We start from the raw sequence: 57671 nt of genomic DNA on the forward strand, positions 1-57671 counted from the left end.
TCTTTATTATTATTGCAGGAAACAACTAAAAAAAAGAGTAATAATATTGTCAGATATTTATTCATAGTTCTGTTTTTGTATTATACTGAAATAGGTTGACCTTTTTTTGATTCATTTTTCGTTAATTAAAAGGTCAAATATTCTAAATTTTGTTTGTTCTTTTTGTAGGAACGGTATTCTAGATTTTGATTAATATGAACAAAAGCTGGAGTCTTTAATTTTAAGCTGAAATGTGTTCTTTTGTTGTTATAAATACTGACAGCTCTTTTGATCATCTTGTTAGCTAAAGTACTATTTTTTATGGTTTGTTTCAGTCCGTACTCGTATTTTAATGTTCTATTGATTCGTTCTGCTACTGCATTTTCGTAAGGATCATATTGTTGGGTCATTGATAGTGTTATGTTGTTTTGTTCAGCAAACTCGGTATATGCAGGGTTACAATATTGAATTCCACGATCCGAATGATGTATTAGTTTTTCATTAGGATATTTACGATTTTTAATGGCCATAGCGAGCGCATCTATGCAAAGCGAATTTATAGCCCATAATCTTCTTAGAATAGGCATCAGTAACCAGTGCCAGGTAACAGTGTTTGTTTTCTGTTTTGATATAAGTAATATCGCTTACCCAAAGCTGTTCAGATCGAGTAGGAGCCTTGTCCTTTACCAGATTGTCATATTTATAAAAATGATGTTTAGAATTGGTTGTTATAAAATATCTTTTAGTCCTTGGAACTAAGAGATTATAAGTCCTTAAGAGTTTATAGAACTTATCTCTTCCCATTTTTATTCCAAGCTTTTCCATTTTAGCTTTAAGGTTATCGTGTAGCTTAATACCACCAGTTCTTTGTCCGACTTCATCTCTATAATCCTTAATCATTTGAATCACGATTTGGTCATTTTTCACTTTGGCTCTATGTGATTTCAAGCGTTTATAGAAAGCTTGTTTACTAATCCCAAAACATTGGATCAACCATTTTCTTTTAAACGGTTTTGTTTCTTTTTTTCGATCTCGTCTGCTAATGTTTTGGGCAATGACTTTTTTGACATATCGACACCTGTTATAAGTTCCATATCAGCAATGATGTCTTGTTGGAAGTCTTTTACGAACTCTAGTTCTTCAATTTTTTCTTTAAGTCTTTTAATTTCGTCTTTCTTGCTCATACCAAGTTTCTTTTGTTCTAAGGTACTGTATTTTTTCAACCAGTAATCAATAGATGATCTAGAGATTTGATATTTTTCTGAAGCATGGTTTACTGATATCTGTCCATTTTGGATCTGATCTATGATTAAAAGTTTTAAATCGAAACCTACTTTTTTGTAGGAAGTTTTTCGGCAGTGTTGTTTTTTGTCTTTCATTAGGTATGTTGCTAAAAGGTTTAATTTTTAGTCAACCTATTTCAGGAAAGTACATTTTCTCAAATGGCTTACAACGGTTTTGTAAAATGTTCCGATGCTGGAACGTTTTAGCTAAGTTAGTTTATTTTATCCAAATTTCAGTGATGCAAGTATTTTCCGAATAGGAAAATCCGAAGCATTGGACTTTTTACTTTGTTGCAAACTGTACTGACACAGCAGAGTGAAGTAGAGCAGTTTTCATTCAGCATTTCATTCCGCGCAACACTCCGCAACACAATTCCGCGAAACTTGCTCAAATCAGTCCCGAAGCTTCGGGAAAAATTAGTCAGAATTAGATTCCACAATCCATTCCGCAGTATCAAGCTCAATTCCGAAATATTAGATTTCTAAAATGGTTTAATCTAACAGAGAATTTTTCGGATTGAAAAATTCCGCTAGCGATTCACCGGATTGGTAAGTTCACAATTTTATATGATTTAAAATATTCAGATAAAACTGGTTCGGAAGTATAGTTTGCAACGGAATTGTATAAGAATAGTAGGGCTGAAAACAGTCGCAAACCATTCGGATTAAACACAAGCCGAATTTTTAAATTTTTCTATTTATCTTTTTTTCTCAAATAGCCAAATTTAAAAATTTGGCGAAGTCGCAAATGTGCCGCTTCCATTGAGTTAAGCACTCATTGCCCTATTATTTTTATACGTTGTTGGCAAATCGGTTATCTCGGATAGATTGGAATTCCATCCTTTAAAATTCCATATTTAATATTCAGATTTCGATTTTTATATTCAAGTACAAGTCTTTTAAATCCATTTTCTGCATTGAAATGTCTCGGCAGTATATTGTCTAATTCTTTAATTCCGTTATCAAAAAATGCTTGAATATCTTCATCAGTTGGATTGGTCAATATTACCTCGACATTTACCTTTTTTTTGCCATCAGTAATTGTCGTGTCAAAAGTGAAAAGTTTTTCTTTTTCGCCTTCTTTTCTTTTTGAAAGAACTTGTCCAAGTTTAGACTTTAATTGGTCATAAGCATCGGCACCCATTCTTTTAAAAAAACCACCGAATATATTACCTAAAACAAATGCACCTCCAATTGTCAAGATTGCAATCGGTTCTAAATTTTTCTTTATTTCGTAAGTCGGTAGATCTTCTGTTCCGAGAAGATTTGAAATAATCTTTAAATCCTTTTGGTCTTCCTCACTTTGATAGTTTCTATCTGCCGTTAAATTAAATTTATCTTCTTCATATTCTCGAACAGGGATTTCTCTATTTCCAACATCTGCCAAATTAGAATAATCTGCATCATAAAGTTCTGCAATTCCATCCAATCCATATTCGCCATCTTCTAATTTAACTAACTCGGCTGAAATTACTCTTCCTTGTGGTGGAATTCTTGGGTCGTGTTCAACACCCATTGGAATAATCTTTTCATTTGTTTGCTCCAGCATTGTTTTTAACGCTTGCAAACTCATTCTTTCGCCGTGTCTATCTAAATGTGTTGTCGTTAATCGAATTTTTAATTTATTAGCCATATTTTTTTATCAACTGTTTGCCAACGGTCTAGTGTATGATTTCGTTGCGTGGTTAAGCACTAAAGTTAGCAAATAAATTCACAGATAGAAAGTCCGCGAGGACTTTCGTAAGTAAGCTCTAACTAGCAATGAATTATACACATTGTTACCCAACGTTTTTATTTTTCAAAACTATTTTGGCTGCCTCAACTGCCTCTTTTTGATAGCTTTTACTGTTGTCCAAAATTTCAATTAATTGTTTTTCGTTTTTGGATTCATATTGCTCTATAAATTTTTCAATTCGAGTTTTTTCTCGTTTTTCTTTTAATTCAATTGCTTGTTTAGAATCTGACTTATTAATGTAAGTAAACATTCTAAATCGGTATTTTGTTTTACCTAAAAATGGCGTGTCGTGTATAAAATCGTGAAGAATATTTGTCAAATAGTATCTATCTCCATTTTTAAATTTCAAATCCCAATATCCAAAGTCAGATACAAGCATTGGAATTCGTGCAGCTCTATCTATTGCATTTTTATAATAAATTCCGAGATGATAGTTCGATTCCGAAACATCATTTATCGTGTATGTTTTAGTTATTCCGTTTTGCGTGATTTCAATCTTTTTTGAGTCAAAGTCCAAAGTAAAAGAGGTGTCTTTATTTTCAAAGTAATAATTGAGATAGATTAACAAAGATGGAATGTTCATAATCAGGATTATGACACTAAAAATTATGAATATTTGTTGGTCAAGAACAAATTCGGTTCCGTTTCTCCATTTCCAATAAAAAGGCAATACGATTATCATAAGAGCTATCATTTTGAGGTTGTCAAAAAGTAGTTCTTTCAGAAGTTTGTTGTTTATTTTGTAATGTTTTTTCAAATGTTGGGTAACGGTCTTGTATATGAAAAGTAGCGGGTTTTTGAGCACTAACTTTTCGGATTATAAATGACCTTTGTTTTATTATTTATCTTTTGTTTAAGCACCAAAACCGCTATTTTTTATATACGTTGTTGTGCCTAGTTAATTTCGACCTCATCTAAATTTATTACAGAAGAATTTATTTTTTCGATTACCTCTGATGTATTTTTATATCCCTCAAATAATTTAATGTAATTTTCATATGTACTGAAATTCAATTTAATTTTTATCAAATTTCTGGTATTTAGATTAATATTGATTATGCTATTAATGAAAGATGTTTTATTGGTGTACTTATTCGAATCATGATTTGTTTTTGATAATATTTCTACTAACTCATATATTGCATCATAAATTACTTTATTTGTTACTTTAGATAAATCTCCATCTAAAGAGTCATCAATTAACTTATACATTAGATATACTATATATTCATCACTAATCTTGTAAAGATTCTCGAATTTATTTGAAAACTCTGAATCAACTGACTCTTGACTTTTACGATACTCAGACATGAAAATTTCCTTAAGTGCATACACGAAAAATAACTGGCTGTAAAATGGGGAGTCAATGTCTCCATTTAATATTTTATGTAAAGGATGTTCTAACTTATTCGTTGCTTGAAAAATTTCTTTATACATCACTTTAGGAGCAGTAAGGGCAATATGTGGTGATTCATAAAATGTAGAATACCATAATGGAATTAAAGATGTATTGTGTATAGTTTTTGCTAATTCTGGACTTGAATTAACAAAAACTTCACCTCTCTTGGTTATATAACCAATGCCTTTGTTTTCAAAAAGTTCCTTAGCATATATATTGAATTTTTTGTTACTGATTTTATCTCTAAAACCAATAGCGCTTTGAGTATTGGTTGCATCGGTAATTAATTCTACTAACTCTGGGTCTTCCGTTTCATATAATCTAATTGTAATATAAATATCTTCTAATATATTAGGGTCTTTAAGATATTCTTGATAGAGAATATAAGTTGTTTGTAATCCGTTTACGATTACTGGATTTTTTGTAGGTAAATTATAGCTTCCAAGTTGAGGGTTATATGGCAAAGTGAACTCATTACATATAATTGTTATACCATTATTTAGAAATGGAAAGTATACATTTTTATTACTATTAATGGTTTCTGAAATCTTTTCATTGGTTAAATTTTTCTTACCAAGGAAACCTCTTATGTTTTCTGCAAAAATCTTTTCAAATGTTTGATTAACTTTCTTTTCTAAATCAAGTAATTCACAAAGTTGTTTAGCAGGAATTCTAAAAATAGCTGCCTTTACCTGATAAATAGAGAAACTAATTAATCCTTGATTGTCTTTTTTAGATGTAATATTTGAATTTTCTGGTTTAAAAGTGAAATCAATTTGTTTTCTTTTATTTAGAGAGGAAACTAATAATTTAATTTTTTTATATAAATCATTTGAATCCCAAATTTCAAATTCATCTTCGATGTGAAAATTCTTGGTAAGAATATTATTTGAATTAAAATCTTTATTTAATTGTTCTCCATTATAAACAAAATATTGCTTACAATCAATCATTTTACCTGATGTTACAATATGTCTAAATTTATTTATCGAATTCGTTAAACCACTAATGTGAAGTTTATTTGATTTATTTCCTTCAAAAAATATCTCTTTAAAATCATTTCGGAATTTATCAATTTGATTCTGTTTGAGTTTTTTAGAATTTTTACATTGAAAAATATGCATTGTAAAATTACCGTAATCTTCACTAAAAAATATTCCATCTATACCTCCATCTTCACTTCCTTTAATTATGATGTTATCAAAAACTTCATCGAAGCTTCTATCTAAAATTGCTGAAATTGAAAATACCTCGAACGCGTCGTCTAGATTAATTCCAAATTTTTTTGATATTTTATCTAAATAGCTATCGATAAATAGTTTACAATTCATTTTTTCTTTTTTTTAATTAGGCACAACGGTTTTGTAAAGCTTTCCGATGCGGTTTTCGTTCACTAAGTTAATTTAAATTTCCCGAATAGGAGTGATGTTTGTTTTTTCGGAATAGTAACTCAACTAAGCATTGGAAGGTTTACTTTGTTGTGCAACGTTGCTTACTAATAACATTCACATCTTTCGGCTCCTATGCAATATACTCCGCAAGATTTAGAATTTAGATTTCCTTGTTCTTCAACAGTGACTAGAAATTGAGTTTTCGCAAATGATGAAATATCAATTACACTCATATTCTCATGATTTGTTTTCATTAAATTAAATTCAAAACTTCTATTTGTTTTTCTATATGATCCGCCTATTTCGAAGCAATAGTCAATCCAGAATTTATTTATTTGTGTTATCAATAATGCTTCTTCCATTGTGTCAATTCCGTCCAAAAACAATAACAATTTTTCAGTATCTCGAATTTCAAACACTTTGTCATCTTTCACAGCTATAATATAATATGAATTATTTGAATGATGTCCACGTACTATAAAGCCCTCTAGAGTAAAACTCAAATCAATCAATTTCCTTTTAGTCAGGTCACCACTTTCGTTTAGTATATTAACTTTTTCATGTCCACCATCATCCGCTTTCAATAAAGCCCAATAATCATATTTTTTATCAGGATTTAAATTTCTGCCGATATTTTCAATTACATCTATTGACCAATCAAAATCGATTGGTATAAATTCAGTTTCTTTTTCACAAGATGTAAATCCAAATACGATAATTAAGAATCCAGCAAGTCCTAAAGTCTTTCTCAATGTTTTTTTCAATGTTGCACAACGGTTTTGTAAAATGTTCCGATGCTGGAACACTTTTGCTAAGTTAGTTTATTTATCTCAAATTTCGGTGATGCGAGAATTTTCCGAATAGGAAAATCCGAAGCATTGGACATTTTACTTTGTTACTTATTGTGGCGACACAGCAGAGTGGAAGAGAAGCAATTTTCATTCAGTATTTCATTCCGCGTAACACTCCGCAAAACAATTCCGCAAAAGTTGCTCAAATCAGTTTAAAATTCCGTTTGAGTGAATTCCGCAATCCATTCCGCAGTATCAAGCTCAATTCTGAAATTTTAGATTGTTCAATTGCTTTCATAAACTTAGAATTTTTCGGATGGAAAAATTCCGCTAGTTAATCACCAGATTGGTCAGAAACAAAGTATGGTTTTCAATTAATTATATTCGGCTTGAGTCAGTTCGGAGCCATTATAAGTAACGGTCTTGTGTATGAAACGTAGCGTATAAATAAACGCTAACTTTTCGGATTAAACACGAGCCGAATTTTTAATTTTTATGTTTACTTTTTCTTTTCTAAATATAACCAAATTAAAAATTTGGCGGACTTTGTAAATATACAAAAACCTCTCGGAAAGCCTGTAATAGCTATGTTTTATACACGTTGTTGCCAGCAGTTTTTATTTTTTCGGTAAATACAATTTCATACTCTCAATTTCTAGCTCGTCCAAATGTCCCATTTTACTTTCGTCTTTAGTTATTAAGTGTAAATGAATATTTGAGTCGTGATGCGTAAAAACTCCCTTGTGTTCTGTAGAGAAAAATCCAATTATCGTTGCTTCTTCAGCTTTCAGTTCGTAATTAGTTTGTCCTTGATGAGCTTCTTTTGGTGATGAAACTTTTGTTCCTTGTGGTAAATTTTGAATATGAATAACTCCTTTTGAAATTTTCCCTATTAATTTGAAGGCAAAAGGTCTTTTAAATTCAGTCGTCTTTTCATCTACTAATCTTTCAAGGTCTTTAATTGACTTAATATTTGAGGCTAATTCTATTTCGTTCCATTCAGTTACGTTAGCATAAACTAAAAAAGGTGCTGAGACATCAAATGTTTTTTCAACTGTCATAGTTGAATCAGATGTGACTTTTGAAACATAACTTTGTCCATTATTGATAAGTAATTCTCCAGTTAGATAACTTTCTGGTCCAAGTCCATAAAGCCCTTTTTTATTAGTAATAGTATCAAGTTTAATAGTTCCACTTAATTCTCCTTTCCACATAACATTTTTCATTGCACCTACAATATTAATGTCTGGATAGGTTTCATTCGAATTGTTTTTCTTTTGGTCAGAATTGCAACCAAATATTCCTATTGTTAGAATTCCAACTATTACTTTTTTTATCATACATTTCGGTTTCTCAAATTGCTGGCAACGGTCTTGTATAAGAATAGTGGCGGTTTTAAGACCACAGACTTTTCAGTTTAGATCAAAGTTTATTGTTGTTATTTTCTTTTGTTTCAGCAGAGTTTCCGCCATTATTTTTATACGTTGTTGCCACACGTTTTTATTCCTGAATCTTTAATTCATTTGGTAGTTTTATAACTTCTCCATTTTCTTCAATAAATAAAATTTGCACTTTCTGTTTATGTATTATCTCAACGAATCCACCACAAATATCCTCAATTATTGTTTTATAAATATCGTCATCTAAAATATTGTCCGCAAATTTTCCGTTGACGATATTTTGAGAATCACTTATATCGATATATTTTTCCTTTTCAACGTTTTCAATAAGTTCTGTTTTGCATTCTCCGATTGTGGTTCCGCAAGTCATATCAGATTGATATATTATATTAAATACTTTTTCAATTTTAATAATCAGGTATGGCCATTCCTTTACTTTTGAACTTTTATGATTTGCCAATTCTTTATTCCAGAATGCGTCATAATTTTAAATCAGATTTACAGAATTATCCAAATAATTAAAAATTACAAACCAATACGAATCGTGAAGAGTTGCAAATTCAAGAAATTTATTCAGATTAGTTTCCATTCCGTTCTATTTCAACTACTATACTACTTAAAAATAACCTATTATGGATGCCTAATTTTATCTAAAAGCGTAACAATATCATATTAAAACAAAAAAAAGCCCATCCTCTTGGATAAGCTCTCATTAGTCTAATTTCTGTACCGTTCTAAACCACATTCTCTTTCGCTAAAGCTATGGAGAAAATATTTTAGTTGCGGTCTGGTTAGCTAAATTCCTATTAAGAAGTATTAGCTAAAATTGGTTTCGGTGTTTATTACCCCATTAATATATTCAGATAATTCTTTATTCTTTAAGCAGTTGTTCTATAGCAGATAATCTTTGTTCTAGAACATCATTACGTTCTTTTTGAGCTCGTAGTTTATCTTCCGCTATGTCTAATTTATCATTCAATTCTTGAACTGCTTTTACAAGTGGAACGACAAAAGTACTATAGCTAAGTTTATAATGATGCTTACTTGGATCATTAGGTGCCTTCACCGCATCAAAATTATAACTTAACTCTTTAGCAGCTAGTTCAACCTCTTGAGCAATAAATCCTGTTTCTGTTTTCTGCAGCAACCGTCTTTGTTCTGGAAGTAATGGTTCTGCACCAACAAATTCGCCTACTTTATCACGGTCTACTTTATAAGTAACCGGACGCAATTTGTCAATAAATTGTAATCCTGGTACATTTTCTTGAACGTCATATTTAAACCTACCGTCCGATAAATTAGACCAATTGTCATAACCTCCTATGGATGCAGGAGCTACATTACCAATTACTATTTCATCCGCAGCACCTCCAACTGCATTATAACCAATTACGACTGATCTGTCTGCAAAAATTTTGGATCTGGAACCCAACGCAATCGTATAATCATATGCACTATTAGTGAGAAAGTCTCCAATACCTATAGAATAAAACCCTAGTGCTTTACTATTGGCGCCCAAGGCTATCGATCTCTCTCCTGCCTGAGCTAAAAAACCCAATGTAATCGCATATTCTCCATCTAGCACCGAACCATAACCTATACCGGTAGTTCGGTAAGGGTTGTCGTAAATAAAGGAAGGGTCTGAACCAACCCACGTATTGTCTCCTGCAGTATTGGCAACAGAATATCTTCCATAATCATTACCCAATACTACATTGCCATAAGTAAATCCAGATGCATTAGGCAGTACATTATGTCCGACTATTACATTTCTATAACCATTATTAAAGGTGGACAAAGAGTTATGTCCAATTGAAATATTATCTTCCTCTGTACCAATTGCTTGCATTGAATTGTTACCTATAGCAATATTAGTATCACCTGTAGTAACACCTCTTAAGGCGTTACTACCAATAGCCAAATTATCTGTCCCTCCACCCACACTGTCGTGGTTCTCTCCTGCCTCCAAACCTATAAACATAGATTGTCCGTCACTCTGAAGTTCAAACTGTCCTTTTTCAGTAAAACGACTGACCAATTTATTATTTACTCTAAAATCAACTTCAGACTCATCAGTTGTACCTAAAAAATCAGTGCCGCTTACCGTATCGGAATTACCATTCGTTTTCCAGTCATCTCCTTGCATTTGAATCCAATCCGTGCGATCATTATCCCAATAGTAAAAACCTTTATTGTAATTTTTTGAAGTAGCATCAATCGTAACTCCTGTTAAATCTGTTGTTAAAAAAACAATCATACTGTGCTGATCACTTGCTGGATTTGTAATAGGAAACGCATCCATTCTAGGGATAAGTAAACCATCTTGAGCATTCGGAGAACTCACATTAGAACTGGCAATATCTAATATTGATTTCGGATCTGTAGTATTGATCCCGACTTGACCATAGCCTTGCAGAAATACCAATCCCATTAAAAATAAAATGTAAAGTTTTTTCATAAGTGATAAATTTAGGGAAACCAAAGGTATTGATTATATCAATGTCTTTAATTTAGATTAATACTACTTTTCGACAAAAATAACAAAACATCGTCAAAATGATGTTTTTATTCGATTAAGTACATTATAAATAATATAAATCCGTTCTTCCAATCAAAACTGTCAGAAAAAGTTTTTTCCGTTAACCATTTATGATATAATTTTTCATTTGTTTCTTTCTCGTTCATTTTTTTTTCAAATTTATGGCAACGGTTTCGTTTATGATTGGTTACGGAAAAGGACGCGAGTCATTTTCCGATTAGGACTAAGTTAATTAATTGTTAGGAATTTCCGAGTAGGAAATTCGTAGTAATTAATTATACACGTTGTTGCCATACGTTACTTTTTCAATCCGTTAATTATTGTTTTTTTAATTTCTTTATAATGATAAGTGACAAAATATGCTCGACTTGTAACTATATAAATATTACTTTTTTCTCTCCACCACATAATTCCGCCTTTATTTACACAATCTTGCATTCGAGAAGGGCTTAAACTATCCAAAATATCAATAAATTCAGATGCGCATTTTTCATTCTTAAATTCCCATTCTTTAAATTCAATCTGCCATTTCCCTTTCCATTTAGAAGTAAACAATTCAGAAGATTTGACTTTTTTAATACAATCAAAATTCAGTTCATTTAGTTTCTCTAACTGCTCAAGTTCAGCACATTTTTCAAACTGATTAATGAGTTTTTTATTCGGCTTAGTTCCTTTTATATAAGATTCAGAAGTCGGTTTAAATTCAAGTTCTTTATTTAGAGAATCTATTGCATTCGCAAAATTATCTTGAGAGAAACAAGTCAAGAAATTTCCGATGAAAATTAATGTTAGCAATAAGTTTCTCATAATGTGTGGCAACGGTTTTGTAAAATGTTCCGATGCTGGAACACTTTCGCTAAGTTACTTGATTTATCTCAATTTTCAGTAGTGCAAGTATTTTCCGAATAGGAAAATCTGAAGCATTGGACATTTTACTTTGTTGCAAACTGTACTGACACAGCAGAGTGGAAGTAGAGCAGTTTTCATTCAGCATTTTATTCCGCGCAACACTCCGCAACACAATTCCGCGAAACTTGCTCAAATCAGTTTTAAATTCCGTTTGAGTGAATTCCACAATCCATTCCGCAGTCTCAAGCTCAATTCCGAAATATTAGATTTCTAAAATGGTTTAATCTAACAGAGAATTTTTCGGATTGAAAAATTCCGCTAGCGATTCACCGGATTGGTAAGTTCACAATTTTAGATGATTTAAAATATTCAGATAAAACTGGTTCGGAAGTATAGTTTGCAACGTTGTTGTGTATGGTTAGTTGCGTGTTTTAAGCACTAAAGTTAGCAAATAAATTACAGATAGAAAGTCCGCGAGGACTTTCGTAAGTAGGCTATAACCAGCAATTAATTATACACGGTGTTGGCAACTGGCTTTTAGTTCAATTGTTCACAATATTTTTTATTCACAACTCTATCTCTCATTTTAGCTTTATCATTAAAATTCCGAGAAATATTCCTTATTATATCACTGTAATTATCTACTTCATTACCTTTTTGATGATAAAATAATTTAATAGACGAACAGTTGTCGTGTTCAAACATTGTATTTAAAAGTGTTCTGTCCGAAACTCCACAAGAATGTCCTAAAATAAATATTTGAAAATTACCACTATTAATAAATTCCAATAGTTGTTTGTAATTATCAGATTCCAAATAATTAATTGATTTGATATTTTCTAAATATCTATTATCGTTAAGTTCTTCTATTGAATTATAATCTTTATCAATTTCGTCTCCAAATCCGAAAATGATTGGGTTTTTATCAAGTCTTTCTGTAGTTCCGTGAATGTGATTAAATTTAGCTGTTGTGTATTTTTCTTCTAATGGATTGTAAAATTTTTTTGGTTCTTGGTAGAGTAATTCTGTAAATGTATAATTGAAATTTAAGAAAAGAGTTTCGTCAGGAATTAAATCAAAGTAGTTAATAGCTGATTCAGATAAAAGCATTTTTTTTATCTCATTTTGATGGTCTCTTTTCCCAAGTCTTTTAATTATATTTCTTTGATATTCGCTAATCTTATCAATTGAAATATGATTTGCTTGGACAGAAGTAATGTTTTGTTTTAACGCATTATATTCAATTTCAGCTCTAAGATTTACAGCATTTTCGGAAAAATCTTTTAATTTGTAAGGTGAATATATCTTGTTTCCAATTGTAGATTTTATTCTTAACACTTTTGCGTCAATATTGTCATCGAATTCTTTTTCTATACGAGTCAAATATTGTTGTAGTAATTCCTTAACACGTTTAAAATCTATATTCAATTCAGAAATATCGTAGTTTTTAGAACTATTTGTGTTTTGATAGGATTGTTTTAATAATGAGTAATATTCATTTTCTACATCTACCCAATTATTTAAATATGATTTATTTGTAATTTCCTTTAAAAAGCGATTTTTGAATTCAAGTTTCGCATTTCTGTAATTTTTAATTCCGTTTTCTAAATCTTGAAACGTATTTCCTGTAATAAATTTTGATGGCGAAACATTTATTTTAATCTCATCATTTTCAAATGGTCGACCAAGTGCAGTTTCTTGAATTGCTTTAACAGTATTGCTCCAATAGTCAGTAAGGAAATTATTATAACTCGTTTTCATTCCGTGAGCTAAATCAAATCCATTTCCTATTAATATTATTCTATTCATTAAATGTTTTCGTGAGTTTTTTTAGCTTGTTGCCAACGGTTTTGCATATACTTCCGTTGCTGGGAGTTTTTGCATTTGTTTTTTAAAGATAACTAAATTTGGTTCATGCGAGTATTTTCCGATAAGGAAAATCCGAAGCAATGGAGTGTATGCTTAGTTGCTTACTTTGGCGACACAGCAGAGTGGAAGAGAAGCAGTCTAATTCCGTATTTCATTCCGCGTAACACTACGCAACACAATTCATGAGAAATGGCTTAAATCGGCTTAAATTCAGTCAGATTAAGATTCCGCAATCCATTCAGAAGCGTCAAGCTCAATTCCGAAATATTAGATTAATAATTCGCTTTCATGAAACTGAGAATTTTTCAGATGGAAAAATTCCGCTAGCGATTCATCAGATTGGTCAGAAACAAAATATGATTTTCATTTAGATGTATTCGGCTTGAGTCAATTCGGAGCCATTGTAAGCAACGGTTTTGCATATACTTCCGTTGCTGGGAGTTTTTGCATTTGTTTTTAAAGATAACCAAATTTGGTTCATGCGAGTATTTTCCGATAAGGAAAATCCGAAGCAATGGAGTGTATGCATAGTTGCTTACTTTGGCGACACAGCAGAGTAGTAGAGAAGTAGTTTTCATTCCGCATTTCATTCCGCGTAATACTCCGCAACACAATTCAGAAGAAATGACTTACATCGACTTGAATTCGGTCAGAGAATGATTCCGCAATCCATTCAGCAGCATCAAGCTCAATTCCGAAATATTAGATTTATAAATTCCGTGAGCGATTCACCAGATTGGTCAGAAACAAAACATGATTTTCATTTAGATTTATTCGGCTTGAGTCAGTTCGGAGCCATTGTAAGCAACTCGTTATAGTAACACTTTTATTGTTGATATACCGGGTGGGTGTCAGGATAAGAGTGCTTTATTATTGTTGTTATCCTGTAAAGATACATTATTTAACATCGTGTCCAAAGGACTCTGGATGTCTCTTAATTGCTTCTGGGTTACGTGTGTGTATATCATCGTGGTCTCTGGCCTGCTGTGACCCAAAAGCTCTTGTATATACCTAATGTCGGTGCCTTGCTCTAATAAATGAGTAGCAAAACTATGTCTTAAAGAGTGTGGAGTAATGGTCTTTTCTATCTTTGCCAACTTACAACTCTTCTTTAAAAAAGCACGAACCGAATTCGGACTGTATTTGCCTCCCTTTGGGTTTTCTATAAAATAGTGCTTAGGATCATAAGTGGCATAGTAGTTCTTTAACAACGGATGCAAACTCTTTGCAATACTGGCATACCTGTCTTTCCTTCCTTTAGCATTTTTTATACGTAACTGATTTCTTTCAAAATCAAAATCTTTTAACTCCAAATTAATAAGCTCTCCAATGCGAAGTCCAGATCCATACATCATAGCAATGACCGCTCTGTGCTTCAAATTCTTGGTCACTTGTATTAAATGCAATACTTCTTCTACACTTAACACAATAGGCAACTTCTTATCTTTTCGAGGCATAAAAATAGCCTCCACATTAATAGAACAGGCTGGATAAAAATAGGCAAAGTGTTTTAAGCCACTCACCAACTGCCTATGCGTGCTTACTGCATAATTTAAAGTGCCAACAATCCACTCCAAAAAGAGCCTAACATCATTTTCGTCTAAGTCTTCAACAGGTTTGTCTTTTGTAAATCTCAAAAAATCAAATACAAAGTCCCCATAGGTTTTTACAGTGCTTTTGCTAAATCGTTTTCCTTTTAAAAAATCAACAAAATGATTAAACACTTCTTGCTTTTCTTTGTTTAAAGGGGTAAACAAGGCTTGCTTTTGTTTTGTTGTTACGGGCGGCTTTCTTCTTGTACTTGTCTTATTTAATAATTTAAAAGAATTCTCTTTTAAAAAATCTTTTAATTTTTCTAAAAGTGCCGCATCATCATAAATATAAAAACAACGATGGGTTTTGGTCCATCGTATCTCTGGAAAACGTTTTAAGGTTTGCTTTGCCTCAAAATGATATTTGAAGTGAATGCCAATGCACTTTTTGTTGCGATGGGTAAAAGGGGTTAACGTAATTGAAATCATATAGATAAAGATAGTTTCTGAAATGTTAAAAATGGACAAGAGATGGCTGTTGTACTGCGAATTCATGAATTTGCAGTAATATTTCCGAAGAAATAAAGCCTGTCCAAAAGACAGGCCTCATTCGTTAGTAGTGGCTAATTATAAATAGGGTTGGTTTTCTAAAATAAAAAGATGCGATAGCTAACATTTACTTGCAGCGATTGAGACGTCAAACTTCCGGTAGACATAAATCCATCTGGATTATCTTCTCCCGTAAGTTTCTCTAGGGAGAACCCATAGGCAGCCGATAAGAAAAAGTTACCATAACGTACGCCTAATTCAGGTAATAACCCAAAACCACTCGACTTGTAGTCTGGAAATATTTCTGTTTCCACATTGTTGGTGAGGTTTAAAGGAACATCTCCTAACTCTACTTGTTGAATAAGATATCCAAGTCCTAATTTTCCGTAAGGCTGTATTCCCGAACCTGCTGGAGAATAACTAAGATTCAATAGAATATGGGTGTTGGTAACGGCTCCCGCTTCTAAATAGCCAGGAATGGTTTGCGAATCTACAACAGCATTTCTAATGAAATCTGCTTTTCCATAGGTACCGTTGTAACCAATTCCTATGGCAATGCTTTCGGTAATGTTATAGTCAATTCCTAAGAAGTAACTCACCCCGGCGCCAACATTAGGATCGTACACAGCGTTTGTGTAGCTAACACCTTCGTCGCTTAACAAGGCCTGAAAATAGCCAACACCGAGTTTAAGACTTACTTTTTTGTCATTGGTTCCTTCTAAAAAGGCATTCGCTGATTGCGCCATCATAGAGGTTTGAAAAAGAGAGGTTACGATTAGGCAAATAATAATGTTTTGAATAGGTTTCATAATCTGAAATTTTAAGTTGTTGATATTTGTTTTAGTTTTCTAACACCATCTTGCTTTATAAAATTTCCGCCCAAAAAAGGACCGCATAGTTATAAAGCTAGATTAGATTTATTTTTTGATGAATCGGAGGGTTTGTCCGTTTTGCAGTTGTATGAAATAGTGTCCTGTTGTGAGTTCCTGAACAGGAATAGCACTATTGTTAGCAACGCTTCCTTGTTGTACCAATGCTCCCGTAATGGTATATAGTGCATAGTTTGTTGTGATATCTAATCCTGAGATGTTGATGTATTCTTGGGCTGGGTTTGGATACAAGGTTAGTGCAGGCCTTACAGTATGATCATTAATATTCAGTAAAGGACAAAATTCACTTGCTACATAATCTGTTTCGGGATCCATGTTGAGCATGACCGCATCAAAATCATTATTACTTAAATCGTCTACTTCTGTACCTTCAATTTCGTTAAAGGTATAGTAGGCATATAGGTTAGGTTCGTTGCCCACCAGACAGCTATTTAGATTTGCTAAAATTTCAGCATCACTTCTAACAAGATCCCATAGTTTTACTTCGTCAATGGCTCCATTAAACGTAGTATCTCCAGCATTAAAACCAATACCTGCACCCGTGCCACTTAAGGGTAAGTTAAGGTCTGGTTTTGTTGCCACTAGAACACCGTTAATATATAATTTTGCAATCTGTGTATCTGTGCTATAAGAGGCGGCAACATGCACCCATTGGTTGGTAGGTATTTCAACGGTAGCTGTTATAAAACCGCCTACAGCAACGATAGCGATGCTGTTTTCATAAATCCCAATCCAAGGATTATCATTTTCAAATTCAAGTAGTGTGGTGTAGGAGTCTTCTTGACCTCTCCAATTGATCCAAGCCTCAAAGGTGAAGTTTGCTGGACAGGTCATGTCTACTATAGACACAGATTGGTTCCCTTCGGCAGGATTAAAGTCTAAAGCAGTTTGTGCAAATAAAAAGTTGCTTACTAATAAAAGTACTGTAAAAAGTGTAATCGTTTTCATAATAGTTTTGTTTACATGTTTAATAAAAAGCCTATTGCTTTTTGTATGAAACAAAACTACGTACCTAGTTTCCTGCTTGTAATAGGTAGTGGTGAGAGATATTAGGTAGTGCTACCTAATAACTAGATATTGTTTAAAAAAGATTTGTGCTCTTTTGCCCAAACGGTAAGGGCATCAGTTTTGGACGGGAGTTCTAATTTTGAAATAATATTGGCGCGATGGTTGTCTATGGTCCTCACAGAAAGCCCTAGCATGTCGGCAATTTGCTTTGAGGTTTTTTCTAAGGCAATTAAGCGTACAATAGTCCTTTCGGAAGGGGTTAGATACTGAATGCGCGCAATTTCTGGAGCTATTTCATTTTTAAGAATAGTGTTAAATGTCTTACTGTAATAGGTATTGCCCTTGGCTACTTCTTGGATGCATTTATGAACTTCTGTAAAAGGTTCTTCTTTTAACAAATAGCCAGCAATTTCCAATTCTTGGGTCTGTAAAATAAATCCTTTCTCCTTATGTGATGTAAGGATAATAAATTTTGTATTGATGGCTTCATCTCTACATTTTTGTATAACTTCTATTCCAGAAATGTATGGCATTTCTATATCCAAAATGGCTATGGACGGTTGTAATTCAATAATTTGATCTAAGGCTTTGGCGCCGTTCTCGCAAGATGCAATCACATTATAATTAAAATTTTTTAAAGCAGTAACAAGTCCTTCAAGTAATAAAGGGTGATCGTCTGCTACTAAGAGTGTACTTTTTGAAATCATAATACAGGGTTTGTTAGTGTTATTTTACGATAACAGCTTCAATCGTGGTTCCTTTAGTTTGTAGGCTTTGTATAGAAAAAGTACCTCTCAATAATTTAATACGCTCACTCATGGTCTTTAAACCCAAACTATTTTGAGCCAGATCTTCACTCGAAGTAAATCCTTTTCCGTTGTCTTTTATGATGGCTTTGAGTCTTTTGTTTTTCAGTCTAATAGCAACCGATAGGGTCTGCGCTTGTGAATGCTTGATTACATTGGTCACACTTTCTTGAATAAAGCGATAAAAATTTAGCGTTTCCTCCTCATTAAAAAAGGCATCGATAGGATCTATTTCTGTAGAAACAAACATCTCTGTCTCTTCGTCTATTTCAAATAACATTTGCGAAATACTTTTGGTAAGTCCTAATTTCTTTAGCATAGGCGGGTAGAGGCCTCTCGAGATATTTCTTACTTCTTCTAAGGTATTGGCTGTCATGGTGGCCAATTCTGTTTGTTGATCATTTTCGGCCTTTCGCATCATAATAGAGAGTTGCTGTCCTACGCTGTCATGCAAATCTTTAGCCACTCGGGTGCGTTCATTTTCTTGTGCTACCAATAGTTTTTTTGAAAAATTACTTTGTATTCGCTGTTCTTTCTTTTGATGATTGCGAGAGCGAATGGTTAACACAAATCCGAAAACAGCCAATAAACCCAATGCCCCAAACAAGAGCCACTGATTTTTAATTTTGTTTTTTTGATTCAATAATTCTAGATCTTTTTTCTGAGCCGCAATGGTATTGTCTCTTTTACCTGTTTCGTATTTTGTTTGGTAAAAGGTTAGGGTTTGTCTGTTTTTTACTGTATTGAGTGAATCGCTTAATGAAATATAATTGTTGAGATGTTTTGCTTGTTTTTCAGGCATCCTCATTTTTTCATAAATTTCTGAAATAAACAATTCACTATGCAGTCTTCCCTCCATAGTAAGCTGTTTAGATTTTTGGTCTTGGTTTTTGAGCGCTAAATCCAGTGCTTTATTATAATTTCCAGTTTTAAAAGCGTAGTATCCGATGGCTTCTTCAGCAAGAATCCTATCTTCTCCACTCATCGAATCTAATGGTTTAATGGCAACCATAATATCTAGATGTTTTTTTGCCAACCCTAAACTGTCCAAATCCAAATAGTCAGAAATAAGTTCTTTGAGCATACGTACTTCTAAATACTCTTTTAGTGGGTTTTTTTTGTTGGTTTCGTAGGCTAGTCTACTATATTCAAGTCTCTCTTCAGATTTGTTTTGTTTCCCAAGATCATAACTTTGATTGTTATATAAAATAACTAAGTCTGAATAGCTCTTAGATAATTTTGCAAGATGTATCGCTTCTTTCCTTATTTTTTCAGACTCTTCATAAAAATCTTGGTTACTATAAATATAGCTTAGCATCGTTTTGCAACCAATAATATTTGAGGTGTCTTTAGCTTTGATTAATTTTTCCTCTGCATAGGTAACTGCTTCAAAAGCTTCTATAGTTTTGCCTTTGCCTACAAATATTTGAGCTTGGTATAACCTTGCTAAACCTTGTCGTCTAGGGTTGTTTCCTTTTGCCGCAAATGTATAAGCACTGTCTAAATATGAAATCGCTAATGCATCTTTACCCGCATATTTTGATGCATCTCCAACCTCAAGGTATAATCTACTAACATCAGACGGCCGCATGTCAGAAAATAAGTTTCGATGCGTATTAAAATACTGAATGGCCTTGTCATAATCATATTCAATCGAGTCGTAAAAAAAGATAAGTTCGGCAAGATTTTTTGAAGCAATTTGCATGTCGTCCAAGGCTATTGCTAATTCTAGTGTTTTATTGGCAATAGAATCATATTGCAATGCTTTTTCATACCTAATAATGCGCACAAGACTATCCATCCAGATGAGTTGCTCCTTTTGGGTACTTTCTGAAATTTTAGCTTTAAGATTAGTAATTTGTTGTTCCAAATCTTGTGCATTTCCGAAGAAAAAAACACAGCATATCAAGAACATACAATGGGTTAGTTGTTTCATAGTCACAGTACTTATAGTGTAAAGATACACAGAACAAAAAATAATCTATTAAGTAGTACTACCTAGGGGGAAATTGATCCCGAAGCTTCGGGAGAAATCGAAACTGAAACCGAAATCAAAATCTGCAAGGTATGAGGAGGCACGACGATCCTTGTAGGTTTAAGCCGAATTAATTTCATTAAATAATAAACTAAACATTTCAACACATCGACTCATCGACACTTTATAAGATCCAAAGTCTCAAAGCTGCAAAGGCAAAAAAAAACATCATCAAATTATCAAATTAATCCATCTTCAAATTAATTTCACTACTCACTACTCACTACTCACTGCTCACCACTAATAAGCTTCATCATGCACATTGGCAACGGCGCGCCCGCTTGGATCGTTCATGTTCTTAAAACTTTCGTCCCAGTCTAAGGCTACTTGACTACTACAGGCTACACTTGGTACCGAGGGTACAGTTAAGGCAGCGGCATCGCTAGGAAAGTGCTCTTCAAAAATAGTACGGTAATAGAATTCCTCTTTGCTTGTTGGGGTTTGTATGGGGAAACGGTATTGCGCATTTTGCATTTGCTCATCACTTACTTCACTATTTACTAATTCTTTTAACGTATCAATCCAACTATAACCCACACCATCACTAAACTGCTCTTTCTGTCTCCATGCCACTTCCTGAGGCAACATATCACCAAAGGCTTCACGCAGCACCCATTTTTCCATGGCTTGTTTGTCTGTAGGAGCTGTTTGTCCTGCAAGTATCATTTTGTCTTTTGGATTGAGGCGCATGGCCACATCCATAAACTCCTTATCTAGAAATGGAACCCGTCCTTCAATTCCCCAAGAGGCAAGCGATTTGTTAGCACGTAGGCAATCATACATGTGCAATTTCTCAAGTTTTCTCACATTCTCTTCATGAAAATCTTTGGCACTAGGTGCTTTATGGAAGTAGAGGTAGCCTCCAAAAATTTCATCGGCACCTTCACCGCTTAAGACCATTTTAATCCCCATTGCTTTGATGGCTCTAGCGAGTAAAAACATGGGCGTAGAAGCTCTAATGGTAGTAATATCATACGTTTCCACATGATAAATCACATCACGCAAGGCATCAATTCCTTCTTGTATGGTAAAATGAATTTCGTGATGTACCGTATCTAGATGGTCCGCTACTTTTTGTGCCGCAGCCAAATCTGGAGATCCTTCCAAACCAATGGCAAACGAATGTAATCTCGGGTACCAAGCACCTTCTGTATCACCACTTTCTACACGTTTGTCTGCGTATTTTTTGGCTAGGGCAGAGGTGATACTAGAATCCAATCCACCCGATAGCAACACGCCATAAGGTACATCACTCATCAATTGTCTTTTTACAGCGGCATCTAGGGCGTCTCTTAAATCTGAAATATTTGTTTCATTGTCTTTCACGCTGTCATATTCTATCCAGTCACGACGCCACCATTGGGTTAATTTTCCATCTCTGCTGTCTAAATAATGTCCAGGAGGGAAGAGTTCTATTTTTGTACAAACTCCTTCTAATGCTTTTAGTTCTGAAGCCACATAAAAAGTACCGTCTTTATCCCAGCCCATGTACAATGGAATGATACCCATGTGGTCTCTAGCGATTAAGTAGCTGTCGGTCTCTATATCATAAAGCGCAAATCCGAAAATACCATTTAGTTCGTCTAGAAAAGCGCTTCCTTTTTCTTTATAGAGTGCCAGTATTACTTCGCAGTCACTTTTGGTTTGAAATTGATACGAGCCTTCAAACTGCTTGCGAAGTTCTAGATGGTTATATATTTCTCCATTGGCAGCTAGCACCAAGTTTTTGTCTTCAGAAAATAAGGGTTGCTTTCCTGACGTCGGGTCTACAATCGCCAAGCGCTCATGCGCCAAGATGGCTTTTTCGTTGCTAAAAATACCGCTCCAATCGGGTCCGCGATGTCTCAGGCATTTTGCCATGGTTAATAATTGAGGTCGCAACGCTTCACTAGCTTGCTTTAATTCGAATGCACATACAATTCCACACATAATAAATTCATTTTTGTCATTCCCACGAAAGTGGGAATCTAGTTAGTTATTTAGTTTTAGCTTTATAAAAAGCCGTTGTTAGTTCTTTATCAACAAAACTCCTACGCTAGTTTCGGAGTTTTTTTTACAAACTATTGTAAAAAGAAAAACCGCCAAGTTTATAAAAACTTGGCGGTTCAATATCGAGTACAAGTTTCTGTTACGTCTTGGCGTTATTATTTAAATTATTATTATTTAAAAAAGACTGTAACATCGACTTAGTTTATTTCTTACAAGTGTATAAATGTAGCTAAATATTTTATACGTGCAACATTTTACTCCATTTAAAATTAAAATGTGTTTAATGTCTACTCGTACAATACAGCCTTAAAAGGTGTAAATAGGTAAAAGTGAGACTCATTTTTTAAATAAATAAAAATATTTTTCGAGGAAGAGTATATTTATCAATAGGGTTACCATTGGTATTAAAGTATAAATACGTTAGCAATCCATCTGCATTGAGTCTGACTCTATATATGAATTGCTGCGGATTTTCAAGATCAATAAGTTCTGCAGATTTTATGTAGGCTTCATTAAAATTTCGTTCACAGTATTCTTTAATATTCCCGGGCAAATCGAAGCTGTTAACAAATAAAGAATACGCTAGCAAGATTCCTTCACTTGAGTAATAGGCATAATTTCCATTTCTTCCTTTTCTTTTAAATTGTGCCATGTAGAAATCTACATCTTCTGCAAGCGCTTCATTTTTGGTATGTATTTTCCAATTAGTAACAAAACCATCATAAAATTGTTTTTTTTGAGCTTCTTTCACTGAATCAGGAACCGCATCGGTGGTGATGACTGTGCGCTTGATATCACTATACTGCGCCAAAGTGAAATTAGAAATAAAAAAAAATAGAATGAGTAACCTGTATGTACGTTTCATAGCATTTGTTTTAAACAAAAGTAACAGGCTTTATGCATTTTAAATCACTAGTTGTGAAAGTGTTAACATCAAAAATGCTTATATAAAGCATAAATAAAACTTATAAATAAAGACATCAATAGATCTTAATTTTTACTAGCATTTTTATTGTTCATGTTCGAGAGTTTCATTTTGGAAGGAATTGTATTTCTAGAGTATTGCACCGCAGGAGTGGTTTCCTTATTGCGATAAGAAATGAGGTGTTTTCCAGAATCCATGCTGTTATTCTCTAAGACGATAGGGGCTATTCCGCCTCCATTTTTTGAATTTATTGACAGTAAACTAGTATTTTGATCTACATTAAAAAGCCTATTATCCTTTATCTCTAGAGCTCCTATGGTATATATATCTTTGGTATTATTGACACTTATAAACCGACATGCAGTATTATTATTCGCATTTTTTGAAAAGGTGTTGAAAAAACCATTGACTTCATTGTTTTGTATACGTATAGGGCCCGTTGCAAATGTAAAATAGATACATATTGGAAACTGAGTATTTGTAAAAACATTCTCCTCAATGATAGACGTTGCACTCGAAATAGCCTCTGCTTTTGAAGCTCCTAACTGTATTGGCTTTGCTTTTGCATTTTTAAAACTATTTTTCTTAATAAGTACCTCGTTGTTTCCTCCTTTGATAATTCCTTTTAGTAATTGATTTTCTACATTAGTTTGGTCAAAAGTGTTGTTAGTAATAAACCATTTTTCTTGGGTAGAGGACTTATCAGAAATGATATACGAATTCCCATTCCCGCGTATGTTCTTAAATATATTGTTATCGCAATACAAAGTCCCAGTACCCGAATATAGTACAGATGTCATAACATCTGCATTAATATTTTTTATGGTATTATTCTTAAAGTGTGTTTCTTTTAAACCAGTTCTAAGCATAACTCTTACAGACTTGGTTCCGTCCATTGCACCATAGATACTATTGTTTTCTACATAAGAAGTATCACAATTTCTCATGGCTATTACAAACGATTTAAAGTTAATAACCTTATTTCCTTTGAACATCATTTTTGTTGCACGCACCTCTTTTGTAGCAAAAAAGACGGTGGTATTTTTAAATTCATTTTCTGAAATATCTATGGTTTCAACCCTAAAATTTCCAGTGGCTTTAATAGCGTAATTTTTTGAAGGAGGCACGGTGGTTTCATTTCCTGTAATTGTGCATTGTTGTATCTTGGTATGGTTGTAATTGTTAGTTCCTATAAGCTCCAGAAATGGCGGACTAGCTTTTACTTCGGAAATGTTAAGGCTCGCACTGCTTTTAATTTTATAGAACGTATTATTGGGTGTTACAATTTCAGCTTTACTATTCCCAATATGAGTAATCGTATTATTGTTTCTATTGAAAAGTGTTGCAGAAATTTTATGTTTCTTATCTAGTAGTACTGTGCCCTCACCATCATCTAAAGCTTTTTGAATGGCAGCTGTGTCATCAGTAATACCGTCGCCTACGGCACCATAATCTCGTACATATTTCTGTTTCCCAACCATATGTTGCGAGTTTGTATTTTGTGAGCTAGTAGTTTCTGAAGAAGGAGGTTTTTTATTGGTCACCTCTTTTTTCTCTGCACAATGTAAAAGCAGAAGAGCACTACAAAAAAGCAATGTTTTGTACAACATACTGGGAGCATTAAAAAAGCCTTTCTATGTATAAAAACAGAAAGGCTCGAGTTTTATTTTTATACAAATTACTAACGCAACTTAGGAAAATTTGTTGGGTTTACCTCATGCATCATTTCATATACTTTTTCAAAAACATCTTCGGTAGACGGTTTGCTAAAGTAATCTCCATCGGTTCCATAAGCAGGTCTGTGTGGCTTTGCTGCCAAGGTTTGTGGCTTACTATCTAGATACTGATACCCATTTTGGTTATCTAAAATTTCAGAAAGAATATACGCAGAAGCACCTCCAGGCACATCTTCATCAATCACCAATAGTCTATTTGTTTTTTGTACACTCTTCACCATGTCTTGGTTAAGATCTAAAGGCAATATGGACTGTACATCTATAATTTCTGCATCAATACCTACTTGTTGCAATTCTTTGGCTGCTTCTTCAACAATACGCAAAGTACTTCCGTACGATACTAATGTAATATCTGCACCTTCTTTTATCGTTTCTACGACTCCAATAGGCGTTTTAAACTCTCCAAGGTTGGTTGGTAGTTGTTCTTTTAAACGATATCCGTTTAGACATTCTACTACCAATGCTGGTTCGTCTGATTCTAATAAGGTGTTGTAAAAACCTGCCGCTTTGGTCATGTTTCTAGGTACAAGAATGTACATACCGCGTAGCAAGTGAATCAAACCACCCATTTGTGAACCACTATGCCAAATACCTTCTAATCTGTGCCCACGAGTACGTACAATTAACGGTGCTTTTTGCTTGCCTTTGGTACGGTAACGAACGGTTACTAGATCGTCACTCATAATTTGTAAGGCATATAAAATATAGTCGAGGTATTGTATTTCAGCAATAGGGCGGAGGCCTCTCATCGCCATCCCAATTCCTTGCCCCAAAATGGTTGCCTCTCTAATTCCGGTGTCACTTACACGAAGTTCACCATATTTTTCTTGCATGCCTTCCAGTCCTTGGTTTACGTCACCAATGGTACCGGCATCTTCACCAAAAATTAGTACCTCTGGATATTTGCTAAAGATGGCATCGAAGTTATCACGTAATACCACACGAGCATCTACTTCTGGAGCTTCTACATCGTAGGTTGGTAACACTTCTGCAATGGTTTTAGCGTTCTCTGCAGCCTCACTATATAAATCTGAAGAGTAGAGCGGTTGAATGGTTTCAAAATAGTTGTTTAACCAATCTTGCAATTGTTTTTTCTCAACACTTTCTTCGTTGATAACATAACGTAAAGCTTTTCTTGCAGCACCAGCAATATTTCTTCGAAGTGGCTCTTTATCTGCTGCCAATTCGTTTTTAATAATTTCTATAAAGTTCTTGTTGGCAGAACTTTCGGCAAGATTTGTAAGTAAGGTAACAGCTTCTTGTTGTTCCTGTTGTTGTGGCGCAACAAAGGCTTGCCATGCGGCTTTTTTACCTTCGCGTACTTGCTTTTTAATATCTTTTTCTAAGGCGGTGAGTTCTTCTTCTGTGGCAAAGTTATTGGCTAACATCCAAATACGCATTTGGGCGTTGCAATCAAATTCTGCCTCCCAAGCCAAGCGGTCTTTACTTTTGTAGCGTTCATGAGATCCACTGGTAGAGTGTCCTTGTGGTTGCGTTAATTCTTTTACATGAATTAATACAGGGACATGCTCTTCTCTAGCAATTTTAGAGGCTTTTTGATAGGCTTCTACTAGTTCTGGATAATTCCAACCTTTTACTCGAATGATTTCATAGCCATTGCCATTTTCATCACGTTGGAACCCTTTTAATATTTCCGAAATATTCTCTTTGGTAGTTTGGTGCTTTGCGTGTACAGAAATTCCGTATTCATCATCCCAAACATTAATCACCATAGGTACTTGTAACACACCAGCAGCATTAATGGTTTCCCAAAATAGGCCTTCACTAGTGCTTGCATTACCAATAGTACCCCAAGCAACTTCATTTCCTTTGATAGAAAGGTTGCTGAAATGTTCTAGACCTTCTACTTGTCTAAATATTTTTGAAGCTTGTGCAAGTCCTAATAATCGTGGCATTTGCCCAGCAGTGGGAGAGATGTCTGCACTACTGTTTTTGGTTTCGGAAAGATTTTTCCAGCTTCCATCTTCATTGATGGTTGGTGTTGCAAAGTGACCACCCATTTGTCTACCAGCACTCATCGGATCTGCAGTTGCGTCTGCATGTCCATACAAACCAGCAAAGAACTGCTGTATGTTTAAGGCACCGATAGCCATCATAAAGGTTTGGTCTCTGTAATACCCGCTTCGCCAATCTCCAGCTTTGAAGGCTTTTGCCCAAGCTAATTGCGGTATCTCTTTACCATCACCAAAAATTCCGAATTTTGCTTTGCCAGTTAATACTTCACGACGCCCCAACAAACTACATTCTCTACTTGTTACGGCAATTTTATAGTCGTTTAAAATTTCGGCTTTAAAATCATCAAAAGACAAGTCTTTATTGGTTTGTGGGTTTGTTTGCATATTAGGATTTTTCTTGTTTGAACTTACGGCAAAACTACAAAAAATCGAAACGCCAAGCAATGCTAAATTGTTGCGATATTCTTAAAATAAGTACAATTTTTTTATGAATTATTTATTTGCAGAAGTGATTTTAACAATTGCGATACGAATTAATAAAATAAAAGGTGTTCCGTGAAATAGTACGTCAAGCCAATCTTTTAGAGCCATTCCGTTTGCACCTCCAGCAATCCATTTTAACTTCCCCCAAATATGTGGCTCTGGGAAAAAGGGTGCCAGTCCAAGCGATAGGCAAAGTAATATGATTAATTTCCAGTTGTTGAGTAGTTCTTTCATGGTTGTATAGATTGCTTGCTCCTTCGTTAAAAAGCTTCGGCGCACAAGTCGCTGTTAGATCATTCGCTTTGCTCATTGCTAGAGGTTAGACCGCTTGCTTCTCTGCTAGCTTACTTCGCCGAAGTGGCTACGTAGGCCTAAAAGCTTCGGCGGCACGTGGACGCTGTTAAATTTTATTTTGTCACCCTGTCCCGAAGCTTCGGGAGTCGAAGGGCTTTTTTGATTCGTTTCTTTTTCCTTTCAAATCTTTTGGAGTCGAAGGGTATTTTTGAACTCTGGGCTTCGACAGGCTCATCCTGACAATAATATATCAACTTCAATTTCGATTTCAAGTTGGATGTAAACCTACAAGGATCGTCGTTCCTCCTCATACCTTGCAGGTTTCGATTTCAAGTTCAATTTCGATTTCGATTTCTCCCGAAGCTTCGGGATCAATACCACTCCCTCGTAAACAATCCAATGAGCGTTTTAGGAGTGAGCGTTATTTTAAAACGAATTCGCTGATCGTAGTTTCCTAATCCGGGCTCCCAACCTAGGTTAGAGTATAAGGGGAAATACAATTCAAAATAATCTTGGACCAAGTTAATACGTATTCCCGAATCATACAATGCTTGGGTGCCGCGGTCTGTATTATGTACCAATCCAGCATCTCCATAGACTAAAATCCATCGCCAAATATTGGTGCTGGCATTAATGGTGGTAATCCAACTATTGGCAAAACCTGGCTCTAAATTAGACTTAAAACCACCTTCGGCGACAATGAGTTGCTGACTAAACAAACCGGTATCTTCACTGCGTCCATAATAATCGTAATCGAACAAATAATCTGTTGGGCGGTCTAATGCAAAACTAAAAAAGTCGTCATTTTCTCTCGTGTCATTAAACAAAAAGGCTCCAGCGAATAGGCGTAGATTAATTTGTCGGTTGCTCTCAAAAAGCTTCCTATAATCGAAGGTAAGTGCAATTTTACTGAACTTACTCGATATTTGGTAATCTACCACACCACGGTAATAATTAATTAAATTAGGATTGCTGTATACGTAACTCGCATTAAAGACACTGTAATTAGGTTCTTGATTTGGATTGTTTGGATCCAGATCTCTAAAAACATTTACATTTCGCAAATTGATGAACTGCTTCTCATTATTCCTGATGTCTTCATTTCGAAACGCAAAGGTCATAAACGGAGTGATGCGTCTATAAAAAAGGTCATCATTGTAACTAAAAGTATTTCCAGAAATACCATAACGCATGCTTCTTAATTTGCCCGTCTCAAATTGTTGGGTGTAATTAATACTACCACTACCAATAAGGGTTTTGGATCTAAAACCATATTGTGGTTCTAGTTTGTAATGGATGCCTTTTGCAAGCAATGTTTTGTTGTATAATTTGAGTCCGGTAGTAAAGCCATCATAAAGATTATACTCAAACACTGGCATAAAGAACATCTGGTTGTATCGATAGTCTTGTGCGTCTTGAAACAATCTAAACTGAAGCGGTCTGTTAAAAACACTTCCAAAACGTTTGATGTTGTTACGTCTATTGAATTCTGCAATATGACCTTCCTGATTTAGCTCTAATCTTTTTAACCCTTCTGCGGGAACTGTTACAATACCAATACTATCAATAGGCTTGCTCCATTTCTTAAACAACAAACTATCTTTTTTATTAGTTCCATAAAGGGATACTGGCAAGGTGTTATTACGTTTGTTTAGTATTGTAACATCTATAGAATCGCCTCGTTTCTTGGTTTTTTTAATCTTGAAATCTATGGTGTAACGCTTGTTTACGTAATCGTCAAAAAACCAATCTACATTGAGGTTGCTTTCTTTTTCTATGGTTGTTTTAAAATCTGCTGGCGTACTTGGTTTTAGTTTATAGGTTTTGTAAAAGGCTTTAATACTTTCATCCAAGGAGCTATCTGTTAAGAAGTCTCTAAGATATTGTAAGCCTTTACCACCGTAGTAGTTATTGGCGATTTTTTTATTGAATTTGGTCAGTGAATCCTTTGAAGTGGCTAATGGTTGGTGAATATTATTTCTAGCCATATTAAGATACAATAGCGTATACTGATCATTAAACTCAAGATCTGAAATATGAGCCCATCTCACAATCCAAAAGTTGCTAAGGCTTCCTAGCATTTTCATGTTAGGGTAGTAGGTATCTACATACTCTATTAGCAGATGAATTTGTATGGCACCAATTAGCCAAGAGTCTTCTCTGGGGTCGAGTAATAGTGTGTTTTCTAAATACACTCGCGACATGGTCTTAAATTGTGCTAAATCGTACTCAAATCCATTTGGAAACGGACTCAAGAAATTAGGCAACTGATTTAAGCCATACACTGGGTTGTTTCTATTGTCCTCATCACTTACGATAATTTTCTCAAAGGGGTAGGCACCTAACTTTTCGTCCAAATAATGCACGACTCGGTCTACCATTAAAGCACGTATGGGCGGTGTTACTTTTTGCTGGTAAATATTACTTTGTACCTCTACTTTATCGGTTACAACAGATTCGAATGAAATAGTCTTTCCGAGAAATAGATGGGCTTTTACGCGTTGTTCTCCAGAAAGGGTCACAGTCTTTTTTCCATGCGCCTCCGCTGAAGCTTCAGGCGACACGCGGGCGGAAATGTTTGTTGTCCCAATATCTAGTCCAGAGGTGACACTATAGATTTCTGGTAGGGTAAGGTTTACCTTGAAATTTGAAGGGGGCTGGTATAGATCATCCGATTTTTTGTGGCTGTATAGTTTCCATGTGCCATCATAGACCGCAGGAGCCAAATACCAATAACGTAATTTGTAGTTGCCATCATTATCCACGCCGTAGCGGGTAAACTTATCATCGGCTATTTTTATGGTATAGCTAAAGTTGATTGTAACTTCTTCTCCGTTGGCTAAAGGAGTAGAAGGAATAACATACAAAATGTCGATTTCAGAACCGCGGTTCCAGTCTAGGGAATTTCCGAAGCTATCCTGAACACTTTTAATAGTAGTCCTTCCTCTTTTTCTATCTTTCTCGAAATGAAAAGAACTCACAAAATTTTCTTCAAAGCGAATGCCTAAAGGTGTTTTTTTATTGCTAAAACTATGCGCCCAATCGAGAAAGTAAATAGTATCTAAGGTCTTTCCTGTATTGTTTTTATACAGCACTTCCTGATGGATGTCTAGGGTATGGGTATTTGTATCTAAACTAGCATCAATAGTGATGTCATGCTGAGACCACATAGAAGTGGTCACAGCACAGGCTAATACCGTTATGTAATAGAAATATTTCAAATAGTCTTCACAAATTTTAGGGTTTGACTAGAAGACTGGTTAGTAATGTAGTAAATGCCGTTGGCTAATGTGCTAACGTCAATGGTTGTTGTATTGTTGTAAGTAGTAAACGTTTTTATTTTTTGTCCTAAGGTGTTATATATTGTAAACAAGGTATCTGTACCTTCTTGCTGTGGCGTAAATAATACAAGTGTTTCTGAAACGATCGTTGCCTTTAGAGAAAAAGGTTGTAAGGTATTTTCAGGTGTATCCAAAATAAGAATTTCCTGATTGGTTTCCAATTCCATTACAACAGGTAAGTGGTCACTCATGTTATACAAGTTATTTCTTGTTTCTTGGTTGTAAAAACCACCACAATTTACATTGTTAATGCTGTTGTTGTAGCAATTGCCATTGTTTCCATACGCATCATAGGTGTCTTCTTTATAGCGTAACATTGGGTCTGTAGCCATGTTTTGAGACAGCATGATAAAATCGAAACGATCATCAAGACCACCACCGGCACCTCCTCCAAAACCTCCAGAACTAATACGAGTACTTTGTGTATGAATGGCTGTGAAATTCTCATTGTTATTCCAAGAACCTGGAGTATCTATAGGATCTATTAAAGGGATATTATTTGTGGTGTCTAGCATCTCTACATACGCAGGCTCTGTAGAAGTATAGATGTTAAAATCTCCAGCAAAGAGCACATAAGCATCTTCTGGCAGTGATTCTGTATCATTAATAAAGGCTTCTACCATAGAAAGGCGTAGCTCCTGATTTGCACTACCCTGACTAGATTTTAAATGACAAACATAGGCATAGATACGAATAGGGTTGTTTGCTTGGTCTGCCGTGTTGAGCAGTAGCGTGTATTTGTTGATGTCTCGTACCGACGTGGTGATAATCTCTGTGTTTTCTAAAACAAACTTGTCGTTTCTGTAAAACAAAGCTTGCTGTAAATCTGCACCACCCGATTGATTTTCGAAATAAGGTGCTGCGCTATATTGCTCACCAGTTGTATTTAAGCCTTGATTTAATATAATATCTGCACCTTCTTGGCTTTGTAACTCACATACCATGAATAAGTCGGGACCATATTCTTGTAAGATATCCTGTAGTAAGTTAATTCTACTTGGAGTTAACTCTGGAAATTCCAAAACATTATAAAACATCGTTTTAAAACTATCTTGGGCTACTACAGAGCATGTAGCAAATAAAAATGTGAGATATAAATAGGTACGGCGCATATAACTGGGAATCTTAAAATTAGAAGTTTGGACTTAAATTGTTTTTGTTGTAGAAGGTATTTAAAATATCAAGTACTTCGTCTTCGGTGTCTACAACGTGCACAAGATCTAAGTCGCCTGGGCTAATGTTTCCTTCCTCAAGAAGCGTGTTTTTTATCCAATCCATCAAACCGCTCCAGAAAGATCTACCCACCAAGATGAGCGGGAACTTGTCAATTTTATGTGTTTGAATTAATGTAAAGGCTTCAAAAAATTCATCTAAGGTTCCAAATCCGCCAGGCATTACAACAAAACCTTGTGAGTATTTTACAAACATAACTTTACGTACAAAGAAATAATCGAAATCGATACTCTTGTCGCTATCAATATACGGGTTATCATGTTGTTCAAACGGAAGGGTAATGTTTAATCCTACAGAAGTTCCTCCTGCTAAGTGTGCTCCCTTATTACCAGCTTCCATAATACCAGGACCACCACCTGTAATGACACCATAGCCACTTTCGGTGATTCTTTTGGCGATGCTTTCGGCTAGTTTGTAGTATTTGTGGTCTGGTTTTGTTCTTGCAGAACCAAAGATGGATACACATGGGCCAATACGGCTCATTTTTTCGTATCCATTTACAAACTCTCCCATGATCTTAAAGATCGCCCAAGAATCGTTTGTTTTTACTTCGTTCCAATTTTTATGATTTTGTTCTGGTCTCATTTCTAATCGTTTAATATATTAATAGTAGTTCGGCATTTTCCAACTCTTCAAAGTACATATTTACCTTGATATCTACTAGTTTTTATAATTCTTTCTTTAAAAATTTGGCAGTAAAGCCTTTGTTGTTTTTTACAATTTGTTCTGGAGTTCCTGTTGCCATAACGGTACCTCCGTTTTTTCCTCCTTCGGGTCCAATGTCGATTATATAGTCTACCGTTTTAATTACATCGAGGTTGTGTTCTATAATTAAAACAGTATTGCCCTTATTTACCAACTTTTGCAATACGAGCATTAAGACTCTAATATCCTCAAAATGCAATCCAGTTGTGGGTTCATCGAGGATATAAAAGGTATTTCCAGTATCTCTTTTTGAGAGCTCTGTTGCCAATTTAATGCGTTGCGCTTCTCCTCCCGATAAGGTAGTAGATTGTTGTCCAAGGGTAATGTATCCTAATCCAACATCTCTAATGGTTTTTAGCTTTCTAAATATTTTAGGAATGTTCTCAAAGAAATCACAGGCTTCATTGATGGTCATTTCTAAGACATCGTAAATAGAATTACCTTTGTAACGTATTTCTAAGGTTTCTCTATTAAAGCGTTTTCCTTGGCAGGTTTCACATTCTACATACACATCTGGCAAGAAATTCATTTCTATCACGCGTAGTCCGCCACCTTTACAAGTTTCGCAGCGTCCGCCTTGAACATTAAAACTAAATCTTCCAGGTTTGTACCCTCGAATCAATGCCTCGGGAACCTTGGCAAATAAACTTCGTATTTCAGAAAACACACCCGTGTAGGTTGCAGGATTAGAACGTGGTGTTCTACCAATGGGAGATTGGTTGATATCAATGACCTTGTCTAAATGTTCTAAGCCTTTAATTTTCTTATATGGCATGGGTACTTTTACGCCATTAAAGAAATGGGCATTTAAAATAGGGTAGAGGGTTTCGTTAATGAGCGTAGATTTACCACTTCCAGAAACTCCTGTAACACCCACCATGACACCCAGCGGTATTTTGATGCTTACGTTTTTAAGGTTATTTCCAGTAGCTCCCGTAAGTTCTAGCGTATTTCCATTACCTTTTCTTCGTTCTTTTGGGATGGCTATTTCTTTAGTACCATTGAGATAGGCAGCTGTAAGTGTGTCGTGTTTTAAAATTTCCGAAGGTGTTCCTTTGCTTACAATTTCACCACCATGTTTTCCTGCTGCGGGACCAATATCAATGACATAGTCTGCATGCTCAATCATGTCTTTGTCATGCTCTACTACAATGACAGAATTTCCAATATCTCTAAGCGCCACAAGCGATTGTATCAATTTTTCATTATCTCGCTGATGTAAGCCAATACTGGGCTCATCTAAGATATACAAGACGCCAACTAACTGAGATCCAATTTGTGTGGCAAGTCTAATGCGCTGGGCTTCTCCGCCAGAAAGTGATTTGGAACTTCTGTCGAGTGCTAGATAGGTAAGTCCGACATCTACTAGAAATTGTAATCTTGTTTTCACTTCTTTTACAATCTCGCTGGCAATTTTAAGTTGTTTTTCACTCAGTTTACTTTCAAGATCGTTAAACCAAGCAGCTAGCTCTATCACGTCCATGTGGGCGAGCTCTGCAATGTTTTTTTCGTTGACTTTGAAGTATAAGGATTCCTTACGAAGTCTGCTTCCTTCACAGTCCGGACATTTAATCTTGTCCATGTACTCCTTTGCCCAACGTTTTAGTGACGTAGTTTCGTTAGCATCGTAGGTGTTTTGTATAAAGTTCACCACACCTTCAAAATCTATTTTGTATTTGCGTGTAATGCCCAGTGTTTTAGATTCGACATCAAACTTATCGTTCCCACCAAAAAAGATGAGTTCTTTGGCTTCTTCGGAAATGTTAGCAAACGGATCTGTGAGCTTAAAATTAAAACGCTGTGCAATGAGTTCCAATTGCTTAAAGATCCAATTGTTTTTTTGCGGACCATGTGGTGCTAAGGCTCCATTTTTTATGGATAGTGATGTATCTGGAACTACTTTATCAATATTCACTTTATGCAAACTCCCTAAACCTTTACAGGTAGGACACATGCCTTTTGGAGAGTTAAATGAAAAGTTATTGGGTTCTGGATTCGGATAGGAAATCCCACTCTCAGGGCACATTAACGCTCTACTAAAATAACGTGCTTTGTTGGTTTCGTTATCCAACACCATCAATACATCATCTCCATGATACATGGCGGTTACGATGCTTTCGGTAAGGCGTTTGTCGTTGTCAATGTCGTCGCTAATCTTTAAGCGATCAATCACCGTTTCTATGTCGTGGGTTTTGTAACGGTCTATTTTCATCCCCTTTACAATGTCACGAACTTCGCCATCTACTCGAACTTTTAAAAATCCTTGTTTGGCAATTTGTTCAAACAATTCTCTATAATGTCCTTTTCTCGAACGAATGATGGGAGCGAGGATGCTTACTTTTTTGTCTTTAAATTCAGACAAGATCAATTCTTTGATTTGTTCATCGCTGTAGCTCACCATTTTCTTGCCGGTGTTGTAGCTATAGGCATCGCTCCCTCGTGCATAAAGAAGTCTTAAGAAATCGTATATCTCGGTAATGGTTCCTACCGTAGATCTCGGACTTTTACTCGTTGTTTTTTGCTCTATGGCAATCACAGGAGAGAGTCCGTCAATTTTATCAACATCTGGACGTTCTAAATTGCCCAAAAATTGGCGGGCATAGGCAGAAAAGGTTTCTATGTAACGGCGTTGTCCTTCGGCATAAATTGTATCGAAGGCTAAAGATGATTTTCCACTTCCCGAAAGCCCAGTAATAACTACTAGTTGTTCTCTGGGGATGCTAACGTCTATATCTTTTAAATTGTGGACTCTTGCGCCCAAAACTTCTATACTAGCCATATTTTTTGCCATAGTTTGCAAAGGTACTTAAAGTCAATGAAAATTTTGGTAGAAGGTTTTCTTCTGAAATGTTAATTGTTCACTAATATTTCAGAAAAAAAAGAACCCTCTAAAGCAAGTGCAAAAGAGGGTTTTAGTAGTTGATTTCTATAAAGTTAGAAAGGTCTTATTTTATGCATTTCCCCAACAATAGTTTGTTGTGGTCCACCACTTCCATTATCGAAGGTACCTGAAAAGGTAATATCAATAAACTCACCAACGGCGCCAAAGTTTACAATGTTAATGGTAATGTCTTCATTATTAAAACCTGCTTTAATTATGTTTCCTTGATCATCTGACATGAAAAAGGACACTCCTGGATCATTTAGGGTATACGTTCCAGGTGTCATTTCAGGAAGCAAAATAGAGATACTATTTCCTTGGCTAAAAGCACTCATCGCAAAACTAGCAGTGCCATTTGGTGTGTCGTACTCTAAATTATCTACAAAAATGACTGGGTTGTTGGTGTCTACCGTGAAACTGTAAAACTCTGAAATTTCATTACAGCTAGATAAGGTAGGCAAGGTGGTTGTTGGTGTTGTAAACGAAGCACTTTGTAAGTCTGAAGTTTCAAAACCTGTAAGGTCTATACCATAATAGGTGAATACCGTTGGACTATCTGGACACCTGGAAAGGCCAAAATTAAAAGTACCATCATTTACAAACGTTTCATATTGAATTCCGTCATAATTTGCTACTACATACCCATTAGTTACAGGATTTCCATCACAATCATTAAACATTCCAGATACTTGTTCTAGAATTACATCAGGAGGAGTGCTTACCACAACAGCAATGCTATCATCCATACTAATCGGACCAATGCTTCCTGTGTACACGATATCTGAAGAACAATCTGCATTTGAAAACACCTCCATAGTTAGTGTTTGGTTGGCAGGAATGATACCACACACATCACCATCGGCGTTGGTTACTCCAGTTCCAGCACCATTGGTGGTGCTTATAATCTTTATCAAGTAATTTGCAGCGGGGAATCCGTTATCTGTCGTAACATTTACGCAGAGGTTCACAGACTCGACAGGGATATCACAGTTCCAGAAAGAGAAATGTGTTACTGCCCCAACATAAGCACCATCTTGAAGTGTAGCCTGTCCTTCTTCTATCCAAACACCGTTGGTTTCATCAAAATACCAGAGTGGAATAGTGGCAGGGGCACTTGCCAATAAACTTGGATCTACGGGGAGCGTTATTTGTGCCACAGAACCTTCTGCAATGTTTAGTTTATTATTGTTGCTATCTGTAAGCTCTACAGCAATCATTCCTAGTGTTTGTAACATTTGTTCTTCGCCATCATAGTCTTGTGCGTATAACATTCCAGGCATTTGTTCAGTCATTAATGGATCTACAGGATCTAAGCGGTGTACCACCACTTTTACATCTCCACTGTAAGCAGTTCCATCTTCATGAGCGTAGGCACCGTTTAAAGTTACCGTTGCACCGCTACCATCACCTACGCGTGCTACTTGTCCGCTAGTTACAATACCAGAAGGAGATGCGTCTAACATCATAATACTAACTTCATTAACTCCTGGTGTTGGAACTACACTTCTAGAAGCGTGTATGTATCCATCTTTTTTAGCTGTAATGTATCCAAAGGTTTCAAAAACCGAAGCATTTAAAAGAACTCCAATACCATTTACATCTGTGGTAGTGCTTTCGTTTCCTATGGTAAGCGTCACGCCAGAGAGTTTGTTGTTAGATTTGTCTACTACTTTTATAAAAAAGTCTCTAGTAATTGATGTTCCATAATTTTGTGTAAAATTAGGGTCAAAGGCATTGCGTACAATTCCTTCTGGACCAGGGAGCTCTGTGGGATCCATGGTTTCTTCTTCAGGAATCGGGTTTACATCGTCTATGGCATCTGCACAGGAATGCAAGAGTGACATGGATAACAACAGTACTAATAAGCGAAAAAATTTCATAGTTGTTTTTTTAGATTAATGAATGTTAAAGATATTCATTTTTTTAAACACGCATATAACCCCTAATTTTAGTTTTATTTCTTCTTCTGAAATATTAAAAACCTCGATGTTATGGCGGCGAACATTAAAGAAAAAAAATACAAAAGTTTGATTACCACTTTTATTTTTTCAGTAAAGGGAGCACTATTGATCTCTAAAATTTCTGAAATACTACATAAAATAAGGGGTTCAGTACTATTTAAATACCCTATAAAATTTCAGAAAAAAAATTAAGAATTTGCGGTTTTTGATAGCAAAGGTAGGGTGGTGAGCATCATAAAAAACAAACTACTAATCACAAAAGAAAAGCTACAAATAAGCACTAAAATTGGTAATTCAAATAAGGAGCTTAATAGCGGTAGTATAACTCCTATTCCTAGCAATGACGCAAAGAGTACATATAAAAATTGTAAAGCTTTTGGGAGTCCGTTTTGCACTTTACTTTGTGCATTGTAGAGTTTGGGTAAAAGGTCTTTGTTAATGTATTCTCCTAGCTTGGAGAAAAAAACTTCGTTAAAAGAGGAATCTTCAAAGAGCTCGCTATTTATATCATTAGCAATTTTCATTACTTTGTCTTGATGTCTCTCAAAAACTCCTTCAATATCTAGGGCTTCTTTAAAATCTCCAAATTTATACCCGAAGTAATACCAAAGTCCAGAACCCACTTTGTGCTCGATCCATTTCTCAATCATTTCTACTCTATACTGTTCTGGGTAGCTAATGGCTTTAGGTAGTTTCTTTTGCTTGGGTTCTGTGTAAAGCAACGATTTTAGTTCTAGGTACAGCGTTTCGGTATCATCGTATTCTTTTTTCTCTTGTAAAAACTCGATGGCAAGTTTTGATTTTCCTTTGTAAAATTCTTTTACCTCAAAAAAAGTAAGGCCTTCAAATTCATCGTCAATAAAGTCTTTTACACCGGGAAGCCATAATTTACTTTCCAGTACAATCTCAATTATTTGACGAACACTATTCATCTTTTTTGTCAAGTCTCCTAATTTGTTGTTGCCAGTTACCAGACGTTTTAAACCAAAGACACTAAAAACAAGGTAGGCAAGAATACAAAATGATGTAAATCCACTTATGGCAATAAACAAAGGTATTTGGTTTATAATGGTTTCAGAAAAAGTGGGGGTAATAGCTATTTTTTGGTACAAGAAGAAAATTAGGGCAATACAGAGAAGACCTGAAAACACAAGGGGAATCAAGGCAAAATAGTTCTTAAAAAACGATTTTTCGCTCATGCGGGGTGCTATCCGAAATGGAAAATTATCTTAAAATAGTTAGGTCGTAGCTACTTAAAGTATTCATAGTCAAAATCAAACATACAGTATATTGTAGTACTAATCCTACAGGATAGGGAGAAATTAAAAACTTTTCGATAAAATGAAAAATTGGGTGATGAAGTGCTTTTTTTACACGTATTTAGAAGCCTACAGCGGTATCATCGCCACGTTTGTCTGCTCCTCCTTCTAGTGTGCCATCTGGTAATACAAGAATACCATCAACTTTTCCAATCACAGGAGCATTTACTTGATCTATGGTATATCCTTTTTGTTCTAATTCTTTTAGTGTATTTGTGTTAAAGCTATCGGGTTCAAACTGCACAATGTCTGGGAGCCATTGATGATGAAAACGAGGGGCATTTACAGCATCTTGCATGGACATGTCAAACTCATAAACATTTAAAATGGTTTGCAATACAGAAGTAATTATCGTTGATCCACCTGGTGTGCCTAATGTCATCCATAGCGCGTCCTCTTTTTCAACAAGTGTTGGCGTCATAGAACTTAGCATTCTTTTTTGCGGTGCAATGGCATTGGCTTCACCTCCTATAAGACCAAACATATTAGGTTCTCCTGGTTTTGCGCTAAAGTCGTCCATTTCATTGTTGAAGAAAAATCCAAGCTCTTTGCTATAGAGTTTAGATCCAAATGCGGCATTTAACGTAGTAGTCACAGCTATAGCATTTCCGAAGGAATCAATAATAGAGTAGTGGGTCGTTTCTGTACTTTCATAGCCTGGAATTTGACCATGAGCAATATCCTTAGATTGGGTAGCTTTCTCAAAGGAGAAATCGTTCATTCTATTACTGAGGTAGATATCATCTAATAAAGAGTCTACAGGTATCGACACAAAATCTGGATCGCCTAGATAATGACTTCTGTCTGCATAGGCTCTTCGCTTAGCTTCGGTAAGTACTTGAATGGTTTTGGTGCTATTATGACCATAGTTAGCAATAGGATACTTGCTTACGGTTTTTAGAATTTGAGCCAAGCAAATCCCACCACTAGAAGGTGGCGACATAGAAATAACGCGAAGATCTTTGTACTTAAACACAATTGGTTCACGCCATTGTGCTTCATAAGCTTGCAGGTCTTTTAAGCTAATAATTCCATTTCTTTTTTGCATGAAAGACACTAACTTTTCTGCAAGTTCACCCTGATAAAAAGCACTGCGTCCTTGCTCCGATATTTTTTGAAGTGTATTGGCTAAGGCTTCATTTTTAAAGAGATCTCCTTCTTTAAACGATTGTGTGTAGATGGAAGACTCCCCATTAACTTCCTTAAAAATTGGACCATAAAAATTAAAACGCTCTGCCTGTTGTTTGGTAAGTACGAACCCATTTCTTGCTAAGGTAATCACCGGACTCAATAGTGTCTCTATGGGTAAAGTCCCAAATTTTTTGTGTGCTTCAAAAATACCCGCCACAGTTCCTGGTACTCCAACTGCCAGACCGCCCGTCTTACTTTTTTCTTTGAGATATACATCGTTTTTATCAAGGTACATGTCTTTACTGGCTTTTATAGGGGCTTTTTCTCTATAATCTAAAGCGCCAATTTCACCATACTTGGTTCTGTAGACCATGAAACCACCACCGCCAAGATTTCCTGCATAGGGATAACAAACTGCCAAAGCCATTTCTGTAGCCACCATCGCATCGAAGGCATTCCCTCCTTGTTCCATAATGGCACTCCCAATTTTGGATGCTTCTTCACGGGCAGAAACGACCATTGCATTTTGGGTGATAAGCCCTATTGTAGGTTGTTTTTCTTCGGAAATTTCCTTGGGTTGATCTTTGCATCCTACTGCTAGATACAATAGTAAAATGCTGGGGACTAGGAGCAGTTTTTTCATGATAGAGATTCAATTTTATGGGTAGCAAAGGCTCTTAATTCTTCAAAAAAAGTGGTGAATTCTTCTTCAAATTCTGTATAAAATTCTTCAAGTTCTAAGATAGCAAAATTCATATTATTGCCATGCTTTACGCGCGTATTCATTTGGTCTAATATTTTGCTAATGCCAGAAACCGTAGCATAGCTCAGTAACCAGTTGTCTGACATCATATATGGAAGCATACGTTGGATTCGAGAAGGTAATAGTTCAAAATTACTCCGTAATAATTCGTAAAAATTGGCTACATAAACATCTAAAGGTTGCGAATGGTAGTTGTTCCAGTTTTTAGCAAGAAAGTGATCGTATAAAATATCAACGATCACGCCACTATAATGTCCGTGGTTTTTATGTAAACGTTTGGTACTTTGCTTTACTATGGGATGCTGATCTGTATAGCTATCAATACCTCTATGCAGCAGAATCCCTTTTTGAATGGTCTCAGGATAGTCAAGATATTTCTTTCCTTTAATTCCATCTGCTATAAAATTACCAATGATAATGCCTTCATCTTCGCCAGAAAGGTATATGTGTGCTAGAAAATTCATCTTGTAAATTTACACAAATATGTATGCAACAATTTCTTTTTAAAAAAGTATATTTGCAAGTCTTGTAACACCTCTAAAACCTAGTGTTTTAATAGGGTTTAGAATAGTAAAAACGCGGTTTTCAGAAGGATGTTTTCTGAAATATTTGTGTTTAAAAATTTAATAATTAACACTGTACAATGACATTAATAAAATCAATTTCTGGTATTAGAGGAACCATTGGTGGTTCTCAAGGAGAAAACTTAACCCCTATAGACGCAGTAATGTATGCTTCTGCTTATGGAACATGGGTAAAGCAACAACGCGATAAAGATTCGTATCGTGTCGTTGTGGGGCGTGATGCTCGTATTAGTGGAAATATGATCCAGGAATTGGTAATGAATACCTTAGTTGGTTTAGGAATACATGTTATTAATCTTGATCTTTCTACAACTCCAACAGTAGAAATGGCAGTAGCAATGGAACATGCAGATGGTGGTATAATTTTAACAGCCAGTCATAACCCAAAACAATGGAACGCGTTAAAATTATTAAACAGTAAAGGTGAGTTTTTAAATGCTGCTGCTGGACAAGAAATTTTAGACCTAGCAGAAGGTGGCGATATCGAGTTTGCGGAGGTAGACGATTTAGGAAAAATTACACGAAATGATGCGTATATCGATCTACATATAGATGAAATTTTAGAATTGGATCTTGTCAACACAAGTGCTATTAAAGCTGCCAATTTTAAAGTAGTTGTAGATGGTGTAAACTCTACGGGTGGTATTGCAATTCCTTTACTTTTAGAAGCTTTAGGCGTGCAACCTGTAAAACTTTTTTGTACACCAAATGGAGAGTTTCCACACAATCCAGAGCCCTTAAAAGAGCATTTGGGTGATTTGATGGCAAAAGTAGTTTCTGAACGTGCAGATTTTGGAATTGTAGTAGATCCAGACGTAGATAGATTGGCCTTTGTAGATGAAAAAGGGGAGATGTTTGGAGAAGAATATACATTAGTAGCAGTAGCCGATTATGTCTTAGCAAACAATCCTGGAAATACAGTCTCTAATATGTCTTCTTCAAGAGCATTAAGAGATGTTACTAACAAACATAATGGAACGTATACAGCAAGCGCCGTTGGAGAAGTAAATGTGGTACAAACCATGAAAGATACCAATGCAGTGATCGGTGGTGAGGGAAATGGAGGAATTATATATCCAGAATTACATTACGGACGTGATAGTATGGTTGGGGTAGCTTTGTTTTTAAGTCATTTGGCAGAACAAAAAATGACTGTGAGCGAACTCAGAGCATCGTATCCCTCGTATTTTATGAGTAAGAAAAAAATAGCCTTAACGCCACAGATAGACGTCGATGCTATTTTAGAAGGAATGGCTGCAAAATATGCTGCAGAAGAAATTAACACTATAGATGGGGTAAAAATAGATTTTGCAACCAACTGGGTGCATCTACGTAAATCAAATACAGAACCAATTATTAGAATCTATACAGAGGCTGCAACTCAAACAGAAGCAGATACTCTTGCAGATCGTATTATTGGAGAAATTAAAGAAATAGCGGGGTTATAAGTCCGAAATTTTTTACTATGGAAGTACAAGAACAAACTAAAACAGCTTTAGAACGTTATTTCGAAACCTTTAGAAATAATATTCTTGGAATAGATCAAACATTTCAATCTCCTTTTGGAGAACAAAAATTGATTTATACCGATTGGACTGCTAGCGGACGATTGTACACTCCTATTGAAGAAAAAATGCAACACCTTTTTGGTCCCTTTGTTGCGAATACTCATACAGAAACTACGGTGAGTGGTACTACCATGACAAAAGCGTATCACCATGCAAAACAGATCATAAAACAACATGTAAATGCAAGTGAGGATGATGTTTTGATTTCTTGTGGTACAGGTATGACAGGTGTTGTTAATAAATTTCAACGTATTTTAGGATTAAAAGTCCCAGAGCATCTAAAAGATTACACACAAGTTCCAGAACACCTTAGACCCATTGTTTTTGTGTCTCACATGGAGCATCATAGCAATCAAACATCTTGGTTAGAAACCATTGCAAAAGTGGAAGTGATTCCTTGTGATCAAGAGGGCTTGTTTTGTATGAAAGAGTTTAAAAACCTTTTAGAAAGGTATAAAGAGCATCCGTATAAAATTGCTTCTATTACTAGTTGTTCTAATGTTACTGGAATTAAAACTCCTTATCATGAAGTAGCTTCATTAATGCATCAACACAATGGTTTTTGTTTTGTAGATTTTGCTTGTTCTGCTCCTTATATCGAAATTGATATGCATCCAGAAAAAGAGGATGCGTATTTAGACGCAATTTTCTTTTCACCTCATAAATTTTTAGGAGGTCCAGGAACCAGTGGTACGTTGGTGTTTAATAAAAAATTATACAAAAATGCGGTGCCAGATTGTCCTGGTGGTGGTACCGTGAGTTGGACGACACCTTGGGGAACACACGCCTATATTGATAGTATAGAAGATAGAGAAGATGGTGGTACTCCTGGCTTTTTGCAAGTCATTAGAACTTCTTTAGCTGTGAAGTTAAAAGAAACCATGGGTGTTCAAAATATGTTAGAGCGTGAAAAAGAATTGCTTGCTATTGTATTTAAACGTCTTGAAGGACAACCTAATATTTCAATTTTAGCACCCACTGTAAAAGATCGATTGGGTATTATATCTTTTAATATAGGTTCGTTGCATCACGACTTAGCTGTAAAAATGCTAAACGATCGTTTTGGAATTCAAACAAGAGGTGGTTGTAGCTGTGCAGGTACCTATGGTCATTATTTACTAGAAATTGATCAACAAAAATCGAATGAAATAGTTGATTTAATGGAACAAGGGCAATTGTTATTTAAGCCAGGGTGGATTAGAGCATCCATTCACCCTACTACGAGCACTAAAGAAATTCAATACGTATGTGATAGTATAATCGCTTTGGCAGAGAACTACGAATCTTGGAAGCAAGAGTATACCTTTGTTGATGGAAACTTAATACATAAAAACCAAACCGAAGCTTCTGCAACGGCATTGTCTAAAGATTGGTTTACATTTTAAGCACGTAACTTCCAACGTTTATGCGACCAGAGATATAATTCTGGTGTCTCTATGATTTGTGCTTCTAGTTTGTCAAGAAATATGCGAGTAATCTCAAAATCTTTAAATGCTTTTGGTGTTTCTGTAATCATTTCAAAAGTGGCTTTGTAGTAACCTCGTTTTATCTTTTGAACTTTCAAGTATAAAACAGCAAAGTCAAATTTCTTAGCGAGCTCTTCAGTTCCAGTAAAGACAGGTACATCAATCCCCATAAAGGTATCTCGATGCTTGTAAGCGCCATCTTTCGGACTTTGATCTGATAAAATATAAGTAAGCGTGTTTATTCCTTTTTTATATTTCCTATAAAGCATAGGTACTACTGCCTTATTAGATACAATAACACCTCCAAAACGTTCTCTAATGTTTTTTACGAGCGTATCTACCTGTTTGCTTCGAAGGGGTTTGTAAACAGCATGCGCTTGGTGTTGCATCATTTTATTTAAAATGCCACTCCATTCCCAGTTTCCATAATGTCCTGCCATGAGTAACACACTTTTGTTTTGCTGATATAATGGAGTTAAAATTTCAATGTTTTCTACAAAAAAACGTTTTCTAATTTCTTTTTCTGAAATACTAATACTCTTTATGGTTTCTACTAGTGTATCACATAATTGCCTGTAAAAGGCTTTCATGATTTTTTTAATTTCAGAACCTGACTTCTCAGGAAAGACCAAGTTTAAATTTCCTTCAATCACTTTTCTCCTGTAGCCAATGGCATAAAAGCTAATAAAATACATGATGGAGGAGCCTATGTATAGAAGGGTCATTGGTAAAAATGAAGAAAGCCAAAGAAAACGATAAAAAATGGAGTTGATGAGTTGTTTCATAGGTGATTCAAAACTATAAAAAACCCCGAAGTGACCCTAAAGAAATACTTTTAAAAAAACGTTATTTTTTTGATGCAGTTGGTTGCTATTGTATAACTTTATAGCTAGATATTATACATTCTTCTAGAAACATACTTTATGCAACATCTCGATATCGTTACCATTGTTATTATAGCAGCCAATGTTATTATTTCAATGAAAGGCTTTAACGACTTTCATTTTTTTGAAAAATATAAATTCAATATCGCTGGTATTAAAAGAGGCGAACAATTACGAATGGTTACTTCGGGATTTCTACATGCAGATTTTAACCATTTGTTATTTAATATGCTTACCCTTTATTTTTTCGCACCTGTAGTGGTTGGGTATTTAGGCGCAACATATTTTGTGCTTATTTATATAGGTGCCCTCGTGGTAGGGAGTTTGCTTTCTTTTCAATTCCATAAAGATGAACCTTATTACAGTGCCATTGGTGCTAGTGGGGCAGTTACAGGAGTTTTATATGCAGCTATTTTATTAAATCCCTCTATGAGTTTGTATTTGTTTTTTATTCCAATTCCAATTCCTGCTTGGTTATTTGGGCTGGCATATTTGTTGTATTCTATTTATGGAATGCGAGCAAAAAAAGACAATATTGGGCATGATGCTCACTTTGGTGGTGCCATTGCTGGATATGTTTTAACGTTAGTATTTGCTCCTTATATACTTTCAAATAGTTTATGGATTGTCGTTTTATTAGCGATCCCTATTATTTTATTGTTTGTTCTAAAGAAGCTCGATAAAATCTAAAATTTCAGAAAAAATGAAACACTTAAAAACACTAATACTCATTTTAACCACCACCATCGCTATGGCACAACTTACACCAACACCTTCTGTAGATGTTACAGGAGAAGGCATTATAAACATTGTTCCCGATCAGGTAAGCATTAAAGTACGTGTAGAAAATACAGGTAAAGATCCGCAAAGCGTAAAACAAAAAAACGATGATGTGATCTCTCAGGTTTTTGCAACCATTAAGAAGTTTAGAATTGAAGATAAAGATGTGCAGACAGATTATATTAGACTTTCTAAAAATTATGAGTACAATACAAAGACGTATAATTTTGCTGCAAATCAGGCCATCACGATACGCTTACGTGATTTAAGAATGTATGAAACACTTATGAATAGTCTATTAGCCAGTGGTATTAACAGAATCGATGGGGTTTCTTTTAAGGCATCCAACCGAGCGGAATTAGAAATGGAAGCAAGGCAACGTGCGGTGCAAAATGCCAAAGATAAAGCAACACAATATGCAGCGGTTTTATCTCAAAACATTGGAAAGGCAATTCATATTAGTGAATTTCAGCAAGCAGCTGGACCACAACCTATGTATCGAGCCATGGCCATGGAATCTGATATGTCTTCTGGACAACAAACCATTGCCCCAGGGGAATTAGAATTGAAAGTACGTGTTTCGATAAAATTTGAACTTTTATAAAAGACCATTATACTTAATAGAGGATATTTAAAAAGTATAAATTGCTTTTGTCTGGTTGAGCGCAGTCGAAACCTATGTTCATTATCAGTGAGTTGTAGTTCTCCCCCGAAGCTTCGGGAGCGCTCGAACAGACATCTAAGGTTGCTTTGTAGGCAGCTTCTTTTTTATTTCAATCCAAAACTATACACGTAGCCTACACTTACTTCTGTAAAATCTGCCTGTCCTAGATTAGAGTTTAGATGCGCGCCAACAAATACATTGTGTTTGGGTTGTTGGGTCGTTCCTAGTAGATAGTATTTAAGTCCTAAGCGAGAATTAATAGCTTTTTTAAGCTGGTATTTAGAGTTAAACTCTCCTAGCACCCAACTTTCTGGTATTTCTCTTGGCGTATTTACCCAACCTTCATTGATGCGCCAATCTATTTGATAGGCTTCTTTAAAGAGGTTATACCCTAAACTAACATCAATACCCACATGGTTCAATAAAAATTCTGCATTGGCATACATAGACACGCTAGACGCATTATAGATGGGACGCTCTCTAAAAGATTCAAATTCTCTACCATCCTGAACCAATGATTCATTATTCACTATGTAGTCATAGTAATGTTGATAAAACCGATAATGCGCTCCCAACCCTATCTTAAAGACGTTATTGTACACATACCCATATTCTCCAGCAAAAGTGTATACTGGTTTCGCATCATTAAAAGCTTCTCCAAGGACATTCCAACCATGACCGCCCCTAATTTCCAAATATGAATAGCTACTTTTCTTAAATGTTGGAATAGTTGCTTTGTCTTCTTCGGAAATTTTAAAGGGATTGTTAATGGCTCCTGATAACGAAAGTAAAATAGAATTGTATCCTCTATTATCCAAACGTGTATGTCCGTTAGAATGGTGCGAATACCCAAGACCTAAACGCCAATCAATGCTATTGCTTTTAAAAACATCATAATGTAAAAACAACCGAAACGCCCAAGTGATATCTGTAGAGACAGCTCTGTTATTCGGGTTGGTTTCTGCATCAAACTTTTTGGTAAAGTAGGAGGCACCTAATCCTGTAATAACTTTAAAGCGCTGTGATCCAAAAGCATTAAATTCTATTTGGGGTATGGCTGTTAAGGCAATTCCTAGGCGATCTAAATTTCCAAAGTCTGTAACTCCAACACCAATTCCTGTGCGTATTCCTTTAAAACGTTGTGCCCATTCTTGCGGATTGTTTTGATGTACTCTTCCAAAGGTTACCATCAATTGTTTGTGAAGTGCAGTTTCTGGAAATCCATCATTAGATGGAAAAGTCTCTCCAAAGAGTAGTTCTGGTGCAATATACACAGCACTATCCTTCCAAGAACTAGTATCTTGTCCGTAGCATAAAATTGTTGCAAAAAGAAGAAATACGTAGGTTAGTTTTTTCATTTCAGAATACAAATAAAACAATTACAGTATCATTTTTAAAATTTAAGTACCTTTAAGTTTTATCAATTTATTTTTTGTGTTAGAAACGCTAGATTCTTTTATCGCCAATATGGCATCATTTGCTTGGGGTTTGCCCTTGTTGGTTATTTTAATTGGAGGAGGTCTATTCTTACTTTTTAGAATTAAATTCCTTCCTTTTCGCTATCTAGGACACGCCATTGCAGTATTACGAGGAAAATATGATGATGCCAATGCTACTGGAGAAATAAGTCATTTTCAAGCCCTCACCACAGCACTTTCTGCTACTATTGGCATGGGAAATGTCGCCGGAGTAGCAGTTGCCATAGCCATTGGTGGTCCTGGAGCAGTATTTTGGATGTGGATAAGCGCCGTAATTGGAATGTCCACCAAATTCTTTACAGGAACCTTGGCGGTTTTATATAGAGGGAAAGATGATGCAGGAACACCTCAGGGCGGCCCTATGTATGTCATTGTAGAAGGATTAGGTAAACGTTGGAAGCCTTTAGCTGTATTTTTTAGTTTTGCTGGATTGGTTGGTGCCTTACCTGTTTTTAATGTAAACCAATTAACACAAGCTATCAACGATATTGTTATAAAACCTGCGGGTCTTTTTTCAGGATTAGAAAGCAATTTAATCATTGGGATTGTTTTAGCAATCCTTACAGGAATTGTTGTTTTGGGTGGTTTGTCTCGAATTAGCAAGACGGCCAGCAAGTTGGTGCCTGCAATGGTACTCTTGTATCTAGTATTGGTGTGCATCATTCTTATTTCAAATAGTAGCGAAGTTCCTAAATATCTCAGTCTTATTTTTACAGATGCATTTTCTGCCTCATTCTATAAAGGGGACGCCTTTATGGGAGGTGTTGTTGGCGGTTTGATTTTACTTGGAATCCGCCGAGGTGCATTTTCAAACGAAGCCGGAATTGGAACCGCGCCTATGGCACATGGAGCGGCTAAAACAAATGAACCCGTTCGAGAAGGTTTGGTGGCTATGCTTGGACCAGCAATAGACACTTTATTGATTTGTACGCTTACAGCCTTGTCGATTTTAGTAACTGGTGTGTGGCAAGAAGGAACAGCAACAGGCGTTACCTTAACAGTGCAAGCATTCGAATCTACCATGCAAGCCTATGGAAAATATGCCTTGCTCCTTTGTATTACAGTATTTAGCATCTCTTCATTGTTTTCATACTCTTATTACGGAACAAAATGCATGAGTTTTCTTTTTGGTACTCGGCATAAAAAATATTACAATTACATCTATTTGGTAAGCATTATAATTGGGGCAACTACCTCTTTGAGTATGATGATTAATTTGATAGATACGTTTTTTGCACTCATGGCAATACCCACAATGATTAGCACCATAGCGTTGGCGCCTAAAGTAATCGCGGCTTCGAAGATCTATTTTGCAAAAATACAGACTTAGTTTTTCTGAAATTCCCTAGCGATAAAGTCGTTGAGGATGGTCGTAAATTTTTTGGCACCTCTTGAGTTAAGGTGGTTGTGGTTTTTAAAATCTGAGGTGATGAAATGTACCGTATCTTCTTCTTTTTCAAGAATTCTAACGTTTGGGTAGTTGCTTTTAATAACTCCCAATATACTATCGCGACGTTTTAAAATAGCAGGATTACGCTTTTTTAAATAGTTTTTATTTAAAGGTAGTGTGCATATCACAACATTAAGATTTTTGGATGCCGCATCGGTTAGCATATCAAAGAAGAAAGCGGTGTTGTGTGAGAATATTTTTGGGTTTTCTGTGGTGCGTATGGTAATAGGCAATTTTGCTATTGCTTTTTTATTGTATTGAACCCTTTTAAAAGAACCTGAGAAATTTGTGGTGTCCACCCCATATTTATTCAAACCACTATAATCTTTATGGTTGATATAATACTTTTTTAAGTTGCTTGAATATATATCTGGGTTTGATAGATAAATTAATTTGTCTTTAAAATAGGTGTTTCTATCAAAAGCATTTACATCGTAGTACTTATAATAAATATTGTTTTTCCAATATTCTTTACTATTATGGCCTAGTTCAAGATGCGCGTAGGAGAGCTCAAATACAACCGTGTTTAGTTGCGGCATTCTTTCAAAGGTTTGGGTAAAGATGGCATTGTCAAGTCCGTGATGCTGTCCTTTTGAAGCAAAACATATGGCAGGTGTGTCAAAATACGTTGGATTTATAGCACCATCCATTTGTGAGGAGCCAAATACAGCTGTTGTAATAACTTCTTTTTCGGTTGCGAAGTACGAACTGTTTTTCTTGTAATTCGCAGGCATTTGTAATACCAGCACCTCTAAGACAGCAATGACCAATACTACAGGGATAAAAAAGGCAAGTGCTCCCCAAAGAAATCGTAGCTGCGCTTTTTTAAAACTGAAAATAGATAAATTGTTCTTTTGGTCCTGCATATCTAATAATGATAATTACGAGTATATAATATATCGCCCAACGAAGGGGCTTGTTAAAATGCTTTTGTAATTGTAATAGAGGAAACGTTTTTTTTCGTGTTAAAATTTCAGCAACCATCAATATAGGAATTACTAGTATTTTTAAACCAATAACGAGCGAGAATGTTTCCGAGGGTATAAAACTCACAATTCTTTTTAGTATGGTAATTGCTGTTGCAACATCTGGTGATCTAAAGAAAATTCCTGCACCAATAATAATGCTACTTGTGTAGAGGAAATTTACAATAAATGGAGCATTGTTTAGTGCAATGGCTAATGAATATGTTTTATTGCCATTTACAATCCTAATTCTTTCAATAGCAATAAAAACGGCTTGAATGAGTCCAAAAATTACAAAGGTCCAATTGGCACCATGCCATAATCCGATTAACATCATGGTAATGAACAGAGCTGCTGTTTTCATTGTATAGCTTCTACTAGTACTCTTTACAATAGGGCCATATACATAATCTGTAAACCATTTGGTGAGGGTAATGTGCCAACGTTGCCAGTAGTTAGCAACAGTTTTGGCTAGGTAGGGGATGTCAAAATTTTTGCTAAGTTTAAAACCAAATAACTTTGCGGTACCAATAGCCACGTCACTGTAGCCAGAAAAATCACAATATATTTGGAAAAAGAATAGGGTTGAAGCATATAATAAAGAAAGGCTTCCAAAGTCTTCTGGGCTAGCATAGATAGCATTTACTGCCACAGCTACATTATCTGCCACCACCATTTTTTTAAAGAGCCCCCAGGCTATTTGTCGTAAACCGTCTTTAGCTTGTACTAGATCAAAATTGCGCTCATTTTTAAATTGAGGTAATAGGGCTCTAGCACGTTCTATAGGTCCTGCCACTAGTTGAGGGAAGAAACTAACAAAACATAAAAACTCAAGTAAGTTTTTGGAGGCTTTTATATTTCCGCGGTACACATCTATGGTATAACTCATGGTCTGGAATGTATAGAAGCTCAATCCAACGGGTATAAGAACATCCCAGAGCATAAAGGGTTGCGAGGTATTTTCAATACCAAAAAGAGCTGTAAAGTTATCGATAAAGAAGTTGTAGTATTTAAATGTAAAAAGTACTCCAAGATTCCAAATAATACTGAGCCACAGTACTCCTCTTTTTTTTGCCTTGTTTTGTAATGTGCTTATCCATCTACTGGCAAAGAAATCGACCAAAGAACTGGCTATAATCAATGATAGAAATCGCCAATCCCATAAGCCATAAAAGATATAACTCGCCAGCAACAACAGTATGTTTTGAGGTGTACGCTGCTTGCTTCCTAATATCCAATATATTAGATAGACTACAACAAGAAATATACCAAAATCGAATGAGTTAAATAGCACAAGATTAGTTTAAAAATCCAAATATAAAAAAAGGCTACCAATGTGGTAGCCTTTATTCTTAAAGTTGATTTATTTTAGTTGCTTGTCAATGTGAAATTATCAAAACCAGCAAAATCGGGTCCGTTTTGCGTTATTAGTAATTTAAACCCAACAGTACTTACTCCAGCAGGAATAGTTATTTCTTCAAGACCTTGAGCAGTGGTTCCTCCACCATTCATCCCCACAATAAGAGAAACTGTAGGCTGGTCAACACCATCTAAAACTACAATGTATTCGACATTATCACCACTATCATATCCAACTACATCATACTCAAATGTAATGCTACTCGAAGTTGTAGGATTTACCGTTACAGAATCAAAAGTGAGCGTTGCTGCTTGCCCCGATGTAGTTCCACCATTGGTATTTTGTAAATCAGTAACATATAAAAAGGTATCATTAATAATAGTTGGTCTGGTAATATTAGTTGATCCAGAAGCTCCACCAATTAAAATAGGACTAAAAACATCACCTCCAAGATTATAATAAGTGATACTAGGGGTCATTGGCCATGTTGGCATCGGACTTTCAAAATCATGCGCGAATACTAAAGGACCACAGTTTTGGTCACTCACAAAAGATCCTGTAAGCGTGCCATAGTTAGTTGTTACCCAACTCCATGTTCCTGATACTTCAGAACAATCAGGAACGACACCGCCAACATTGCTAAAGGTGTGTGAACCAGTCCAATTTACACCAGTTCCAGCAACAGTTGTAAATCCACCACTAATTTGTGCTGTAGATGTTCCATTTCCATTATTGACAACCATATTTTGTTCACCGGTTCCAGAAAAAGTAACACCAGAAATAATTGCTTGTGTTTGCATTTCAGAAGTGGGAGCACCTGGGTTAGTTATGTTGATATTAAATGTTTGCTCATTCGTATTGTTCACATTTGGGTGATCATTGCATACCTCGCATACAAATGTTCCTAATACAGGTAATACAGGATCTCTTGTAGTATGTTTTGCAATAAGAATATCACTTGGGGTATTGTTGTATACTACATTAGAAATGATTGGGTTCGCTCCATCATTTTCTACAGAAAATAAGAAAGAAAGCTCTGGTGATTCAAAAGATAGATCAACAATAGTTTCACCTATTTCAAACGTTTTAGTTGCTTCCGCGGTAGCAGTAGTTCCGTCTTCAAAAGATAATGTTGCTGTTGCATTTTTACCATAGATGGCTGCAAAAGTAGTTGCGTCTGTCATGGTGATTTCTACAGTAGCTCTTTTTTCAGAGTCTAAGGTTGTAAACACACCTTTGTACTTGCCAATATTGGCAGCGATAGATGCAGTGTCAAAAGTTAAGTTCTCTGAACTTGTGTTTGTGATTTCTGTTTCTTTTTGGCAAGAGGCCAAAAGCAAGACAGAAAGGCATAATAGGGCTAATTTTTTCATGATTTTTTTTAAGTTTAATATTTTGCAAAAATAATTCTTTATACTTATTACGAACGTTAAATAGACATTAAATTTGTGTCAATAAATAACTATATTTATTAAGTGTTTATTTAGTTTAAATAAACTAATTTATGGGTAAGTATATTTAGTATATGTAATAAAAATATGTATTTAATCGCAAAAAAACAGTCATTTCATCGTTTTTTTAAACAATTATATAGGGTTTTCGATAAACTAACTAAAATAACCCTTGAGAAACTATACGTTTTGATATTAGATTTTTGGTAGGATAATTTTTAAAAGAAAAGCCTTCGAAAATTAAAATTTCCGAAGGCCCAAAAATAGTACTATTATTGAAATGAGAATGCTTACTTAAAATAACTAAAGGTTTCCCCATCTTTAATAGTAAGTAAGGATTCGTAAATTAGTTTAATTACGTTTTCTACATCCTCTCGATGTACCATTTCTACGGTAGTATGCATATAACGTAATGGTAGGGATATTAAAGCAGAGGCAACACCGCTTCCACTATAAGCAAAAGCATCGGTGTCTGTTCCAGTAGCACGTGACAACGCTGCTCTTTGAAAAGGTATTTTCTTGGCTTCAGCAGTTTCAGTAATTAAATCGCGCAATTTTTGTTGTACCGCTGGCGCATAAGCAACTACGGGGCCTTTTCCGATTACAGCCTCTCCTTGCACTTTCATTTCAATCATTGGTGTAGAGGTATCGTGTGTTACATCTGTTACAATGGCAACATCTGGTTGTATGCGTTCTGCAATCATTTGAGCTCCTCGTAAGCCAATTTCTTCTTGTACACTATTGGTAATGTATAATCCAAAAGGAAGTTTCTTTTTGTTTTCTTTTAGAAGACGAGCTACTTCTGCAATCATAAATCCTCCCATACGGTTGTCAAGGGCGCGACATACAAATTTGTCGTCATTTAAGATATGAAATTCATCTGGATAGGTAATTACACATCCAATGTGAACCCCCATTTTTTCTACTTCTTTCTTATCTTTTGCACCAATATCAATAAATATGTTATCTGGTTTTGGAGGTAATTCTTTGGCTCTATTTCTTGTGTGGATTGCTGGCCAGCCAAACACACCTTTTACAATTCCTTTTTTGGTATGAATGTTCACTACTTTAGAAGGTGCTATTTGGTGGTCACTTCCTCCATTGCGTACTACATATATCAATCCGGCGTCACTTATGTAATTTACATACCAAGAAATTTCATCTGCATGTCCTTCGATGACTACTTTGTACTTTGCTTTTGGATTAATAACAGCAACAGCAGTTCCATAGGTGTCTGTTATAAATTCATCTGCGTAAGGTTTTAGATAGTCCATCCATATTTTCTGCCCATCCCATTCATAGCCAGTAGGTGCAGCATTGTTTAAGTATTTCTCTAAAAATGTGAGTGATTTCTTATTTAATATTGATTTTGCCATAAAGCCTTTTTTTAAAGTTGAATCTCAAAATTAGAGAATTAATAGTGAAGTCAAACCCAACAAAGTATTATTTTTGGAATGGTTTTAGTAATCTATGTGTAAAATTGAAATCACCATTCATGAAATTGACATCCTACATATATATATGTATCTTTTTTGTAACCGGAATTCTGCAAGCTCAAGTTTCCAAAGAATACAAAACAGAATCAAAAGATAGTATTAAAACATACTATTACATAATAGAAGGCGACACCATTCCAAGAGAGTACATAGATTTAGAGGAAGTGGTATTGCTAAACAAACTCTCCTTTAATAATAAGAAGGATAGACGTCGATATTTAATATTAAGACGTAAAACCAGAAAAGTGTACCCCTACGCTAAGCTTGCTGCCGAAAGACTTATTACCATGACCGAGCGTCTTAAGACAATAGAAAAGAAAAGCCTACGTAAAAAATATACCAAACGTATTCAAAAGTATATAGAAGAAGAGTTTTCTGAAAAACTTAAAAAACTAACGCGTACCGAGGGACAAATACTTGTAAAATTAATACACAGGCAAACTGGAAGAACTGCATTCGATTTAGTAAAAGAGTTGCGTACTGGTTGGCGTGCCTTTTGGTATAACACAACAGCCAATCTATTTGATATTTCTATAAAAGAAGAGTACCGTCCTTTTGAAGTAGAGGAGGACTACTTAATAGAAGACATTTTAGAGCGTTCTTTTCAAGCTGAAATTTTAGAACGTCAGGCTCCATCCTTTAAAATAGACTACCTAGAATTATCTTCACATTGGGACTCGAAAACTGCTAAAAAATAATAACTCAAAAAATACTTGCGTAGTTGTCTCAAAAGCAGTAGTTTAGTAATTCGATTTTTATTTCCGAGAGATTTTTTTTCTTCTGAAATTTTACAAATTGACATAATTTGAAGTTTTTAAACCTTCAGTCTACCACTACAATAGGGTATAACTCACATTGTTTTGGTCTTTTTTTTGAATCCCTATCAAAAAAAATATTTTGCAATCTCAACATTTACAAGGCGTTGAGAATTATTTGAAAAAATATTTATTTTTTTATCATTTTTTGTTTGGTAGTTATATTTAAACAGATGTATATTTGCAGCCGCTAAGAAAACGTAGTATACCTACAAAAACGAAAGCGAAAAGTTCTTTAAAAAATTATTTATTTTTTCTTTAAAAAGGTTGTGTAGTTTTAAAAGTAGTTTTAAATTTGCAGCCGCTAAGAAAAGTAACAGAAATGATGATTTGGTAAATATAAAAATAACGGTTCGATTCCGTTGCATCAACAAAAAGTTTCGACAATTAATTTTGAAGAAATTAGAATGCTAGAGTTTACTTTAGTACGTTCATTGAGATATTGAAATTGACAGCGTAATAAGATTAATTGGAAACGATTAATTCTTTTACAAAGAAACTAAACTAAGTTAAAAAATACCTGAGAATTTTTTTGAGAGGGCTTTTGGTTGTATGACATTTTATTTAAGATTATACGATGAAGAGTTTGATCCTGGCTCAGGATGAACGCTAGCGGCAGGCTTAACACATGCAAGTCGAGGGGTAACGTGAGTGCTTGCACTTGACGACGACCGGCGCACGGGTGCGTAACGCGTATGGAATCTACCTTATACTAGGGGATAGCCTTTGGAAACGAAGATTAATACCCTATAGTAAGTATTTGTGGCATCACTTATACTTTAAAGGTTACGGTATAAGATGACCATGCGTCCTATTAGTTTGTTGGTGAGGTAACGGCTTACCAAGACTACGATAGGTAGGGGCCCTGAGAGGGGGATCCCCCACACTGGTACTGAGACACGGACCAGACTCCTACGGGAGGCAGCAGTGAGGAATATTGGACAATGGAGGCAACTCTGATCCAGCCATGCCGCGTGCAGGAAGACGGCCCTATGGGTTGTAAACTGCTTTTATATAGGAAGAAACAATCTCACGTGTGAGATCTTGACGGTACTATAAGAATAAGGACCGGCTAACTCCGTGCCAGCAGCCGCGGTAATACGGAGGGTCCGAGCGTTATCCGGAATCATTGGGTTTAAAGGGTCCGTAGGCGGGCTATTAAGTCAGAGGTGAAAGTTTGCAGCTCAACTGTAAAATTGCCTTTGATACTGGTAGTCTTGAATTAGTATGAAGTGGTTAGAATAAGTAGTGTAGCGGTGAAATGCATAGATATTACTTAGAATACCAATTGCGAAGGCAGATCACTAATACTATATTGACGCTGAGGGACGAAAGCGTGGGGAGCGAACAGGATTAGATACCCTGGTAGTCCACGCCGTAAACGATGGATACTAGCTGTTCGGCATTTGCTGAGTGGCTAAGCGAAAGTGATAAGTATCCCACCTGGGGAGTACGTTCGCAAGAATGAAACTCAAAGGAATTGACGGGGGCCCGCACAAGCGGTGGAGCATGTGGTTTAATTCGATGATACGCGAGGAACCTTACCAGGGCTTAAATGTAGTCTGACAGATTTGGAAACAGATTTTTCTTCGGACAGATTACAAGGTGCTGCATGGTTGTCGTCAGCTCGTGCCGTGAGGTGTCAGGTTAAGTCCTATAACGAGCGCAACCCCTGTTGTTAGTTGCCAGCGAGTCATGTCGGGAACTCTAACAAGACTGCCAGTGCAAACTGTGAGGAAGGTGGGGATGACGTCAAATCATCACGGCCCTTACGTCCTGGGCCACACACGTGCTACAATGGTAGGTACAGAGAGCAGCCACGTCGCGAGGCGGAGCGAATCTATAAAACCTATCTCAGTTCGGATCGGAGTCTGCAACTCGACTCCGTGAAGCTGGAATCGCTAGTAATCGGATATCA

42 protein-coding genes and 1 rRNA gene (1 of these 43 running past the window's edge) are annotated in these 57671 nt (G+C 35.5%); 7 read left to right on the forward strand and 36 right to left on the reverse strand.

Annotation, left to right across the window (positions count from 1 at the left end; all coding sequences use genetic code 11):
• Positions 1-125: 125 nt before the first annotated feature.
• The 30 genes from ACY2RS_RS14850 to ACY2RS_RS14995 form a co-directional block, all read right to left on the reverse strand.
• Positions 126-509: a transposase gene (locus ACY2RS_RS14850; protein ID WP_490099453.1), complete on the reverse strand. Its 384-nt coding sequence runs from the start codon at positions 507-509 to the stop codon at positions 126-128.
• Positions 499-927 carry a hypothetical protein gene (locus tag ACY2RS_RS14855; RefSeq protein WP_490099454.1) on the reverse strand — a complete coding sequence of 143 codons (429 nt, stop codon included), beginning with the start codon at positions 925-927 and terminating at the stop codon, positions 499-501. Before ACY2RS_RS14855 ends, ACY2RS_RS14850 begins: the two co-directional genes overlap by 11 nt.
• A 41-nt stretch (positions 928-968) precedes the next feature.
• Entirely contained in the window at positions 969-1358 is a 390-nt protein-coding gene (locus ACY2RS_RS14860; protein WP_490099455.1) for a helix-turn-helix domain-containing protein, read from the reverse strand.
• Positions 1359-2076: 718 nt separating this feature from the next.
• Positions 2077-2895 (reverse strand): hypothetical protein, encoded by an 819-nt coding sequence (locus ACY2RS_RS14865; RefSeq protein WP_490099456.1) that lies wholly within the window; start codon positions 2893-2895, stop codon positions 2077-2079.
• A 145-nt stretch (positions 2896-3040) separates the two neighbouring features.
• A complete protein-coding gene (locus ACY2RS_RS14870) occupies positions 3041-3754 on the reverse strand; it encodes a PH domain-containing protein (RefSeq protein WP_490099457.1) in 714 nt (237 codons plus the stop codon).
• Positions 3755-3891: 137 nt separating this feature from the next.
• Positions 3892-5727: an AIPR family protein gene (locus tag ACY2RS_RS14875; RefSeq protein WP_490099458.1), complete on the reverse strand. Its 1836-nt coding sequence runs from the start codon at positions 5725-5727 to the stop codon at positions 3892-3894.
• Between the two features lie 164 nt (positions 5728-5891).
• A complete protein-coding gene (locus ACY2RS_RS14880) occupies positions 5892-6539 on the reverse strand; it encodes a hypothetical protein (protein ID WP_490099459.1) in 648 nt (215 codons plus the stop codon).
• A 656-nt stretch (positions 6540-7195) separates the two neighbouring features.
• Positions 7196-7918, reverse strand: a complete 723-nt coding sequence (locus ACY2RS_RS14885; RefSeq protein ID WP_490099460.1) for an acetolactate decarboxylase — start codon at positions 7916-7918, stop codon at positions 7196-7198.
• A 160-nt stretch (positions 7919-8078) separates the two neighbouring features.
• On the reverse strand, positions 8079-8438 hold the full coding sequence (locus tag ACY2RS_RS14890) for a hypothetical protein (protein ID WP_490099461.1): 360 nt from the start codon (positions 8436-8438) through the stop codon (positions 8079-8081).
• A 411-nt stretch (positions 8439-8849) separates the two neighbouring features.
• Positions 8850-10436: a phage tail-like protein gene (locus tag ACY2RS_RS14895; RefSeq protein ID WP_490099462.1), complete on the reverse strand. Its 1587-nt coding sequence runs from the start codon at positions 10434-10436 to the stop codon at positions 8850-8852.
• 378 nt (positions 10437-10814) lie between these two features.
• Positions 10815-11324, reverse strand: coding sequence for a hypothetical protein (locus ACY2RS_RS14900; RefSeq protein WP_490099463.1), 510 nt, complete (start codon positions 11322-11324; stop codon positions 10815-10817).
• 579 nt (positions 11325-11903) lie between these two features.
• Positions 11904-13175, reverse strand: a complete 1272-nt coding sequence (locus ACY2RS_RS14905) for an AbiH family protein (protein ID WP_490099464.1) — start codon at positions 13173-13175, stop codon at positions 11904-11906.
• Positions 13176-14086: 911 nt separating this feature from the next.
• On the reverse strand, positions 14087-15256 hold the full coding sequence (gene xerA / locus ACY2RS_RS14910; protein WP_490099465.1) for a site-specific tyrosine recombinase/integron integrase: 1170 nt from the start codon (positions 15254-15256) through the stop codon (positions 14087-14089).
• 158 nt (positions 15257-15414) lie between these two features.
• Positions 15415-16125, reverse strand: coding sequence for a hypothetical protein (locus ACY2RS_RS14915; protein WP_490099466.1), 711 nt, complete (start codon positions 16123-16125; stop codon positions 15415-15417).
• A 108-nt stretch (positions 16126-16233) separates the two neighbouring features.
• Complete coding sequence (locus tag ACY2RS_RS14920) at positions 16234-17154, reverse strand: LamG-like jellyroll fold domain-containing protein (RefSeq protein WP_490099467.1); 921 nt, start codon at positions 17152-17154, stop codon at positions 16234-16236.
• Between the two features lie 122 nt (positions 17155-17276).
• Entirely contained in the window at positions 17277-17921 is a 645-nt protein-coding gene (locus ACY2RS_RS14925) for a response regulator (protein WP_490099468.1), read from the reverse strand.
• A 19-nt stretch (positions 17922-17940) separates the two neighbouring features.
• Entirely contained in the window at positions 17941-19956 is a 2016-nt protein-coding gene (locus ACY2RS_RS14930; RefSeq protein ID WP_490099469.1) for a sensor histidine kinase, read from the reverse strand.
• Between the two features lie 339 nt (positions 19957-20295).
• A complete protein-coding gene (gene asnB, locus ACY2RS_RS14935; protein ID WP_490099470.1) occupies positions 20296-21984 on the reverse strand; it encodes an asparagine synthase B in 1689 nt (562 codons plus the stop codon).
• Positions 21985-22387: 403 nt separating this feature from the next.
• The gene (locus ACY2RS_RS14940; protein WP_490099471.1) at positions 22388-22909 is read right to left on the reverse strand and encodes a hypothetical protein; all 522 of its coding nucleotides are present in this window, start codon (positions 22907-22909) and stop codon (positions 22388-22390) included.
• Between the two features lie 125 nt (positions 22910-23034).
• Complete coding sequence (locus ACY2RS_RS14945; RefSeq protein WP_490099472.1) at positions 23035-24513, reverse strand: glycosyl hydrolase family 28-related protein; 1479 nt, start codon at positions 24511-24513, stop codon at positions 23035-23037.
• 137 nt (positions 24514-24650) lie between these two features.
• The gene (locus ACY2RS_RS14950) at positions 24651-27065 is read right to left on the reverse strand and encodes an alpha-ketoacid dehydrogenase subunit alpha/beta (protein WP_490099473.1); all 2415 of its coding nucleotides are present in this window, start codon (positions 27063-27065) and stop codon (positions 24651-24653) included.
• 108 nt (positions 27066-27173) lie between these two features.
• Positions 27174-27398, reverse strand: coding sequence for a hypothetical protein (locus tag ACY2RS_RS14955; RefSeq protein WP_490099474.1), 225 nt, complete (start codon positions 27396-27398; stop codon positions 27174-27176).
• Between the two features lie 431 nt (positions 27399-27829).
• A complete protein-coding gene (locus ACY2RS_RS14960) occupies positions 27830-30679 on the reverse strand; it encodes a gluzincin family metallopeptidase (protein WP_490099475.1) in 2850 nt (949 codons plus the stop codon).
• A complete protein-coding gene (locus ACY2RS_RS14965) occupies positions 30676-31911 on the reverse strand; it encodes a T9SS type A sorting domain-containing protein (protein ID WP_490099476.1) in 1236 nt (411 codons plus the stop codon). The genes ACY2RS_RS14960 and ACY2RS_RS14965 overlap by 4 nt, the downstream gene beginning before the upstream one ends.
• A gap of 19 nt (positions 31912-31930) precedes the next feature.
• Positions 31931-32617, reverse strand: coding sequence for an LOG family protein (locus ACY2RS_RS14970; RefSeq protein ID WP_490099477.1), 687 nt, complete (start codon positions 32615-32617; stop codon positions 31931-31933).
• Between the two features lie 82 nt (positions 32618-32699).
• A complete protein-coding gene (gene uvrA, locus ACY2RS_RS14975) occupies positions 32700-35528 on the reverse strand; it encodes an excinuclease ABC subunit UvrA (protein WP_490099478.1) in 2829 nt (942 codons plus the stop codon).
• Positions 35529-35671: 143 nt separating this feature from the next.
• Positions 35672-37498, reverse strand: coding sequence for a hypothetical protein (locus tag ACY2RS_RS14980; protein ID WP_490099479.1), 1827 nt, complete (start codon positions 37496-37498; stop codon positions 35672-35674).
• Positions 37499-37767: 269 nt separating this feature from the next.
• On the reverse strand, positions 37768-38691 hold the full coding sequence (locus tag ACY2RS_RS14985) for a hypothetical protein (protein ID WP_490099480.1): 924 nt from the start codon (positions 38689-38691) through the stop codon (positions 37768-37770).
• A 268-nt stretch (positions 38692-38959) separates the two neighbouring features.
• Positions 38960-40672 carry a gamma-glutamyltransferase gene (ggt, locus tag ACY2RS_RS14990; RefSeq protein WP_490099481.1) on the reverse strand — a complete coding sequence of 571 codons (1713 nt, stop codon included), beginning with the start codon at positions 40670-40672 and terminating at the stop codon, positions 38960-38962.
• Entirely contained in the window at positions 40669-41256 is a 588-nt protein-coding gene (locus tag ACY2RS_RS14995) for an acyl carrier protein phosphodiesterase (RefSeq protein ID WP_490099482.1), read from the reverse strand. Before ACY2RS_RS14995 ends, ggt begins: the two co-directional genes overlap by 4 nt.
• Positions 41257-41435: 179 nt before the next feature.
• On the opposite strand from ACY2RS_RS14995, the gene glmM reads away from it, so the two are divergent.
• Entirely contained in the window at positions 41436-42824 is a 1389-nt protein-coding gene (gene glmM / locus ACY2RS_RS15000; RefSeq protein ID WP_490099483.1) for a phosphoglucosamine mutase, read from the forward strand.
• Positions 42825-42841: 17 nt separating this feature from the next.
• Positions 42842-44329: an aminotransferase class V-fold PLP-dependent enzyme gene (locus ACY2RS_RS15005; RefSeq protein WP_490099484.1), complete on the forward strand. Its 1488-nt coding sequence runs from the start codon at positions 42842-42844 to the stop codon at positions 44327-44329.
• On the opposite strand, the gene ACY2RS_RS15010 is transcribed toward ACY2RS_RS15005, so the two are convergent.
• Positions 44326-45195, reverse strand: coding sequence for a lysophospholipid acyltransferase family protein (locus ACY2RS_RS15010; protein ID WP_490099485.1), 870 nt, complete (start codon positions 45193-45195; stop codon positions 44326-44328). The two genes, ACY2RS_RS15005 and ACY2RS_RS15010, sit on opposite strands and share 4 nt — an antisense overlap.
• Before the next feature lie 138 nt (positions 45196-45333).
• On the opposite strand from ACY2RS_RS15010, the gene ACY2RS_RS15015 reads away from it, so the two are divergent.
• On the forward strand, positions 45334-45984 hold the full coding sequence (locus ACY2RS_RS15015) for a rhomboid family intramembrane serine protease (protein WP_490099486.1): 651 nt from the start codon (positions 45334-45336) through the stop codon (positions 45982-45984).
• 13 nt (positions 45985-45997) lie between these two features.
• A complete protein-coding gene (locus tag ACY2RS_RS15020) occupies positions 45998-46678 on the forward strand; it encodes an SIMPL domain-containing protein (protein WP_490099487.1) in 681 nt (226 codons plus the stop codon).
• 164 nt (positions 46679-46842) lie between these two features.
• On the opposite strand, the gene ACY2RS_RS15025 is transcribed toward ACY2RS_RS15020, so the two are convergent.
• A complete protein-coding gene (locus ACY2RS_RS15025) occupies positions 46843-48096 on the reverse strand; it encodes an acyloxyacyl hydrolase (protein ID WP_490099488.1) in 1254 nt (417 codons plus the stop codon).
• A 76-nt stretch (positions 48097-48172) separates the two neighbouring features.
• Between ACY2RS_RS15025 and ACY2RS_RS15030 the strand changes: the two genes are divergently transcribed.
• Positions 48173-49546 carry an alanine/glycine:cation symporter family protein gene (locus tag ACY2RS_RS15030; RefSeq protein ID WP_490099489.1) on the forward strand — a complete coding sequence of 458 codons (1374 nt, stop codon included), beginning with the start codon at positions 48173-48175 and terminating at the stop codon, positions 49544-49546.
• Here the strand turns inward: ACY2RS_RS15030 and ACY2RS_RS15035 are convergent.
• The 4 genes from ACY2RS_RS15035 to ACY2RS_RS15050 form a co-directional block, all read right to left on the reverse strand.
• Complete coding sequence (locus ACY2RS_RS15035; protein ID WP_490099490.1) at positions 49543-50532, reverse strand: hypothetical protein; 990 nt, start codon at positions 50530-50532, stop codon at positions 49543-49545. The two genes, ACY2RS_RS15030 and ACY2RS_RS15035, sit on opposite strands and share 4 nt — an antisense overlap.
• Positions 50492-51925 (reverse strand): MBOAT family O-acyltransferase, encoded by a 1434-nt coding sequence (locus ACY2RS_RS15040; RefSeq protein WP_490099491.1) that lies wholly within the window; start codon positions 51923-51925, stop codon positions 50492-50494. The genes ACY2RS_RS15035 and ACY2RS_RS15040 overlap by 41 nt, the downstream gene beginning before the upstream one ends.
• A gap of 74 nt (positions 51926-51999) precedes the next feature.
• A complete protein-coding gene (locus ACY2RS_RS15045; protein WP_490099492.1) occupies positions 52000-53364 on the reverse strand; it encodes a hypothetical protein in 1365 nt (454 codons plus the stop codon).
• Positions 53365-53732: 368 nt separating this feature from the next.
• Positions 53733-54818, reverse strand: a complete 1086-nt coding sequence (locus ACY2RS_RS15050; protein WP_490099493.1) for a M42 family metallopeptidase — start codon at positions 54816-54818, stop codon at positions 53733-53735.
• A 119-nt stretch (positions 54819-54937) separates the two neighbouring features.
• On the opposite strand from ACY2RS_RS15050, the gene ACY2RS_RS15055 reads away from it, so the two are divergent.
• Both ACY2RS_RS15055 and ACY2RS_RS15060 read left to right on the forward strand, forming a co-directional pair.
• Positions 54938-55636, forward strand: a complete 699-nt coding sequence (locus tag ACY2RS_RS15055; protein ID WP_490099494.1) for a DUF4294 domain-containing protein — start codon at positions 54938-54940, stop codon at positions 55634-55636.
• A gap of 691 nt (positions 55637-56327) precedes the next feature.
• Positions 56328-57671, forward strand: a 16S ribosomal RNA gene (locus tag ACY2RS_RS15060) (it continues 174 nt past the right edge of the window).

It is taken from the genome of Patiriisocius sp. 208BN25-11, from assembly GCF_058147145.1.

Bases quoted from the DNA above. Each gene is read 5' to 3' on its own strand.
- ACY2RS_RS15055 (WP_490099494.1), top strand. From the start codon at position 54,938: ATGAAATTGACATCCTACATATATATATGTATCTTTTTTGTAACCGGA.
- ACY2RS_RS14925 (WP_490099468.1), bottom strand. From the start codon at position 17,921: ATGATTTCAAAAAGTACACTCTTAGTAGCAGACGATCACCCTTTATTA.
- xerA (WP_490099465.1), bottom strand. From the start codon at position 15,256: ATGATTTCAATTACGTTAACCCCTTTTACCCATCGCAACAAAAAGTGC.
- ACY2RS_RS14995 (WP_490099482.1), bottom strand. From the start codon at position 41,256: ATGAATTTTCTAGCACACATATACCTTTCTGGCGAAGATGAAGGCATT.
- ACY2RS_RS14920 (WP_490099467.1), bottom strand. From the start codon at position 17,154: ATGAAAACGATTACACTTTTTACAGTACTTTTATTAGTAAGCAACTTT.
- ggt (WP_490099481.1), bottom strand. From the start codon at position 40,672: ATGAAAAAACTGCTCCTAGTCCCCAGCATTTTACTATTGTATCTAGCA.
- ACY2RS_RS15005 (WP_490099484.1), top strand. From the start codon at position 42,842: ATGGAAGTACAAGAACAAACTAAAACAGCTTTAGAACGTTATTTCGAA.
- glmM (WP_490099483.1), top strand. From the start codon at position 41,436: ATGACATTAATAAAATCAATTTCTGGTATTAGAGGAACCATTGGTGGT.
- ACY2RS_RS15045 (WP_490099492.1), bottom strand. From the start codon at position 53,364: ATGAAAAAATTAGCCCTATTATGCCTTTCTGTCTTGCTTTTGGCCTCT.
- ACY2RS_RS14950 (WP_490099473.1), bottom strand. From the start codon at position 27,065: ATGCAAACAAACCCACAAACCAATAAAGACTTGTCTTTTGATGATTTT.
- ACY2RS_RS15020 (WP_490099487.1), top strand. From the start codon at position 45,998: ATGAAACACTTAAAAACACTAATACTCATTTTAACCACCACCATCGCT.
- ACY2RS_RS14905 (WP_490099464.1), bottom strand. From the start codon at position 13,175: ATGAATAGAATAATATTAATAGGAAATGGATTTGATTTAGCTCACGGA.
- ACY2RS_RS14875 (WP_490099458.1), bottom strand. From the start codon at position 5,727: ATGAATTGTAAACTATTTATCGATAGCTATTTAGATAAAATATCAAAA.
- ACY2RS_RS14900 (WP_490099463.1), bottom strand. From the start codon at position 11,324: ATGAGAAACTTATTGCTAACATTAATTTTCATCGGAAATTTCTTGACT.
- ACY2RS_RS15025 (WP_490099488.1), bottom strand. From the start codon at position 48,096: ATGAAAAAACTAACCTACGTATTTCTTCTTTTTGCAACAATTTTATGC.
- ACY2RS_RS14885 (WP_490099460.1), bottom strand. From the start codon at position 7,918: ATGATAAAAAAAGTAATAGTTGGAATTCTAACAATAGGAATATTTGGT.
- ACY2RS_RS14940 (WP_490099471.1), bottom strand. From the start codon at position 22,909: ATGAAACGTACATACAGGTTACTCATTCTATTTTTTTTTATTTCTAAT.
- ACY2RS_RS14965 (WP_490099476.1), bottom strand. From the start codon at position 31,911: ATGCGCCGTACCTATTTATATCTCACATTTTTATTTGCTACATGCTCT.
- ACY2RS_RS14970 (WP_490099477.1), bottom strand. From the start codon at position 32,617: ATGAGACCAGAACAAAATCATAAAAATTGGAACGAAGTAAAAACAAAC.
- uvrA (WP_490099478.1), bottom strand. From the start codon at position 35,528: ATGGCAAAAAATATGGCTAGTATAGAAGTTTTGGGCGCAAGAGTCCAC.
- ACY2RS_RS15035 (WP_490099490.1), bottom strand. From the start codon at position 50,532: ATGCAGGACCAAAAGAACAATTTATCTATTTTCAGTTTTAAAAAAGCG.
- ACY2RS_RS14955 (WP_490099474.1), bottom strand. From the start codon at position 27,398: ATGAAAGAACTACTCAACAACTGGAAATTAATCATATTACTTTGCCTA.
- ACY2RS_RS14865 (WP_490099456.1), bottom strand. From the start codon at position 2,895: ATGGCTAATAAATTAAAAATTCGATTAACGACAACACATTTAGATAGA.
- ACY2RS_RS14860 (WP_490099455.1), bottom strand. From the start codon at position 1,358: ATGAAAGACAAAAAACAACACTGCCGAAAAACTTCCTACAAAAAAGTA.
- asnB (WP_490099470.1), bottom strand. From the start codon at position 21,984: ATGTGTGGAATTGTATGTGCATTCGAATTAAAGCAAGCTAGTGAAGCG.
- ACY2RS_RS15015 (WP_490099486.1), top strand. From the start codon at position 45,334: ATGCAACATCTCGATATCGTTACCATTGTTATTATAGCAGCCAATGTT.
- ACY2RS_RS15050 (WP_490099493.1), bottom strand. From the start codon at position 54,818: ATGGCAAAATCAATATTAAATAAGAAATCACTCACATTTTTAGAGAAA.
- ACY2RS_RS14930 (WP_490099469.1), bottom strand. From the start codon at position 19,956: ATGAAACAACTAACCCATTGTATGTTCTTGATATGCTGTGTTTTTTTC.
- ACY2RS_RS14915 (WP_490099466.1), bottom strand. From the start codon at position 16,125: ATGAAACCTATTCAAAACATTATTATTTGCCTAATCGTAACCTCTCTT.
- ACY2RS_RS14850 (WP_490099453.1), bottom strand. From the start codon at position 509: ATGGCCATTAAAAATCGTAAATATCCTAATGAAAAACTAATACATCAT.
- ACY2RS_RS14980 (WP_490099479.1), bottom strand. From the start codon at position 37,498: ATGAAATTTTTTCGCTTATTAGTACTGTTGTTATCCATGTCACTCTTG.
- ACY2RS_RS15010 (WP_490099485.1), bottom strand. From the start codon at position 45,195: ATGAAACAACTCATCAACTCCATTTTTTATCGTTTTCTTTGGCTTTCT.
- ACY2RS_RS14895 (WP_490099462.1), bottom strand. From the start codon at position 10,436: ATGAAAAAACTTTACATTTTATTTTTAATGGGATTGGTATTTCTGCAA.